Origin of the sequence: Pseudomonas fluorescens (genome assembly GCF_001708445.1) — a bacterium.
Taxonomy (GTDB): Bacteria; Pseudomonadota; Gammaproteobacteria; order Pseudomonadales; family Pseudomonadaceae; genus Aquipseudomonas; species Aquipseudomonas gorinensis.
In genome coordinates, this window is record NZ_CP015637.1 from 4,630,813 (window position 1) to 4,688,483 (window position 57,671).

At 62.6% G+C, this 57,671-nt stretch carries 47 protein-coding genes and 1 pseudogene (2 of these 48 only partly in view); 17 read left to right on the forward strand and 31 right to left on the reverse strand.

Annotation, left to right across the window (positions count from 1 at the left end):
- On the reverse strand, positions 1 to 551 hold the start of the coding sequence (locus A7317_RS20520) for an ATP-binding protein (protein ID WP_041160988.1). Its footprint begins 769 nt before the window's first position; only the first 551 of its 1,320 coding nucleotides appear in the window; it begins with the start codon at positions 549 to 551; the stop codon falls past the left edge of the window.
- A complete protein-coding gene (locus A7317_RS20525; RefSeq protein ID WP_069076730.1) occupies positions 551 to 1,246 on the reverse strand; it encodes a response regulator in 696 nt (231 codons plus the stop codon). Before A7317_RS20525 ends, A7317_RS20520 begins: the two co-directional genes overlap by 1 nt.
- A gap of 177 nt (positions 1,247 to 1,423) precedes the next feature.
- Between A7317_RS20525 and dsbD the strand changes: the two genes are divergently transcribed.
- From dsbD to dsbG, 3 genes are read left to right on the forward strand one after another with little or no spacing between them, the layout of a single operon-like run.
- Positions 1,424 to 3,151, forward strand: a complete 1,728-nt coding sequence (gene dsbD, locus A7317_RS20530; RefSeq protein WP_069076731.1) for a protein-disulfide reductase DsbD — start codon at positions 1,424 to 1,426, stop codon at positions 3,149 to 3,151.
- Complete coding sequence (locus A7317_RS20535; protein WP_069076732.1) at positions 3,151 to 4,011, forward strand: TlpA disulfide reductase family protein; 861 nt, start codon at positions 3,151 to 3,153, stop codon at positions 4,009 to 4,011. Before dsbD ends, A7317_RS20535 begins: the two co-directional genes overlap by 1 nt.
- Positions 3,987 to 4,748: a thiol:disulfide interchange protein DsbG gene (gene dsbG / locus A7317_RS20540; protein WP_024076665.1), complete on the forward strand. Its 762-nt coding sequence runs from the start codon at positions 3,987 to 3,989 to the stop codon at positions 4,746 to 4,748. The genes A7317_RS20535 and dsbG overlap by 25 nt, the downstream gene beginning before the upstream one ends.
- A 125-nt stretch (positions 4,749 to 4,873) precedes the next feature.
- Here dsbG and A7317_RS20545 read toward each other — a convergent pair whose 3' ends face one another.
- Both A7317_RS20545 and A7317_RS20550 read right to left on the reverse strand, forming a co-directional pair.
- Positions 4,874 to 17,758: a non-ribosomal peptide synthetase gene (locus A7317_RS20545; RefSeq protein WP_069076733.1), complete on the reverse strand. Its 12,885-nt coding sequence runs from the start codon at positions 17,756 to 17,758 to the stop codon at positions 4,874 to 4,876.
- A gap of 56 nt (positions 17,759 to 17,814) precedes the next feature.
- On the reverse strand, positions 17,815 to 18,567 hold the full coding sequence (locus A7317_RS20550; protein WP_069076734.1) for a thioesterase II family protein: 753 nt from the start codon (positions 18,565 to 18,567) through the stop codon (positions 17,815 to 17,817).
- Positions 18,568 to 18,869: 302 nt separating this feature from the next.
- Between A7317_RS20550 and A7317_RS20555 the strand changes: the two genes are divergently transcribed.
- Positions 18,870 to 19,421: an RNA polymerase factor sigma-70 gene (locus A7317_RS20555; RefSeq protein ID WP_024076668.1), complete on the forward strand. Its 552-nt coding sequence runs from the start codon at positions 18,870 to 18,872 to the stop codon at positions 19,419 to 19,421.
- 27 nt (positions 19,422 to 19,448) lie between these two features.
- Here A7317_RS20555 and A7317_RS20560 read toward each other — a convergent pair whose 3' ends face one another.
- Both A7317_RS20560 and A7317_RS20565 read right to left on the reverse strand, forming a co-directional pair.
- Entirely contained in the window at positions 19,449 to 20,237 is a 789-nt protein-coding gene (locus A7317_RS20560; RefSeq protein ID WP_024076669.1) for a substrate-binding periplasmic protein, read from the reverse strand.
- 94 nt (positions 20,238 to 20,331) lie between these two features.
- Positions 20,332 to 20,955, reverse strand: coding sequence for a TetR/AcrR family transcriptional regulator (locus tag A7317_RS20565; protein WP_024076670.1), 624 nt, complete (start codon positions 20,953 to 20,955; stop codon positions 20,332 to 20,334).
- A gap of 152 nt (positions 20,956 to 21,107) precedes the next feature.
- Here A7317_RS20565 and A7317_RS20570 point away from each other — a divergent pair, with 152 nt between their 5' ends.
- The 10 genes and pseudogenes from A7317_RS20570 to A7317_RS20615 form a co-directional block, all read left to right on the forward strand.
- Positions 21,108 to 22,886, forward strand: coding sequence for an acyclic terpene utilization AtuA family protein (locus A7317_RS20570; RefSeq protein ID WP_069076735.1), 1,779 nt, complete (start codon positions 21,108 to 21,110; stop codon positions 22,884 to 22,886).
- 13 nt (positions 22,887 to 22,899) lie between these two features.
- Complete coding sequence (locus A7317_RS20575) at positions 22,900 to 23,772, forward strand: SDR family oxidoreductase (protein ID WP_024076672.1); 873 nt, start codon at positions 22,900 to 22,902, stop codon at positions 23,770 to 23,772.
- 3 nt (positions 23,773 to 23,775) lie between these two features.
- Positions 23,776 to 25,392, forward strand: a complete 1,617-nt coding sequence (locus A7317_RS20580; RefSeq protein WP_024076673.1) for an acyl-CoA carboxylase subunit beta — start codon at positions 23,776 to 23,778, stop codon at positions 25,390 to 25,392.
- Positions 25,393 to 25,408: 16 nt separating this feature from the next.
- Complete coding sequence (gene atuD, locus A7317_RS20585; protein ID WP_069076736.1) at positions 25,409 to 26,566, forward strand: citronellyl-CoA dehydrogenase; 1,158 nt, start codon at positions 25,409 to 25,411, stop codon at positions 26,564 to 26,566.
- Positions 26,563 to 27,324 carry an enoyl-CoA hydratase/isomerase family protein gene (locus A7317_RS20590; RefSeq protein WP_069076737.1) on the forward strand — a complete coding sequence of 254 codons (762 nt, stop codon included), beginning with the start codon at positions 26,563 to 26,565 and terminating at the stop codon, positions 27,322 to 27,324. Before atuD ends, A7317_RS20590 begins: the two co-directional genes overlap by 4 nt.
- A 138-nt stretch (positions 27,325 to 27,462) precedes the next feature.
- Entirely contained in the window at positions 27,463 to 29,385 is a 1,923-nt protein-coding gene (locus A7317_RS20595; protein ID WP_069076738.1) for an acetyl/propionyl/methylcrotonyl-CoA carboxylase subunit alpha, read from the forward strand.
- An 89-nt stretch (positions 29,386 to 29,474) separates the two neighbouring features.
- Positions 29,475 to 30,017 (forward strand): exonuclease domain-containing protein, encoded by a 543-nt coding sequence (locus A7317_RS20600; RefSeq protein ID WP_024076677.1) that lies wholly within the window; start codon positions 29,475 to 29,477, stop codon positions 30,015 to 30,017.
- 63 nt (positions 30,018 to 30,080) lie between these two features.
- Complete coding sequence (locus A7317_RS20605) at positions 30,081 to 30,365, forward strand: pyrimidine/purine nucleoside phosphorylase (RefSeq protein WP_003226701.1); 285 nt, start codon at positions 30,081 to 30,083, stop codon at positions 30,363 to 30,365.
- Between the two features lie 119 nt (positions 30,366 to 30,484).
- A complete protein-coding gene (locus tag A7317_RS20610; protein ID WP_024074122.1) occupies positions 30,485 to 31,510 on the forward strand; it encodes an IS110 family transposase in 1,026 nt (341 codons plus the stop codon).
- A 253-nt stretch (positions 31,511 to 31,763) separates the two neighbouring features.
- Positions 31,764 to 32,669 (forward strand): annotated as a pseudogene (locus A7317_RS20615) (AMP-binding protein); the annotation flags it as partial.
- 108 nt (positions 32,670 to 32,777) lie between these two features.
- On the opposite strand, the gene A7317_RS20620 reads toward A7317_RS20615, so the two are convergent.
- Positions 32,778 to 33,584, reverse strand: coding sequence for an MOSC domain-containing protein (locus tag A7317_RS20620; RefSeq protein WP_069076740.1), 807 nt, complete (start codon positions 33,582 to 33,584; stop codon positions 32,778 to 32,780).
- Between the two features lie 39 nt (positions 33,585 to 33,623).
- Positions 33,624 to 34,559, reverse strand: a complete 936-nt coding sequence (locus tag A7317_RS20625) for a chemotaxis protein CheV (protein WP_024076679.1) — start codon at positions 34,557 to 34,559, stop codon at positions 33,624 to 33,626.
- A gap of 622 nt (positions 34,560 to 35,181) precedes the next feature.
- Between A7317_RS20625 and A7317_RS20630 the strand changes: the two genes are divergently transcribed.
- From A7317_RS20630 to A7317_RS20640, 3 genes are all read left to right on the forward strand, one after another.
- Positions 35,182 to 35,631, forward strand: a complete 450-nt coding sequence (locus tag A7317_RS20630) for a hypothetical protein (protein WP_024076680.1) — start codon at positions 35,182 to 35,184, stop codon at positions 35,629 to 35,631.
- Between the two features lie 370 nt (positions 35,632 to 36,001).
- Complete coding sequence (locus A7317_RS20635; RefSeq protein ID WP_024076681.1) at positions 36,002 to 36,895, forward strand: sensor histidine kinase; 894 nt, start codon at positions 36,002 to 36,004, stop codon at positions 36,893 to 36,895.
- A complete protein-coding gene (locus tag A7317_RS20640; RefSeq protein WP_024076682.1) occupies positions 36,892 to 37,551 on the forward strand; it encodes a response regulator transcription factor in 660 nt (219 codons plus the stop codon). Before A7317_RS20635 ends, A7317_RS20640 begins: the two co-directional genes overlap by 4 nt.
- Here the strand turns inward: A7317_RS20640 and yegS are convergent.
- The 23 genes from yegS to fliN all read right to left on the reverse strand — a co-directional run.
- Positions 37,510 to 38,430, reverse strand: coding sequence for a lipid kinase YegS (yegS, locus tag A7317_RS20645; RefSeq protein ID WP_069076741.1), 921 nt, complete (start codon positions 38,428 to 38,430; stop codon positions 37,510 to 37,512). The two genes, A7317_RS20640 and yegS, sit on opposite strands and share 42 nt — an antisense overlap.
- A gap of 108 nt (positions 38,431 to 38,538) precedes the next feature.
- A complete protein-coding gene (locus tag A7317_RS20650; protein WP_024076684.1) occupies positions 38,539 to 38,931 on the reverse strand; it encodes a DUF2802 domain-containing protein in 393 nt (130 codons plus the stop codon).
- The gene (locus A7317_RS20655) at positions 38,932 to 39,420 is read right to left on the reverse strand and encodes a chemotaxis protein CheW (RefSeq protein ID WP_024076685.1); all 489 of its coding nucleotides are present in this window, start codon (positions 39,418 to 39,420) and stop codon (positions 38,932 to 38,934) included.
- 79 nt (positions 39,421 to 39,499) lie between these two features.
- The gene (locus A7317_RS20660) at positions 39,500 to 40,300 is read right to left on the reverse strand and encodes a CheW domain-containing protein (protein WP_024076686.1); all 801 of its coding nucleotides are present in this window, start codon (positions 40,298 to 40,300) and stop codon (positions 39,500 to 39,502) included.
- Positions 40,300 to 41,088, reverse strand: coding sequence for a ParA family protein (locus tag A7317_RS20665; RefSeq protein WP_024076687.1), 789 nt, complete (start codon positions 41,086 to 41,088; stop codon positions 40,300 to 40,302). The genes A7317_RS20660 and A7317_RS20665 overlap by 1 nt, the downstream gene beginning before the upstream one ends.
- Before the next feature lie 51 nt (positions 41,089 to 41,139).
- Positions 41,140 to 42,027, reverse strand: coding sequence for a flagellar motor protein MotD (motD, locus tag A7317_RS20670; protein ID WP_069076742.1), 888 nt, complete (start codon positions 42,025 to 42,027; stop codon positions 41,140 to 41,142).
- A gap of 142 nt (positions 42,028 to 42,169) precedes the next feature.
- Positions 42,170 to 42,910, reverse strand: coding sequence for a flagellar motor protein (locus tag A7317_RS20675; RefSeq protein WP_024076690.1), 741 nt, complete (start codon positions 42,908 to 42,910; stop codon positions 42,170 to 42,172).
- Positions 42,910 to 44,043 carry a protein-glutamate methylesterase/protein-glutamine glutaminase gene (locus A7317_RS20680; protein ID WP_024076691.1) on the reverse strand — a complete coding sequence of 378 codons (1,134 nt, stop codon included), beginning with the start codon at positions 44,041 to 44,043 and terminating at the stop codon, positions 42,910 to 42,912. Before A7317_RS20680 ends, A7317_RS20675 begins: the two co-directional genes overlap by 1 nt.
- A gap of 48 nt (positions 44,044 to 44,091) precedes the next feature.
- The gene (locus A7317_RS20685; protein WP_069076743.1) at positions 44,092 to 46,335 is read right to left on the reverse strand and encodes a chemotaxis protein CheA; all 2,244 of its coding nucleotides are present in this window, start codon (positions 46,333 to 46,335) and stop codon (positions 44,092 to 44,094) included.
- A gap of 11 nt (positions 46,336 to 46,346) precedes the next feature.
- Positions 46,347 to 47,135 (reverse strand): protein phosphatase CheZ, encoded by a 789-nt coding sequence (locus tag A7317_RS20690; protein WP_024076693.1) that lies wholly within the window; start codon positions 47,133 to 47,135, stop codon positions 46,347 to 46,349.
- Positions 47,136 to 47,153: 18 nt separating this feature from the next.
- Positions 47,154 to 47,528, reverse strand: coding sequence for a chemotaxis response regulator CheY (locus A7317_RS20695; RefSeq protein WP_160385018.1), 375 nt, complete (start codon positions 47,526 to 47,528; stop codon positions 47,154 to 47,156).
- Positions 47,529 to 47,695: 167 nt separating this feature from the next.
- Complete coding sequence (fliA, locus tag A7317_RS20700; protein ID WP_024076694.1) at positions 47,696 to 48,436, reverse strand: RNA polymerase sigma factor FliA; 741 nt, start codon at positions 48,434 to 48,436, stop codon at positions 47,696 to 47,698.
- Positions 48,433 to 49,266 (reverse strand): flagellar synthesis regulator FleN, encoded by an 834-nt coding sequence (gene fleN, locus A7317_RS20705; RefSeq protein ID WP_003192912.1) that lies wholly within the window; start codon positions 49,264 to 49,266, stop codon positions 48,433 to 48,435. The genes fliA and fleN overlap by 4 nt, the downstream gene beginning before the upstream one ends.
- 105 nt (positions 49,267 to 49,371) lie before the next feature.
- Complete coding sequence (gene flhF, locus A7317_RS20710; RefSeq protein ID WP_024076695.1) at positions 49,372 to 50,688, reverse strand: flagellar biosynthesis protein FlhF; 1,317 nt, start codon at positions 50,686 to 50,688, stop codon at positions 49,372 to 49,374.
- An 11-nt stretch (positions 50,689 to 50,699) separates the two neighbouring features.
- Entirely contained in the window at positions 50,700 to 52,814 is a 2,115-nt protein-coding gene (gene flhA / locus A7317_RS20715) for a flagellar biosynthesis protein FlhA (RefSeq protein ID WP_041160990.1), read from the reverse strand.
- A gap of 469 nt (positions 52,815 to 53,283) precedes the next feature.
- A complete protein-coding gene (cspE, locus tag A7317_RS20725) occupies positions 53,284 to 53,487 on the reverse strand; it encodes a cold-shock protein (RefSeq protein WP_024076698.1) in 204 nt (67 codons plus the stop codon).
- A 44-nt stretch (positions 53,488 to 53,531) separates the two neighbouring features.
- Positions 53,532 to 53,732 carry a cold-shock protein gene (locus A7317_RS20730; protein WP_024076699.1) on the reverse strand — a complete coding sequence of 67 codons (201 nt, stop codon included), beginning with the start codon at positions 53,730 to 53,732 and terminating at the stop codon, positions 53,532 to 53,534.
- 331 nt (positions 53,733 to 54,063) lie between these two features.
- Positions 54,064 to 55,200: a flagellar biosynthesis protein FlhB gene (gene flhB / locus A7317_RS20735; RefSeq protein WP_024076700.1), complete on the reverse strand. Its 1,137-nt coding sequence runs from the start codon at positions 55,198 to 55,200 to the stop codon at positions 54,064 to 54,066.
- Between the two features lie 3 nt (positions 55,201 to 55,203).
- Positions 55,204 to 55,989 (reverse strand): flagellar biosynthetic protein FliR, encoded by a 786-nt coding sequence (gene fliR, locus A7317_RS20740; protein WP_024076701.1) that lies wholly within the window; start codon positions 55,987 to 55,989, stop codon positions 55,204 to 55,206.
- Positions 55,990 to 55,993: 4 nt separating this feature from the next.
- On the reverse strand, positions 55,994 to 56,263 hold the full coding sequence (gene fliQ, locus A7317_RS20745; RefSeq protein ID WP_003214552.1) for a flagellar biosynthesis protein FliQ: 270 nt from the start codon (positions 56,261 to 56,263) through the stop codon (positions 55,994 to 55,996).
- A 4-nt stretch (positions 56,264 to 56,267) separates the two neighbouring features.
- Positions 56,268 to 57,011: a flagellar type III secretion system pore protein FliP gene (fliP, locus tag A7317_RS20750; protein WP_024076702.1), complete on the reverse strand. Its 744-nt coding sequence runs from the start codon at positions 57,009 to 57,011 to the stop codon at positions 56,268 to 56,270.
- Complete coding sequence (fliO, locus tag A7317_RS20755) at positions 57,011 to 57,445, reverse strand: flagellar biosynthetic protein FliO (RefSeq protein ID WP_024076703.1); 435 nt, start codon at positions 57,443 to 57,445, stop codon at positions 57,011 to 57,013. The genes fliP and fliO overlap by 1 nt, the downstream gene beginning before the upstream one ends.
- A gap of 1 nt (position 57,446) precedes the next feature.
- A protein-coding gene (fliN, locus tag A7317_RS20760) for a flagellar motor switch protein FliN (protein ID WP_024076704.1) crosses the window boundary here: on the reverse strand, positions 57,447 to 57,671 show its final stretch. It continues 243 nt past the right edge of the window; 225 of the gene's 468 nt are visible here — the last part of the coding sequence; its start codon lies beyond the right edge, outside the window; the stop codon is at positions 57,447 to 57,449.

The following is a 57,671-nucleotide window of genomic DNA, read 5'->3' on the forward strand; positions in this document are numbered from 1 at the left end:
AACGCATCACGCATGCGGTTGAGCGGCAGCAGGCTCTGGCCGATGCCCAGCCACAGCAGGCACAAGCAGCCCAACAGGGCCACGCCCACCGGCACCGAGGCCGCCAGCAGGATCGACAGGTTCAAGGCTTCCCGCTCCACCTGGCGGTCGGCGGTGGTGATGAACAGGTCGCCACGGGCCAGGGTGAAGCTGCGCCACGCCGCGCCGTCGATGATCTGGTCACGGAAGCCACTGCGGTGGGATTCCAGGCCCTGGTCAGGGGTAGTGTGGCTGCGCGCCAGCACCTCACCGCGCAAGGAGCTGACCTGGCATGCCATGCCCCCCGGCACGTTGAGTTGTTCGGCACTGAAATGCTTGCCCTCGGCGGTGCTCGCCAGGCCGGGCATTTGCTCCATCAAACCGGCGACCATACGCGCGGACGCCACCAGGCGCTGGTCGAGGGAAAACATCATTTGGTTGCGCAGATCGTTGAGCATCCAGGCAGCCGCTAGGGCCCAGATCAGCACAAAGGCGGCGCCGAGCTTGAACGTCAGCCGCAGTCGCAGGCTCATCACGAAGCCTTCTCTCCAGCCTCGGCCGGGCCGCCATCCGCCGGCCCCAGGCGATAGCCCAGGCCGCGCACGGTCTCAACGATGCCATTGCCCAATTTGCGCCGCAGGTGGTGGATGTGCACGTTGAGCGCGTTGCTCTCCAGCTCGTCGTTGAAACCGTAGACGCTGTCCTTGAGCTGCTCGCTGGAGAGCACTCGGCCTTTGTTGTGCAGCAGGGCTTGCAGCAACGCTTGTTCGCGGCGCGACAAGTCCACAGGCTGCCCGCCCAGGAAGGTCTCGCGGCTGCTGGGGTTATAGGTCAGTTGGCCATGCTCGATCAGGTTGACGCTACGCCCGGCCACCCGCCGCAGCAGGGTTTGCAGGCGCGCAGCGAGTTCGCGCAGGTCGAAGGGCTTGAGCAGGTAGTCGTCGGCACCGGCCTGCAGGCCGTCGACGCGGTTGGTTACCGAGTCGCGCGCGGTGAGGATCAGCACCGGGATCTCCAGGCCCTGGCTGCGCTGTTGCTGCAACAGCTTGAGGCCGTCTTCGTCGGGCAGGCCGAGGTCGAGCACCATGATGTCGAAGGTAGCCGCCTTGAGCATCGCCCGCGCCGCTGCCGCCGAGGCCACGCGCTCGACCGTAAAGCCCTGGGCGCCGAGGCCGGCCACGATGCCGCTGGCGATCAGTTCGTCGTCTTCACAGACCAGTACGTGCATGCTGAACCCTTCATGAAAGATGGGGGTGATTAAAAGTGCTGCGGATTAAGCAGCGATTATGCCGCGAAAAGAAGCCCCCTCAGACATTCCCTACACTTTAGAATAGCGCCCGGTTAATCATCGGTTAATCAACACCACACATTGTGTGCCTCACTTGCATCGAACTAAGGCTTGACCATGCGGCATTTGTTTATCGTTCTGCTGGCGTTATTCGCAGGGTTCGTCCAGGCCGCGCCGGGCAACCCATTCGAGACCAAACCCGACTTCCTCCCGGTGGGCAAAGCCTTCACTTTTACCTCCGAACGCCTGGAGTCCGGTGAAACCCAGTGGTATTGGCAGATCGCCGACGGCTATTACCTGTACCAGCAGCGCATGAAGTTCGACGGCCTGGCTGAAAAGCCGCCACTGCCCCAAGGCGAAGCCCATAGCGATGAGTTCTTCGGCGAGCAGCAAGTGTATCGCCAGGGCCTGGAAGTGAAGATCCCCGCCGGGACCACCGGCAAGGTCAAGCTGGGCTGGCAGGGCTGTGCCGATGCCGGCCTGTGCTACCCGCCGCAGTCGATCACCGTGGACCTGGGGGGCAACCCCGCCGTGGCCGCTACCGCCGAAGCCCAGGACCAGAGCCTGGCCAGCGGCCTGCAACAACGCAGCCTGGGCTGGAGCCTGCTGGTGTTCTTTGGCCTGGGCCTGCTGCTGGCGTTTGCCCCTTGTTCATTGCCGATGTTGCCGATTCTCGCCGGGTTGGTGGTCGGCAGCGGTGCCAGCCCGCGTCGTGGCTTTGCCCTGGCCGGCAGTTATGTCGTGTGCATGGCGCTGGTGTATGCCGCGCTGGGCGTAGTCGCCGCCCTGCTCGGCAGTAACCTCGCCGCGCTGCTGCAAACCCCGTGGATTCTGGGCAGCTTCGCTGCGTTGTTTGTGATCCTGGCCCTGCCGATGTTCGGCTTCTTTGAACTGCAACTGCCGGTGGCCCTGCGCGACCGCCTGGACAACGTCAGCCGTAACCAGAGTGGCGGCAGCCTGATCGGCGCCGGAGTACTCGGCGCCCTCTCCGGCCTGCTGGTCGGCCCGTGCATGACCGCGCCCCTGGCCGGTGCGCTGCTGTATATCGCGCAAAGCGGCAATGCCCTGCACGGCGGCCTGATCCTGTTCGCCATGGGCATCGGCATCGGTGTGCCGCTGTTGCTGCTGGTGACCGTGGGCAACCGCTTCCTGCCCAAGCCGGGCACCTGGATGAATGTGCTCAAGGGGATCTTCGGCTTCCTGTTCCTGGCCACCGCCATACTGATGATTCGTCCGGTCGTCGATGAAGCCCTGTGGCTGGGCCTGTGGGGTGTACTGGCCTTGGCCATGGCCTATTGCGGCTGGCGCCTGGCACAGGATTTCGGGCGTGTCGCCATGCTGTCCGGCGCCGGTTCCGTGGTACTGGGGTTGTGGGGCGGCCTGCTGCTGGTGGGCGCGGCAGGTGGCAGCGATGACCTGTGGCAACCGTTGAAGGTCTACAGCGGCTCGCGCGCTGTCGCCGGCCCTACCGCCCACGACGCGTTCATGACCATCAACGACCCAGCCGTGCTGCAAAGCCAGCTCGACAGCGCCAAGGCCCAGGGCCAATGGGTGCTGGTGGACTACTACGCCGACTGGTGCGTGTCGTGCAAGATCATGGAGAAACAGGTATTCGGCAAACCCGAAGTCCTCGACGCCCTGAAGGACGTGCGCCTGCTGCGCCTGGATGTCACCGCCGACAACGCCGCCAGCCGCGAGCTGCTCGGCCGTTACAAGGTGCCAGGGCCGCCGAGCTTCGTGTGGATCGGCCCTGACGGTGAAGAACGGCGTGCCCAGCGCATCACCGGCGAAGTGGATGCCGCGGCCTTCCTGCAACGCTGGACCCAGACCCGGGGCGCCCTCTGATGCTGACCCTGACCATCGGCACCTTCGCTATCGCCCTGAATCACATCCTGCTGATCAGCGCGCTGATTCTCGCCACCCTGGTGGGCTGGCGCGTGGCCAAGCGTGGCGGGGAAAACCCCGAGTCGGTGCTGTTCAGCCTGTTCCTGCTGGGCATGCTCACCGCGCGGGTCAGCTTCGTACTGATGTATTGGAGTTACTACAGCAACGACCCGCTGCAGATGGTCGACCTGCGCGACGGCGGCTTTCTGGCCTGGCCGGGCGTGATCGCGCTGATCCTCGGCGCGCTGCTGTACGGCTGGCGCCGCCCGGCCCTGCGCAAGCCGCTGAGCGCCGGGGTAATCACCGGCCTGGTGTTCTGGGGCATGACCAGCCTGTCCCTCAGCGTGTATGAAAAAGGCACACGACTGCCAGACATCACCTTGCGCACCGCCAACGGTGAGGTGGTGCAATTGGCCGACTATCAAGGCGGGCCGCTGGTGATCAACCTGTGGGCCACCTGGTGTCCGCCCTGCCGTCGCGAAATGCCGGTACTGGAAAGCGCCCAACGCATGCGCCCCGACGTGACCTTCCTGTTCGTCAACCAGGCCGAGAGCATGCAAAGCGTCAGCACCTACCTGGCCACCCAGGGCCTGAACCTGGACAACGTGCTGTTCGATGCCAGTGGTCGCCTGGGCCAGGCCGTGGGCTCCATGGCCTTGCCGACCACGCTGTTCTACCAAGCCGATGGACGCCTGATCAACAGCCACCTCGGTGAACTGTCCCAGGCCAGCCTGGCCCGTGCCATGGAACCCTTCGACTCCGCCCCCGCCGCCACGGCCCCCTCAAGGAAACCGACATGCCCCGCCTCCGCCACCTGCTGACCCTGCTGCCACTGAGCCTGGCCGCCACCCTGGCCCAGGCCGAAGACTGGCCGGCACCGATCAAACAGATCGAAGCCAAGGGTGCCAAGATCATCGGCAAATTCGATGCACCCAGCGGCCTCACCGGCTACGCCGCGCAGTATCAGAACCGTGGCATGGCCCTGTACCTGACCGCCGACGGCAAAAGTGTGATCGCCGGCAACCTGTACGACGCCCAGGGTAATGACCTGAGCAGCGCGCCCCTGGAAAAACTGGTGTACGCGCCGATGGCCAAGGAAGTCTGGGCCAAGATGGAAAAGAGCCACTGGATCCAGGACGGCGACAAAAACGCCCCCCGCACCGTCTACCTGTTCAGCGACCCCAACTGCCCGTACTGCAACATGTTCTGGGAACAGGCGCGGCCATGGGTGAAAGCCGGCAAGGTGCAGCTGCGACATATCATGGTGGGGATTATTCGCGAGGACAGCCCAGGCAAATCCGCTGCGCTGCTGGCCAGCAAAGACGCGCCCAAGGCCCTGGAAGAACACGAAGCCGCCGGCAAAGGCAGCAAGCTCAAGCCGCTGGAGAAAATCCCGGCGGATATCCAGGCCCAACTCAATGCCAATATGCAGTTGATGGATGACTTGGAGTTGTCGGCAACCCCGGCGATTTTCTACCTGGATGACAAGGGTGGCTTGCAGCAACAGCAAGGCGCGCCGTCGCCGGATAAGTTGGTGAAGATTCTTGGACCGAAATAAGCCGCGCCTGGGCTGACGCCATCGGGAGCAAGCCCCCTCCCACACTCGAGCCCCTTCCTTCAGGATGAACCCGGTCACTGTGGGAGGGGGCCTGCTCTCGATGAGGCCCGCGCAGGCTGCGAAAATTACAAGCCTTCCAACTCCGCCATCAAATCACTCAAGCGATCCACCTTCTGCGCGCTGATCTCATTCGCCGCCAGCCCATCGATGTACTCGGCCAACGCCGCCACCGTGCTGCACTCGAACATCGCCCGCAGCGGCACATCCCGTTGCAGGGTTTTCTGCACCCGCGAGGCAATCTGCGTGGCCAGCAACGAGTGTCCGCCCAGTTCGAAGAAGTTGTCCTGTACCCCTACCCTTTCGACTTTCAGCACCTCGGCCCAGATCGCGGCCAAGGTGGCTTCAAGTGCGTTGCGCGGCGCCAGGTAGTCCTGGCTGTGCAATTGGCCGATCTCCAGGGTGGGCAGGGCCTTGCGGTCGAGCTTGCCGTTGGCGTTGAGCGGCAGGCGGTCCAGCCATAGCCAATGCAGCGGCACCATGTACTCCGGCAGTTCGGCGCGCAGGCGTTGCTTGATGCGGTCCAGGCGCTCGCCTGGGTTCAAGGTTTCATCGGCGGCCACCAGGTAGCCGACGAGGTGTTTGCCGTTGTCCCCCTCCTGCACGCCGACGGCCGCGTCGCGCACGTCCGATTGTTCGTGCAGGCGTGCTTCGATTTCCCCCAGCTCGATGCGGTAACCGCGAATCTTCACTTGGTGGTCGATACGCCCGACGTACTCCAGCACGCCATCGCTGCGACGGCGTGCCAGGTCGCCGGTGCGGTACAAACGCTCGCCCGCCGCGCCGAACGGGTTCGGCACAAACACTGGGGCGGTGCGCAACGGGTCGCCGACATAGCCACGCCCCACACCGGTACCGGCTACGCACAACTCGCCTACCGCGCCTTGGGGCACCAGTTCCAACGCACCGTCCAGCAGGTACAAGCGGTTGTTGTCGGTCGGCGTCCCAATCGGCAGGTAAGTGCCACGGGTCGAGGCCAGGTCGACGCGGAAGAACGCCACGTCGTCCGAGCATTCTGCCGGGCCATAGGCGTTCACCAGCCCGATCTGCGGATAACGCAGCAACCACTGGTGCGCCAGCTCCGGCGGCATGGCCTCGCCGGTGGGCAGCATCCAGCGCAGGCCATCGAGGCTGATGCGCTCCTCGGCCAGCATGCCCTGGATCAGCGACGGCACGCTTTCCAGCACCGTGATGCCTTGAGTCTGAACATGCGCCAGCAAGCCTTGGGGATCGTGGGCGATGGTGTTCGGCACAATATCCACCCGCGCCCCGAACAGCGGCGCGGCAAGGAATTGCCACACGGAAATATCGAAGCTTTGCGAGGCCGTCTGGGCGATCACATCCGTCTCGCTCAGTTGCAGGTAAGGCACTTTGCTCAACTGGTTATTGAGCATGCCGCGCTGCTCGACCATCACCCCTTTGGGCAAACCGGTGGAGCCCGAGGTGTAGATCACGTAGGCGAGGTTGTACGGTGCGCTGTAGACACCAGGGTTGGCACCCCGGGACGGCACTTCCTCCCATACCAGCAACTGACAGTCAAAACCGTCCAGCAACGCAATGGCCTGCTCGCGGCACGCCTCGGTGCACACCAGCAACGGCGTACGGCTCAGGTCGATGATGCTGCGCAAACGCTGGCTCGGCAGGCCGGGGTCCAGCGGCAGGTAACCGGAACCGGCCTTGAAGCTGCCGATGATCATGCCCAGCAAGTCAAGGCTACGCTCGGCCAGCAACGCCACCGGTTGGTCCAGGCCGACACCCGCCGCGATCAGCGCGTGACCGAGCCCGTTACTGCGACGGTTCAATTCGTCATAGGTCCACTGTCGGTCCAGGCAACTGGCGGCAATGCGCTGTGGATGGGCGGCGACCTGCGCTTCGAACAGTTCGACATAACTGCGTTCCAGCGGGTAGGCGTGCGCGCTCTGGTTGCAGCCGTGCAACAGGAACGCACGTTCCTGCTCGCCCATCAGCGGCAGGTCGGCCATGTCGCCATGGAACCCGTGCATCAATGCCAGCAGCAAACGCTTGAACTCGCCGAGCATGCCTTGCACGGTGGTTTCGTCGAAGTAACGCTGGTCGTAAGACAGGTGCAACCCCAGGTCATCACCCGGATAGCACACGGCCGTCAGCGGGAAGTTGGTGTGGGTGCGGCCGGAGTCCGAGGTGGCATTCAGGCTTTGTGCGCGATCCAGTACCGAGACTTCCACCGGGGCATTTTCAAACACGAACAGGCTGTCGAACAGCGGCTGGCCCTTGGGCAACTCGCTGTGTTCCTGGATCGTCACCAGCGGCAGGTATTCGTACTCGCGCAGTTGCATATTGCTGTCGAGCAAGCCGCTCAACCACTGGCGCACGCTGCAACGCTGGTCGTCCTCGGGCAGTTTTACCCGCAGGGCGATGCTGTTGATGAACAGGCCGACGGTGCGCTGCATCTCGGGCATGTCCACCGGGCGCCCAGCCACGGTGACGCCGAACAGCACGTCACGATCGCCGCTCAAGCGGCGCAGCACCAACGCCCATGCAGCCTGGGCGAAGGTGTTGACGGTGAGTTGATGGGCCTGCGCCAACTCGCGCAGTTGCGCACCGTCGCGGGCCTCGAGACGGGTGTAGCAGTCGCCCACCACCATGCCACCGCTATGGCCGGCATGTTCACGCAGGAATGGCCGGTCGCTCGGGATCGGCGTGGTGCGCTCGAAGCCTTGCAGGTTCTGCTGCCACCACTGGCGTGCTTCGCTCAGGTTCTGGCGTTGCAGCCAGGCAATGTAGTCGCGATAACGCGGCGGCGTGGCCAGTTGTGCCTCGCGCCCTTCGCCCAGGGCCATGTAGATCTCGAAGAAGTCATTCATCAACAACGAGCGGCACCACGCATCGATGAGGATGTGGTGGTTGCTCATCATGAACCAGTAGCGCTCGGCGCCGACGCGGATCAGGCGCAGGTGGAACGGCGCCTGGTTGAGCAGATCGAAACCGGCTTCGCGCTCCTTCTTGAGCAGCGCTTGCAGACGCGGCTCCTGCTCGCTTTCTGGATCAGCACTCCAATCCAGGTACTCAATCGGCGTACTGCCCGGCTGATGGATCACTTGCAGCATGTCTTCGCCAACGTTCCAACAGAACGAGGCACGCAAGGCTTCATGCCGGGCGATCACCGCCTGCCAGGCCTGGGCGAAACGCTCAGGGTCCAGGGCGCTGTCGATGCGGTAGCGGTCCTGCATATAGTAGAGACCCGTGCCCGGTTCCAGCAGGGTGTGCAGCAGCAAACCCTCCTGCATTGGCGTCAGCGGGTAGACGTCTTCGATGACGCTGGCGGGTACCGGCAAGCTGTCCAGTTGCGCCTGACTCAAGTGCGCCAGGGGGAAGTCCGACGGCGTGAAACCGCCAACATCGTCCCTGAGGCAGTGCGCAATCAGGCTGCGCAGTTCGGCCAGGTAGGCATCGGCCAGAGCCTGGAGAGTCTGCCGATCGAAGCGTTCGCGGCTGAAGGTCCAGCGCAGCACCAGCTCACCGCCGTACACCTGGCTGTCGATGCTCAGTTCGTTGGGCAACGGTGCATCCGGGTCATGGGCCAGGCCGGCAGACTCGTCCAGCGGGTGGAACAGCGCATCGGCGCCAAAGCTCTGGTCGAATTGACCGAGGTAGTTGAAGGTGATGCCGGCGCTGGGCAGCCCGGCCAGGGTCTGCTTGCACAGGTCGTCCGCCAGGTAACGCAGCACGCCATAGCCGAGGCCCTTGTGGGGGATGCCGCGCAGTTGCTCCTTGATCGCCTTGATCGAAGCGCCCTGCTCCGCCAGTGGGGTCAGGCGCAGCGGATAAGCACTGGTGAACCAGCCGACGCTACGGGTCAGGTCGATATCATCGAACAGGGTTTCACGACCATGGCCTTCCAGCTGGATCAGCGCCGAATCATGCCCACTCCAGCGGCACACCACACGGGCCAGCACGGTCAACAGCAGGTCATTGACCTGGGTGCGGTAGGCGCTGGGGGCCTGTTGCAGCAACTGGCGGGTGTGTTCGGCATCCAGGCGCACGCTGACGGTATCCGCATCCCGATTACGCAGCGCGCCTAGAGGACGCGTCACCGGCAATGCCACGGCCGGGCCGGCCAATTGAGCCTGCCATACCGTCAATTCCTCGCGCAGGGATTCACTGTGGGCATAAGCCTGCAAGCGCGCAGCCCAGTCACGCAGGGCGCTGGTCTTGGCCGGCAGGCTGACGGACTGGCCTTTGCTCAGTTGGCGATAGACGTTTTGCAGATCCTCCAGCAGCACCCGCCACGACACGCCATCGACCACCAGGTGATGGATAGCGATCAGCAGGCGCTGTTGCCCTTGCGGGCCATCCACCAGCAAGGCGCGCAACAGCGGGCCGTGCGCCAGGTCGAGGCTGCGCTGGGTCTCGGTGAACAGCGCGGTGCACTGCGCCATATCGTGCACGTGCGCCTGCATCAGCACGCCGCCCTGGGGCACGGCCAAGTGCTCGGCGTGCCATTGCGCGTCGCGCTGGCTGAAGCTCAGGCGCAGCGCGTCGTGGTGTTCCAGCACCGCCAACAGCGCTTGCTCCAGGCGATGGGGCTCGAGCAGTTGCAGGGGCTTGAGGACAAGCGCCTGGTTCCAATGCTGACGTTCGGGAATCGGGGTATCGAAGAACCACTGCTGGATGGGCGTCAGGCCCGAGCTGCCGGTGAGCACGCCCTGCTCGGCCGTCACTTGCTCGACGAGCGTGGCAACCGCCGCCAGGGTTTGCACGGTCTGGTGCTGGAACAGGTCGCGGGGGCTGAAGTGAATCCCCGCCTGCCGCGCACGGCTGACCACCTGGATCGACAGGATCGAGTCGCCGCCCAGTTCAAAGAAGTTATCGTCCAGGCCGACTTGCGGCACGTTCAACACGGCGCACCAGATCGCGGCCAGGGTGCTTTCCAACGCGTTGCGCGGGGCCACGTACTGTTGGCGGTTGGCTTCCGGGTCCGGTTGCGGCAAGGCACGCCGGTCGAGCTTGCCGTTGGCGGTCAACGGCATGCTGTCCAGCACGATCAGGTGCGCGGGCACCATGTAGTCCGGCAGTTGCGCCTTGAGATGCGCCTTGAGCGCATCGCGTAATGCGCCGTGCTCGGCATCGCTGACCAGGTAGGCCACCAGCTGTTTGCCGCTGGGCGAATCCAGCGCCAGCACCACGGCCTCGCGTACGGCGTGGTGCTCCAGCAGGCGGGTTTCGATCTCGCCCAGTTCGATACGGAAGCCACGAATCTTCACTTGATGGTCGATCCGCCCCAGGTACTCCACCAGACCATCGGCGCGTTGGCGCACCAGGTCGCCGGTGCGATAAAGACGCCCGCCGTCACGCGCGAAGGGATCGGCCACGAAGCGTTCGGCGGTCATGCCCGGACGCTGGTGATACCCCTGGGCCAGGCCGGCGCCGCCGACATACAGTTCACCCGTCGCACCTTGCGGCACCAAGGCCAGGTCGGCGTCGAGAATGTACGCCACGCGGTCCCCGATGATGCTGCCGATCGGTACGCTGCCGGCGCCCTCCTCCAACTGCTCGGGCGCGAGGCTGGCCAGCGGCATCACCACGGTTTCGGTCGGCCCATAGGCGTTGAAAAACACCTGCGGCTGGAACGCTGCGCGGATGCGCTGCAAGTGTTCGCCGGTCAAAGCCTCGCCACCGGTGATGCACATCCGCACCGGCAACGTCTGGTGCTGGGTGGCCAGCCACTGCGCCAACTGGCTGCCGTAGCTCGGCGTAAAGCCGAGGATATTGATGCGATGGGTACGGATCAGCGCGCAGATCTCTTCTGCATCCCACTGGCCCTGGGCGCGTAATACCACCCGCGCACCGCAGAGCAACGGCACCAGCAAACGTTCGGTAGCGGCGTCGAAGTTGATCGAATAGAAGTGCAGTTCGCAGTCGTCCGGGCGCATGCCGAAGCGCTCGATCACGGCCCGGCAGTGCATGGCGATTTCGCCGTGCGACACCACCACGCCCTTGGGCTTGCCGGTGGAACCGGAGGTGTAGATCAGGTAGGCCTGGTGCTGCGCCAGGCTGATAAAGGGCAGTTCATCGGCCGGGTAATTCTCCAGCACCGGAAGGTCATCTTCCAGGCACCAGCAGGCCACGGTCGCCGGCAGTTCACCCAGGGCTTCGAACATCGCTGCATCGCTGAGCAGCAGGCCAATTCCGCTGTCTTCGATCATGTAGTGCAGGCGGTCCAGCGGGTATTCCGGGTCGAGCGGCACATAAGCACCGCCCGCCTTGAGGATCGCCAACAGGCCGATGACCATTTCCAGCGAACGCGGCAACGCCAGGCCGACGCGTACCTGCGGGCCGACACCACGCTCGCGCAGCATCCAGGCCAGGCGGTTGGCACGGGCGTCCAGCTCGCGGTAGCTGAGGGTAACGCCGGCGAAGGTCAGCGCGGGCGCATCGCCACGGGCTTTTGCCTGTTGGCTGAACAGCGTGTGAATGCACTGATCAAGGCGGTGCTCGCCCGCTTCGACGCCCAGGCTGTCCTGCAACGCGCGCTGCTCCGTGGCGCTGAGCAACGGCAATTCGCTCAGACGCTGCTCGGGGCTGGCGATCAACGCTTGCAACAGATTGCGCCAATGCTCGGCCATCCGCGCAATGCGCGGCTCATCGAACAAGTCGGTGCTGTAGGTCAGGCAGCACCCCAGGCGATGGTCAAGGTCGGTGACTTCCAGGTTGAGGTCGAACTTGGTCGCGCGCGCATCGTTGGCCAGGTACTCGACCGTCATGCCGGCCAGTTGGCGGCTCTGCTGGAACTCCCAACGCTGCACGTTGCACATCACCTGGAACAGCGGGTTGTACGCCGCACTGCGCGGCGGTTGCAAGGCTTCGACCAGATGGTCGAACGGCAGGTCCTGATGGGACTGGCCCTCGATCACGGTGTGACGCACCTGTTCGAACAACTCACCCACAGTCATCTGCCCATTGAGCTGGCAACGCAGCACCTGGGTATTGAGGAACGCACCAATCAGCCCTTCGCTTTCCGGGCGAATCCGGTTGGCCACGGGGGCGCCGATGCGCAAGTCGGTCTGGCCGCTGTAGCGGTAGAGCAACACGGCCAGGGTGGCGGTCATGGTCATGAACAGGGTCAGGCCGCGTTCGGCGTTGAAGGCGCGCACGCGGGCCGCCAGGTCATCGCTCAATTCGAAACGGTACAGCTCGCCACGATGGCTTTGTACCGGTGGCCGTGGGCGGTCGCCGGGCAGTTCCAGCAGCGGGTGCTCATGACCCAGTTGCGCGGTCCAGTAATCCAGCTGGCGTTGGCGTTCGCCGGCTTCCAGCCATTGGCGTTGCCACACGCTGTAGTCGAGGTATTGCACGGGCAACGGCGCCAGCGGCGAGTCGCGCTCGTCGATAAAGGCTTCGTACAACGCGCTGAGTTCACGGGCAAAGATGTCCATGGCCCAGCCTTCGGTGACGATATGGTGCAGGGTCAGCACCAGGTAGTGCTCCTGCTCACCGGCCTTGACCAGGCACGCGCGCAGCAGCGGGCCGGTTTCCAGGTTGAACGGTGTGTGGGCTTCATGGTCGGCCAGCTGCTGCAAGCGTTGCTGGCGCTCGGTTTCGCAGAGCGCCGAGATATCCTGCCAGCCCATGCGCACGCCGGACTGCGGCGCGACCTTCTGATAGGCCACGCCATCGACACTCGGGAAGGTGGTGCGCAAGGTTTCATGGCGCATGATCAAGGCTTGCAACGCCGCCTCGAAACGCCCCACATCCAGCACCCCGCGCAGGCGCGCCATGCCGCCGACGTTGTAGGCCGGGCTGTCCGGCTCCATCTGCCAGAGGAACCACATGCGCTGCTGGGAATAGGACAACGGCACCGGTTCGCTGCGGTCGACCTTGGCGATGGTGGTTTGTTGGTTGCGTTGCCCCGACGCCTGGATCAGCCCGACCTGTTCAGCAAAAGCGCCCAACTCGCTGGCTTCGAACAACGTGCGCAACGGCAGCTCGACGTCACAGGCCTGGCGGGTACGGGAGATGATTTGCGTGGCCAGCAGCGAGTGGCCGCCCAGGGCGAAGAAGTCATCGTGCAGGCCGATCTTCGGCAGGCCAAGGACCTCGCGCCAGATCGCGGCGATCTGCTGTTGCAGCGGCGTTTCAGGCTCGACGTGCTCACGGGTTTGCCACACCGGCTCCGGCAAAGCGCGGCGGTCGAGCTTGCCGCTCGGGCTCAGGGGCATGGCGTCCAGACGCATCAGCAGGGCGGGCACCATGTACTCCGGCAGCTCGGCGGCCAGGGCAGTTTTGACCTGCTGTTCGTCCAGCTCGGCATGGGCGGTGTAGTAGCCGATCAACTGTGCGTCACGCACCAGCACGACGGCCTGGGCGATGCCGTCCAGGGCGAGCAGGCGCGCTTCGATTTCTTCCGGCTCCACCCGGAAACCGCGGAGCTTGACCTGTTGGTCGAGACGGCCGAGGTACTCAAGCACACCGTCGGCGCTCCACCGGGCGCGGTCACCGGTGCGGTACAGGCGCGCACCTTGGTGGTCGGCGACAAAGCGCTCAGCGGTCAACCCAGGACGACCGAGGTAACCCCGCGCCAGGCCAATGCCACCGATGCACAGCTCACCCGGCACGCCAACGGGCACGGGGTTGAGCTGCTCATCCAGCACGCGACAGATCACATTGCCCAGCGGGCGGCCAATCGGCGAGCGCTCGCCATCCTCCATGCGGCAGTGCCAGTGCGTCACGTTGATCGCGGTCTCGGTCGGGCCATAACGATTGTGTAATTGCACCGCCGGCAACTGCGCCAATACGCGGTTGCGCAGCTCGGCGGGCAAGGCTTCACCACCGGAGAACAGGCGGCGCAGGCTGGTGCATTCGGCCACCAACGGTTCATCGATAAACAGCTGCAACAGCGGCGGCACGAAGTGCAGCGTGGTCACGCCGTGTTCCTGGACCAACTGCGCGATACGGTGCGGATCACGATGCTCGCCAGGGCCGGCCAGCACCAGGCGGCAGCCGGTGATCAGCGGCCAGAAGAATTCCCACACTGACACGTCGAAACTGATCGGCGCCTTTTGCATCAGCACATCCGTGTGGTTGAGCTGATAGGTGGCTTGCATCCATTGCAAGCGTTCGGCCAGGGCCGCATGGGTGTTGCCCACGCCCTTGGGCTGGCCGGTGGAGCCGGAGGTGTAGATCACGTAGGCGAGGTTGTCACCCTCCAGGTGCAGGCCAGGGGGCTGGGTCGGCCAACTGTCGAGGTGCAGGCTGTCCATGGCGATCACGCACACGCCATCGGCCGTCGGCAGGTGTTCGAGCAAGGCGGTCTGGGTCAACAGCAGGTGCGCGCGGCTGTCCCGGAGCATGTAGGCCAGGCGCTCGGCGGGGTAGTCCGGGTCCAGCGGCACATAGGCACCGCCGGCCTTGATGATCGCCAGCAGGCCGATCAGCAACTGCGGCGACCGCTCGGCAGCGATGGCCACGCACACGTCCGGGCCAACGCCTTTGTCGCGCAGGTAATGGGCCAGGCGGTTGGCCTGGGTATGCAGTTGGGCGAACGTCAGGCTGCCGTCCTGCCAGACCAGCGCGGTGTTATCAGAGACAGATGGGTTGAGCAGTTCGGGCAGCCATTGTTGAGCGGGGGCACACGGCGCCTGGCTCCACGCTTGCTGTTCGTCCTGCTGCATCAGCTTGAGGTCGCCGAGGGCACGCTGCGGATGCTCGCAGATCGCGTGCAGCAGGTGGATGAAGTGTTCGGCCAGGCGCTGGATCGTCGCAGGCTCGAACAGTTCATCGGCGTAGTCGAACGACAGTCCCAGGCGCCCATTGCGGTCTTCTTCAGTGTGCAGTTGCAGGTCGAACTTGGCTTCGCGGCTGTGCCACGGCAGCTCGTCGGCAAGCATGCCCGGCAGGCGGCGCAAGGCACTCAGGTCGCGTTGCTGGTGGTTGAACATCACTTGGAACAAACCCTGTTCGCGGGCCTGCGGGAACGCCTCCAGCAGTTGTTCAAAGGGCAAGTCCTGATGCGCCTGGGCGCCCAAGGCGGCCTGGCGTGTCGCGGCCAATAGCTGGTTGAACGGCAAACGCCCGTCCAGTTCGGCGCGCAGCACCAGCGTGTTGATAAAGAAACCGACCAGGCCCTGGGTTTCCTGGCGTGGGCGGTTGGCGTTGGGCACGCCAATGCGGATATCGCGCTGGCCACTGTAGCGATAGAGCAAGGTCTGGAACGCCGCCAGCAACAGCATGAATGGCGTGGACTCATGGGACTGGGCAGTCTGGCGAATCGCTTCGCTGAGGCTGGCGCCCAGGCGCACGCTGTGGCGTGAAGCAGTGTGGTGTTGCTGCGCCGAGCGCGGGTGGTCGGTGGCCAGGCTCAAGGCCGGATGCTCCTCCCCCAGTTGCGCTTTCCAGTACGCCAGTTGGCGCTGGCCTTCGCCTTCGGCCAGCCATTGGCGTTGCCAGCTTGCGTAGTCGGCGTACTGCAAAGCCAGGGGTGGCAACGCCAGGGTTTGGCCCTGGGCAGCGGCGGCATACAGTCGCGAGAACTCGTCGATGAGCAGATTCAGCGACCAGCCGTCAGCAATGATGTGGTGCAGCGTCACCAGCAGTTGATGATCTTCATCCTCCAGGCGTACCAGGGTCACCCGCAGCAGCGGGCCGTTTTCCAGGTCGAACTGGGTACGCGCTTCGTCCTCGCGGATCTGTTGCGCGCGGGCGTCACGTTCGGCGGCGGGCAGGTGGCTGAGGTCGATGACGTGCAGATCGAAATCGCTGTTGGCGTCCACACGCTGGAAGGCTTGGTCATCGCGCTCATAGAAACGTGTGCGCAGGGCTTCGTGGCGCTGGATCAAGTGCTGGAAGCTGGCACGTACCGCGTCCTCATCCAGCTCGCCACGCAAACGCAGGGCGCCGGGGATGGTGTAGGCGCTGCTCAGGGGATCCAGTTGCCAGGTGATCCACAAGCGATTCTGGGCCAGGGATTGGGGCAGGTCTTCGTCGCGCGATAGGGTGTGGATCGCGCCTTGGGCAACGCCACCGTCCTGTTGCAATTGCGCGATATGCGCGGCAAAGCCTTCCAGGGTCGGGGCTTCGAACAGCATGCGCAGGTTCAGCTCCAGGCCGAGGTCTTCGCGCAGGCGCGCGACCACCTGGGTGGCGGTGATGGAGTTGCCGCCGAGCAGGAAGAAGTGATCGTCGGCCGCCACGCTCGCCACGTGCAACTGTTCGCACCAGATCGCCGCGATCCGGCTTTGCAGCTCCGACCCCTGCGCCGCATTAGGCGCCGGCGCATGCAGGTCGGGGAACTGCGCATAGCTATCGAGGCTGCCATCGGCATGACGCACCGCGCAGGCCGCGCGTTGCAGCTTGCCGCTGGAGGTCTTGGGCAAGGCACCGGGGTTGAGCAGCAGCACCACGCACGGCGCCTCTTGGTAGGCCTCGGCCACGGCCTGGCGGATGGCTTTGATCAGCGCTTCAGGCGGCAAGATCTTCTGCACGCTGCGGCTGATTTCCGCCGCAATGCCAATACCTTCCTGGCCCTGGTCATTCACCGCGAACGCCGCAACGCGACCCTTGCGCACCACTTCCACTTCGCGCTCGATGGTCTGCTCGATGTCCTGGGGATACAGGTTGTGCCCGCGCACGATCAGCAGGTCTTTCAGGCGGCCGGTGATGTACAGCTCGCCCTCGCGGATAAAGCCCAGGTCACCGGTGCGCAGCCAGGTGCGGCCGGCGTGCTGTACGAAGGTCTTGGCGCTGGCTTCGGGGTTGCGCCAGTAGCCATGGGCGATGCTCGGCCCGCTGGCCCAGATTTCGCCGACGCCGTTGTCGGCCAGTTCGCTCAAGGTGTGCGGGTCGACGATCAGCACCCCATGGTCCGGCTGGCTCGTGCCGCAACTCATGATCGCACTGCCCTGCCCTGGTTCGGCGCGGTTAGCGGCCAACGCCTGTTCGTCGACACGCAGCGCGGGGATGCCCTGGCCACGGCGGCCACCGGCGACAAAGAGGGTCGCTTCGGCCAGGCCGTAGGAGGCGAAGAAGCTGTTCGCGGTGAAACCGCAACGGGCGAATTTCTCGGCGAAGCGTTCCAGGGTGTCGAGGCGGATCGGCTCGGAGCCGGAATAGGCCACGCGCCACTGGCTCAGGTCGAGACGCGCCAACGCCGACTCACTGACCCGCTCACTGCATAAACGGTAGGCGAAATCCGGGCCGCCGCTGATGGTACCGCCGTATTCGCTGATCGCTTCCAGCCAACGCAGCGGCCGGCCGAGGAAGTACGCCGGCGACATCAGTACGCAGGGCACGCCGCTGAAAATCGGTTGCAGCAGGCCGCCGATCAGGCCCATGTCGTGGTACAGCGGCAGCCAGCTGACGATCACATCGTCCGGGTTCACGTCGATGCCGAAGCCTCGGCGGATCAGCACTTCATTGGCAACCAGATTGCCGTGGCTGACTTGTACGCCCTTCGGCAACGCGGTGGAGCCAGAGGTGTATTGCAGGAAGGCAATGTCGTCGGGTTGCAGGTCGGGGGCGCGCCAGCTGTCCGCGATTTGTGCGTCCAGGGTGTCGACACTCAACACCGGCGGCGCGTTTTCGAGCTGCGCCAAGCCATCGCCGAGGCTGGCGATGGTCAGCAGCAGGCGCGGCTCGGCGTCGGCGATGATCGACAGCAGGCGCGCCTGGTGATGCCGGCGGGTGGACTCCGGCGGGTAGGCCGGCACTGCAATGATGCCGGCGTACAGGCATCCGAAGAACGCCGCGACATAGTCCGGGCCGCTGGGGAACAGCAGCACCGCACGCTCGCCCAACGTTGCGTTGGCCTGGAGGGCGGCGGCGATGGTGCGGGCGCGCAGGTCCAGGTCGCGGTAACTGAGCACGATGCTCTGTTCGGCGGACTCGGCGAGAAAGCGCAGGGCCACTTGGTCCGGGGTCTGCTCGGCACGCTGTTGAAGGGACTGGACCAGGGTGCGGGGAAGTTCGAAGGCGTCCATCTTGGGGTTCCTGCCTGAAATCGGCTTACGGGAAATTCGGGAATGGGAGGGGGCGTTCAGCCGGCGGCCAGTTGCCGCGCCGTGCCATTGCGCCAGCGGGCCAGGTGCTCGTCGGCATAACGCCGCAGGCAGCGCAGCACGGCGCTTTCGTGCTGCACGAGAAAGAAGTGGTGGCCGTCGAACATATCCAGGGAAAAGCCACTGGCGGCGTCGGCCTGCCAATCGAGCAATTGGTCGGCACGCACACTGTCCTGCTTGCCGCCGAACACATGGATCGGCATGTCCAGCGGCGTGCGCTGGCCATAGGTGAAACTGCCGCACAGCAGGAAATCGGCGCGCAGGATCGGCAGCATCAATTTCATCAACTCGGGATTGGCCAGGGCTTCTTCGGCGGTGCCTTGCAGTTCGCGCAGGCGGGCGATCAGTTGCTCATCGGTCTTTTCAATGGCGTATTCACTGACATCACGGCGCGCGGGCCCGGCGGTGCCGGAGGCGAACAATGCCAGCGGCGCAGGCACATGGCGTGCGTTCAGCGCATGCGCCAGCTCGAAGGCCAGCAGGCCACCCAGGCTGTGACCGAACAGCGCGTAGGGGCCGTCCAGGTCGCGACTGATTTCATCCGCCAACTGCGCGGCCAATACCTTGATATCACGCTGCAACGGCTCGTCCATGCGCATGCCACGCCCGGGCAACTCCAGCGGGCACACTTGCAACCACTCCGGCAGGGCGCGGCGCCAGCGCACGTAGACCATGGCGCTGGCCCCTGAATAAGGCAGGCAAAACAGGCGCAGTCGAGTCGGCGCACTCATCGCCGGTGGCCCCCACACTGAATCACGCTGTATGCACGATAGAAACCCATCTCGCCCTCCTGCGGGTGCTGATCCTTGGCCGTTTTACTAACGGACCTGTCACCCAGAAGAACGGACGGCACCGGCAAATAATTAGTCGCCGGGGGCGAGCGAGACGTGGCTCACACCTTCCGCAAAGGCATAAGATTAGTTCGCCTTCTCATTTGACAATCATTATCATTAAGCATAATTTGTTGCCCGATGTGTAGGAGGCCTCAGCAAGGACGCCCTCCCCTAACCTCTTTAGCGACAAGGTGATTTCCATGACGGAACAAGTATCCACAGGCAGGTGCGACTCACCGCTGCTCCAGGCATTCGTCGACAATCGGCTGATCCTGGTAAAGATCGCAGCACGAATTACCGGGTGCCGCTCCCGGGCCGAAGATGTGGTGCAGGACGCCTACTTCCGGCTGCAATCGGCACCGACGATCACCTCATCGTTCAAGGCCCAGTTGAGTTACCTGTTCCAGATCGTGCGCAACCTGGCGATCGATCACTACCGCAAGCAAGCCCTGGAGCTCAAGTACTCGGGCACCGAAGAGGAAGGCTTGAATGTGGTGATTCATGGCGCATCACCGGAAACCACCCACATCAATTTCAACACCCTGGAAAACATCGCCGACGCCCTGACGGAGCTGCCCCAGCGCACCCGCTATGCATTCGAGATGTACCGCCTGCACGGCGTGCCGCAAAAGGACATCGCCAAGGAACTGGGTGTGTCGCCAACCCTGGTGAACTTCATGATCCGTGATGCGCTGGTGCATTGCCGTAAGGTGTCGGGCAACCATAGCGATACGTTTGCGCGGCGGGTCTGACTGAGGCCACCCCCACCCTGGCCAAGGTCAGGGCACGGCCATCACATCAATGCGATACGGCTCGAAAATCTTCAACATCTCGCCGTTATCACGTAAACGTTTGAGCAGTTCGGCAAACGCCGGCCCGCTGATCGGCGCCTTGGGTCGCAGCAAGGCGTAATGGTGGTACACCTGATCAATGCGCTCCGACACCATCAACTGCCCCGCCATCTCGGCATTGCGCACCATGAAGTCACTCAGGTATGAGCGCGTGACCAGCGCGATATCGGCACGGCCACGGGCGACCATCAGCAGGTTGCTGTCATGGGAGTAGGTCAGCGTCGCGTTGAAGTGCTCGGCCATGTACCTGGGGTCGGCGTTGAAGTTGGCGAAGGCGTAGTGATAACCGCTGAACACCGCCAGGCGCTTGCCGGTCAGGTCGTTGAAATAGCTTTGATCGCGGTCGGGTTCATGCTGGGCGACGAACACTTCGGCATCTTCAAGCCCCATGTCGACACTGGTGTGGGGAATCTTCTGCCAGCCCCAGTCCGGGTTTTCGAAGATCGCCATGTCCACCCGGCCTTGCTCGAAATCCCGGAAACGCCGGGGGATGGAGGTGGGGACCAGCACAAATTGGTAGTCCGCCTGCGCAGCGTTCAGCGCTTCCACCAGTTGCGGCAGCAAACCGGTGTCTGCGCCCTGCTCAGGGCGTACGGTGTAGGGCGGGAAATGCGCGGCGCCAATCCTCACCAATTGCGCGGCCGAAGCTGGCATCCACCCTGCGGTGCCCAGTGCCCATAAAGAAAGTCCTGCAGCCAGCCGCCATGGCGAAAACATCGAGGCACACACCGTTCACTATTCTGATGGCGATAAGCTAGGCGTTTTTGTCTGGCGAGACAACTTTTCCACCGCCAAATTAACAGCTTGCGCCTTAATCGGCCTTCAACACCATCAACAAAGCCTCTTCGGCCAATTGTTCAAGGGTCAGGCTGCCCTCGGCACGGAACCAGGTGGTGGTCCAGGACAAGGCCCCCGTGAGAAAGCGCCGGGCAATAAACACATCGCCCTTGATATAGCCGGCGGCCTTGGCCTCGCCCAGCACCTGCAACCAGAGTTGCTCATACACATCACGCAGGGCCAGCACCTGGGCCTGGCCTTCGGCCGACAGCGAGCGCCATTCGTATACCAGCACCGCCATCGCCTCGCCGCTGCCGCCCATGATCGACTGCAATTCGCAGCGAATCAGCGCCAACACACGCTCGCGCACGTTCGTCGCTTCTTCCAGCGACGCCCGCATCAACGCGGTGTTGTAGTGGATGGTTTCTTCCATCACCGCGCGCAGGATCTCGTCCTTGCTCTTGAAGTGATGAAAGATGCTGCCGGACTGAATGCCAACGGCGCTGGCCAGGTCGCGCACGGTGGTGCGTTCGAAGCCCTTGTTACGAAACAGGTGAGCCGCGGTTTGCAGCAACTTGCCCCGGGCACTGTCGGGGTCGGTCAATTGGCCGCCGTCGACCATGGTGCGCATCACCCGCAGGGCTTTGTGCTCATCCATGCTGCTCTCCTCTACTTCTTTGACGTCTTGGGCGGCAATTTAGGCCGTGGCCGCCACCCAAGCAAGCGCTTGGCTAAAACTTGTATCCGAAGTTTACAAACCAAGCGCTTGCTTGGTAGGATCGAAGCCAGCCATTCGAGGAAGGATTTCTCATGAGCAAGACGGTTCGTATCGGCTGCGCCAGTGCCTTCTGGGGCGACACCTGCACTGCCGCTGCCCAGTTGGTGCACGGCGGCAAGCTGGATTACCTGGTGTTCGACTACCTCGCGGAAGTCACGATGTCGATCCTGGCCAGCGCCCGGATGAAAGATCCCCAGGCCGGCTACGCCACGGACTTTGTCGAGGTCCTCGCGCCGTTGCTGGGCGATATCCAGCGCCAGGGCATCCGCGTGATCAGCAATGCCGGCGGGATCAACCCGCACGCCTGCGCCGCCGCCCTGCAAGCGGCCTGTGACAAGGCCCACGTGCCGCTGAAAATCGCGGTGCTGCTGGGCGATGACCTGCACGCCCAACTCCCGCACCTGCAAGGCATCACTGACATGTTCAACGGCGCGCCCCTGCCGCCCCTGTGCGTGTCTGCCAACGCCTATCTGGGCGCACCGGGCATTGCCCAGGCGCTGAAGCTGGGCGCCGATATCGTCATCACCGGCCGGGTGGTCGACAGCGCGGTGGTCAGTGCGGCATTGGTGCATGAATTCAACTGGTCCTGGCAGGATTACGACCGCCTCGCCCAGGCCGCCCTGGCCGGGCATATCATCGAGTGCGGCGCCCAGTGCACCGGCGGCAACTTCACCGACTGGCGCGACGTGCCGGACTACGAACACATCGGTTTCCCCATTGTTGAAGTCAGCGCCGACGGCCAGTTCACCGTCAATAAAGTCGAAGGCAGCGGCGGGCTGATCAGCGAACTGAGCGTGGCCGAACAACTGCTCTACGAAATCGGCGACCCCCGCGCTTACCTATTGCCCGACGTGATCTGCGATTTCAGCCAGGTCAAATTGCACCAGCAAGGCAAGCACAGCGTGCGCCTGCATGGCGCCAAGGGCTTGCCGCCCACCGCTCAATACAAAGTCAGCGCCACCTACCCCGATGGTTTTCGCTGCACCGCCAGTTGCCTGATCGCCGGGATCGACGCGGTGGCCAAGGCCGAGCGGGTCAGCCAGGCGATCATCCACAAGACCTCGGAACTGTTCAGCCAACAAGGCTGGGCGCCCTACACCGAGGTGAATATCGAATTGCTCGGCAGTGAAGCCACCTACGGCGCCCACGCCCAACGCCATGACTGCCGCGAAGTGGTGGTGAAGATCGCGGTGCGGCACCCGAGCAAGCAGGCACTGGCGCTGTTCGCCCGCGAGATCGCCCAGGCGGCCACCGGCATGGCGCCGGGGCTGACCGGGATTGTCGGTGGGCGGCCGACGGTGTATCCGCTGATTCGACTGTTTTCATTCCTGGTCGATAAGTCTGCGTGCGCGTTGCTCATCGACGTCCAGGGCCAGCGTCACACCTGCGAACTGCCCACCCGCGATGCGCTGGGCACGCCCTCCGCCCCCGTCGACCCACCCATGCCCGAGGGCCGTGCCGACGCCAGCGTGTCCCTGGTGAAACTCGCCGTGGCGCGCTCTGGCGACAAGGGCAACCACAGCAATATCGGGGTGATCGCACGCGACCCGGCGTACCTGCCGTGGATCGCCGAGACCCTGACCCCAGCCGTGGTCGTCGACTGGATGAGCCACGTACTCGACCCGCTCCACGGCCGTGTCGAACGTTGGTACCTGCCGGGCAGCCACAGCCTCAACTTCCTGCTGGAAAATGCCCTGGGCGGCGGCGGTATCGCCAGCCTGCGCATTGACCCGCAAGGCAAGGCCTTTGCCCAGCAACTGCTGGAAATCCCCATCGCCGTGCCGCAACACATCGCCGATCAATGCCAATAAAAGGAATGTCGCCGTGGCCTTCGACTCGATCTTCAAAGCCAACCTGTTCCAGGGTCACACCGTGATTGTCACCGGCGGCGGCAGCGGCATTGGCCGCTGCACCGCCCATGAACTGGCAGCCCTCGGTGCCCAGGTGATCCTGGTCGGGCGCAAGCCGGAAAAACTGCAAAAGGTCGCGGCGGAAATTGCCGAAGACGGTGGCAGCGCCCACGGGCTGGCCTGCGATATTCGCGATGAAGAGGCGGTGAAAGCGCTGGTCACGCAGGTCCTCAATGACCACGGCCCGATCCATGGGCTGGTCAACAACGCCGGCGGCCAGTACCCGTCGCCGCTCGCGTCGATCAATCAAAAAGGCTTCGAAACCGTACTGCGCACCAACCTGGTCGGCGGCTTCCTGATGGCGCGCGAGGTGTTCAACCAGTCGATGAGCAAACACGGCGGCGCCATCGTCAACATGCTCGCGGACATGTGGGGCGGCATGCCCGGCATGGGCCATTCGGGTGCGGCGCGTGCGGGCATGGACAACTTCACCAAGACCGCAGCGTTCGAATGGGGTTACGCCGGGGTGCGGGTCAACGCGGTAGCGCCGGGCTGGATTGCCTCCAGCGGCATGGACACCTACGAAGGCGCGTTCAAGGCCGTGATCCCGACCCTGCGCGAACACGTGCCGCTCAAGCGCATCGGCACCGAGTCGGAAGTCAGTGCGGCCATCGTGTTCCTGCTCAGCCCCGCCGCGGCCTTCATCAGCGGCAGCACCCTGCGCATCGACGGCGCCGCCAGCCTGGGCAACCGCGCCTGGCCGCTGCACAAGGCGCACCCACCGAGCGCGCCGTTCAATGGTTTCCACCGCGCGTACCTGCCGGACGTGCTCAAGGCGGAGCAATAAACCATGCCCGTGATTGAAAGCTCGATCGATGCCCACAGCCCGCAGTTCGCACAGAACCGCGAAGCCCTGCTCGCCACCATCGCGCAGTGGCGCCAGTTGGAAGATGCCCTGCTCAGCAAGGCCCAGGAGGCCAAGCCCAAGTTCGACCAACGTGGCCAACTGCTGCCCCGCGAGCGCCTCAACCGGCTGCTGGACCCCGGCGCGCCGTTCCTGGAACTGGCCAGCCTCGCCGGCTACAAGCTCCACGACGACAAGGACGGCAGCGCGGCCGGTGGCGGTTTGATCGCCGGCATCGGCTACGTCAGCGGTGTGCGCGTGCTGGTGGTGGCCAACAACAGTGCGATCAAGGGCGGCACCATTTCGCCTACCGGTTTGAAAAAATCCCTGCGCCTGCAACAGATCGCCATGGAGAACAAGCTGCCGGTGGTGACCCTCGCTGAAAGCGGCGGTGCCAACCTCAACTACGCGGCAGATATTTTCGTCGAAGGCGCACGCAGCTTCGCCAACCAGGCGCGCATGTCCGCCATGGGCCTGCCCCAGATCACCGTGGTACACGGCTCGGCCACGGCGGGCGGCGCCTACCAGCCGGGGCTGTCGGATTACGTGGTGGTGGTGCGCGGTAAGGCCAAGCTATTCCTGGCTGGGCCGCCGCTGCTCAAGGCAGCGACCGGCGAAGTCGCCAGCGACGAGGAACTGGGCGGTGCCCAAATGCACGCGCAAACCGCAGGCACCGCCGAATACCTGGCTGAAAACGACGCCGACGGCATACGCATCGTGCGCGAGATTGTCAGCCTGCTGCCTTGGAATGATCGCCTGCCGCCTGCGCCCAAGCGGGCTTATCAGGAGCCGCTGTACCCGGCCGACGACTTGCTGGGACTGATCCCCGACGACCCGAAAAAACCCTATGACGTGCGCGAAATCCTCGCACGCCTGGGCGACGGTTCGAACTTCCTGGAGTTCAAGGGCGAGTTCGACCCCCACACCGTCTGCGGTCACCTGCACATCCAGGGGCGGGCCGTCGGCGTCATCGGCAACAACGGCCCGATCACCCCCAAGGGCGCCAGCAAGGCCGCGCAGTTTATCCAGCTGTGCGACCAGAGCCGTACGCCGCTGCTGTTCCTGCACAACACCACCGGTTTTATGGTCGGCACCGAGTCGGAGCAACAAGGCGTGATCAAGCACGGCGCCAAGATGATCCAGGCCGTGGCCAATGCACGCGTCGCTAAACTCACCCTCGTGGTCGGCGGCTCTTACGGCGCCGGCAACTATGCGATGTGCGGACGCGGCCTCGACCCACGCTTTATCTTCGCCTGGCCCAACAGCCGCACCGCCGTGATGGGCGGCGCGCAAGCCGGCAAGGTGCTGCGGATTGTCACCGAGGCCAAACAACTGAAGAACGGCCTGGTGCCGGACCCCAAGGTGCTGGATATGCTGGAGCAAGTCACTGCACAGAAGCTCGAGAGTCAATCCACCGCGCTGTATGGCAGCGCGAACCTGTGGGATGACGGGCTGATCGACCCACGGGATAGCCGCACGCTGCTGGGTTTTCTGCTGGATATCTGTGATGAAGCCGAAGTGCGGGAGTTGCAGCCGAACAGCTTTGGCGTGGCGCGTTTCTAACCGGAGAATAAGCACAATGATCTTCACCCAGGAACATCAGGAACTGCGCCGCACCGTCCGCGCCTTCGTCGACCGTGAGATCAACCCCTACGTCGACGAATGGGAAAAAGCCGGCCGCTTCCCCATCCACGACCTCTTCCGCAAGGCCGGCGACCTCGGCCTGCTGGGCATTTCCAAGCCCGAGCAATTCGGCGGGATGGGCCTGGACTACAGCTACTCGATCGTCGCCGCCGAAGAGTTCGGCACCATACGCTGCGGGGGCATTCCCATGTCCATCGGCGTGCAGACCGACATGTGCACGCCCGCCCTCGCCCGCTTCGGCTCCGACGAATTGCGCGACGAATTCCTGCGCCCGGCCATCAGCGGCGAACAAGTGGGCTGCATCGGCGTCTCGGAAACCGGTGCGGGCTCCGATGTGGCCGGGCTGAAGACCCATGCGCGCAAGGACGGCGACGACTACGTGATCAACGGCAGCAAGATGTGGATCACCAATTCCCCCAGCGCCGACTTTATCTGTCTGCTGGCCAACACCTCCGACGACAAGCCGCATATCAACAAGTCGCTGATCATGGTGCCGATGAACACCCCGGGCATCAGCGTCAGCCCGCCCTTGGAAAAACTCGGTATGCACAGCTCCGAGACCGCCCAGGTATTTTTCGATGGCGTGCGCGTGCCGCAGCGTTATCGCATTGGCCATGAGGGGGCCGGCTTTATGATGCAGATGCTGCAATTCCAGGAAGAACGCCTGTTTGGCGCGGCCAATATGATCAAGGGCCTGGAGTACTGCATCGACAGCACCATCGACTACTGTAAAGAGCGCCAGACGTTCGGCAAGGCGCTGATCGACAACCAGGTGATTCACTTTCGCCTGGCTGAACTTGCCACCGAAATCGAATGCCTGCGCGCCTTGGTCTACCAGGCCACCGAGCAATACATCAAAGGCCAGGACGTCACGCGCCTGGCCTCCATGGCCAAGCTCAAGGCCGGGCGCCTGGGCCGTGAAGTCAGCGACAGCTGCCTGCAGTATTGGGGTGGCATGGGCTTTATGTGGGACAACCCGGTGGCCCGCGCCTATCGCGATGTGCGCCTGGTATCGATTGGCGGCGGTGCCGACGAGATCATGCTGGGCATTATCTGCAAACTGATGGGCACCCTGCCGGGGAAAAAACCATGAACACCCTGCTGCTCGAACCGCATAACGGGGTGCTGCATATCACCCTCAACCGGCCGGAAAGCCGCAATGCAATGAGCCTGGAAATGGTCAATGAACTGCGCGCGGTGCTGGCGGGGTTGGACAGCCAGGTGCGCGCGGTGGTGATCAGTGGCGCAGGCGGACACTTTTGCGCCGGTGCCGATGTGAAGGATCTGGTCAGCGCAGGCGATCAATTGCAGGCGCTGAACCGGGCCTTTGGCGCTTTGCTGCAAGACGTGGAAGCCGCGTCGCCAGTGGTCATCGTGGTGCTGCAAGGCGCAGTGCTGGGCGGTGGGTTCGGGTTGGCCTGCGTGAGTGACATCGCGATTGCCGATCACCAGGCGCAGTTCGGTTTGCCGGAGACCAGCCTGGGGTTGCTGCCGGCACAGATTGCGCCGTTCGTGGTCAAGCGTATCGGCCTGACCCAGGCGCGGCGACTGGCACTCACCGCCGCACGCTTTGATGGACTGGAAGCTGAACGGCTGGGGCTGGTGCACTTCACCGAGCGCGATCCGCAGGCGTTGGCGGAGCGTTTGGATGAGGTATTGGGGCAAGTGCTGCGCTGCGCACCAGGCGCCAACGCGCGCACCAAGGCGCTGTTGCTGGCCAGTGTGGAGCAGCCGTTGGGGCCGCTGCTGGACCAGGCGGCGCAGTGGTTTGCCGAGGCGGTGACCAGTGAAGAAGGGATTGAGGGGACGCAGGCGTTTGTGCAGAAGAGAAAGCCTCGGTGGTGCAAGTGACGTCATCGGGGGCAAGTCGAATCGTCGCACCGCCCCTCCCACATTTTTTTCCGCGCCGCCTGTGGATTGGTGGTGCGACGATTCGACTTGCCCCCGATGAGGCCGGAACCGACACCGCATAACCCAAGGGATAATCCAATGCCCCAGCTCACCAAGATCCTGATCGCCAACCGCGGCGAAATCGCCTGCCGCATCCAACGCACGGCCCAGGCAATGGGCTACCGCACCGTCGCCGTCTACAGCGACGCCGACGCCCAGGCCCTGCACTTGCAGATGGCCGACGAAGCGGTGCACATCGGCCCCGCCCCGGTACAACAGTCCTACCTCAATATCCCGGCCATCCTCGCGGCCGCCGAAAAGACCGGCGCCGACGCCATCCACCCCGGCTACGGCTTCCTCTCGGAAAACCCCGACTTCGCCCGCGCGTGCCGAGACGCCGGCCTGATCTTCATCGGCCCCAGCGTCGAGGCCATCGAACTGATGGGCAGCAAGCGCCTGTCCAAACTCGCCATGCTGGAGGCTGGCGTGCCCTGTATCGCCGGCTACCAAGGCAGCGCCCAGGACGACGCCACCTTGCAGGCGCAAGCCCAGCGCATCGGCTACCCGCTGATGATCAAGGCCAGCGCCGGCGGTGGGGGGCGTGGCATGCGCCTGGTGCACGATCCCGCGTCCTTGCTGGACAACCTCCACACCGCACGTTCGGAAGCCCGCAATGCCTTTGGCAGCGACGAGTTGATCCTCGAGCAGGCGCTGATCGACCCGCGCCACGTCGAGATCCAACTGTTCGGCGACAGCCACGGCAACCTGGTCTATCTCGGCGAACGCGACTGCTCGATCCAGCGCCGCCATCAGAAAATCATTGAAGAAGCGCCGTGCCCGGTGATGACGCCCGAACTGCGCCAGGCCATGGGCGAAGCGGCGCTCAAGGCCGGGCGCGCAGTGAATTACGTGGGCGCCGGTACCGTGGAGTTCCTGCTCGACCGCAACGGCCAGTTCTACTTCCTGGAAATGAACACGCGCCTGCAAGTGGAGCACCCGGTTACCGAGCTGATCACCGGGCTCGACTTGGTGGACTGGCAACTGCAAGTCGCCGCCGGCCTACCGCTGCCGCTGCTGCAATCACAAGTGACGCTCAGCGGCCACGCCATGGAAGTACGCCTGTATGCCGAGGACCCGGCCCAGGGCTTTTTGCCGCAGACCGGCGAGGTGCTGCGTTGGGAGCCGGCCCCCGGCATCCGGATCGATCATGGGTTGTGCACAGGCGAAAAGATCAGCCCGTTCTACGACCCGATGCTCGGCAAACTCATCGCCCATGGTGCCACCCGTGAAGAGGCACGGCGCAAACTGCTGCGGGCGGTGCAAGACACGGTGCTGCTCGGGGTTGCGAGCAATCAGCGGCTACTGGCCGACCTGCTCGGGCATCCGGACTTTATCCAGGGCGACGTCAGCACCGGGTTTATCGCCAAGCACTTCAGCACTATCCCGCCCGTGACCGCCAGCGCAGAACAGATCGCCCTGGCTGCCACACTGTTCTACCAACGCAGCGCCGCCGAGCATCGCCGGGACCTGGCAGGCTGGCGCAACAACGCCACTGTCCCCTGTACCTACCAACTGAGCGTCAACGATGCCGTTCACCACGTCACCCTCAGTGTGCTGGCCGATCACCGGCTGCACATCGATGGCGTCGACATCCAGGACCTTCGCACCGACGGCCGCTGGGCCACCCTGGTGATCAACGGCATTCGCCGCCGCCTCGCCTACCACCTTGACGGCGCCCATGCCTGGTTGCCGGGTGTCAGCGTGGTTGACCGCACGCAGCAGGTCGCGAGCCGCCAGGCCCAGGCCAACAGCGGCACGCTCAAGGCGCCGATGGACGGTGCCATCGTCGATGTGCGTGTCCAGGCCGGTGACTGCGTCAGCAAAGGCCAGCTGTTGCTGGTGCTCGAAGCGATGAAAATGGAGCACCCGCTGAAAGCCGGCATGGATGGCGTGATCAAGGACGTGCAGGTGATCGCCGGAGACCAGGTGCGCAATCGCCAGGTGCTGCTGGAGATCGAATAAGCCCGGCCTCAATCAAAAACAGCGCGGAACTACGCGACCGGGCTACGCTCTATCCCCATCAGGAAGGGAAGAGTACGGGAACCTGCACCATGCATCATTGGCTGATTATTGACCTTGAGGCCACAACGGATGACGGCGGCTGGCCCGTGACGGAGATGGAAGTCATCGAGATCGGTGCGAGCCTGGTCAACCGACAGGGCCGCGAACTGGACCATTTCCAGCGCTTTGTGCGGCCGCTGCGGCGCCCCTTGCTGACGCCGTTCTGCCGCAAGCTGACCCATATCACCCAGGCGAACATCGACGGCGCCGCGCCCATCACCGAGGTGTGGCCGCTGTTCGAGCGCTGGCTGGGCCAGCATCAACCCCGCCTGGAGGGCTGGGCCAGTTGGGGTGACTACGACCGCCAGCAATTGGAACTGGAATGGCAGCGTCATGGCCTGAGCAGCGCCCTCGCCCACACGCCCCACGTCAACCTCAAGCAACGCTTCGCCAAGGCGCGGCGCCTGGACAAACCCCTGGGGCTCAATGGTGCCCTGCAATTGGCGGGGATGCAGTTCCATGGCCAGCAACACCGGGCGCTGGAAGATGCGCGCAACACCGCCCGCCTGCTGCCGCTGATTTTGCCGGTCTAGGCAGCTCCCCTGCCCTTGGGCATACTGGCCGACCTTTCCAGACCCTTTTCCGAGGATTCGCCCATGTTTAAAGTCAACGAGTACTTCGACGGCACCGTCAAGTCGATCGCTTTCGGCACCGCAGAAGGTCCGGCGACCATTGGTGTCATGGCCCCGGGTGAATACGAATTCGGCACCGCCCAGCGTGAAATCATGCACGTGGTGTCCGGCGCCCTGACCGTCAAGCTGCCCGACAGCAGCGACTGGGAAACCTTCGCCGCCGGCAGCCAGTTCAACGTACCGGCCAACAGCAAGTTCCAGCTGAAAGTCGCCGTGGACACCGCTTACCTGTGCGAATACCGCGGCTAAGCGCTCCTGCCGCGTAAAAAAATGCCCGTCTCGCAGGAGACGGGCTAATGAGATGGTCACCCCCACACCCTGCGAGGGCTACGCTTTCGCAGGGTGTTTTGTTTTTGGAGGCCATCATCATGAGCGAGTCAGCGCTGATCGGGATCGATCTCGGCAAACATAATTTCCACCTTCTGGGCCAAGACAAATCGGGCCGCGAGGTGTTTCGCAAAAAGCTCTCGCGAGCGCAGATGATGCGGTTCTTCGGCAACTTGCCGAGCTGCGTCGTGGTAACGGAAGCCTGTGCCGGCTCTCACTTCATCGCCCGTCAGCTTGCGGCGATGGGGCATACGACCAAGTTGATTTCACCGCAGTTTGTCCGCCCTTTCGTCAAGGGCAACAAAAATGACTTTATCGACGCAGAGGCCATTTGCGAGGCGGCTTCCCGTCCGTCCATGCGCTTCGTTACGCCTAAAACCGAGTCTCAGCAAACCCTGTCTGTCCTGCATCGCATGCGCGAGTCGTTGGTGCATGACCGCACCAAGACAGCCAATCAGATGCACGGTTTCCTGCTGGAATTTGGCATCAGCCTGCCCAAAGGCTCAGCCATCATGAAGCGTTTGGCAGCTGTTTTGGCCGAGCATGAGCTGCCTGTGCGGCTGACAGTGCTGTTGCAACGCCTGCACGATCACTTCGTTTACCTGGATGAACAGATCAAGGAACTGGACAAACAACTGGCTTGCCAGCTGGCCGACGATGATCTGGGGAGCCGTTTGCTTAGCATGCCGTGTGTCGGTCCGATCACCGCCAGCCTTCTGGCTGTAGAAATGGGCGATGGCAAGCAATACCGATGCAGTCGCGATTTTGCGGCTTCAGTGGGCTTGGTGCCGCGACAGTACAGCACGGGCGGCAAAGCCAATTTGTTGGGGATCAGCAAGCGGGGTGACAAGCACCTGCGGCAACTGCTGGTGCAATGCTCCAGGGTTTACATGCAGAGGCTGGATCATCAGAAGGGGGCTTTGGCCGACTGGGTGCGAGCGCTGCTGCGCCGACGACACTCGAATGTGGTGGCCTGTGCCCTGGCCAACAAACTGGCGCGTATCGCTTGGGCGATAGCGGCTCACCATGCGCAATATGAAGCAGGGCCAGACGCCTTGAACGCCTGACCCTGCGGTTGTTGCAGTACCACAATTCACCCTTCAGGTTTTGCGATAGCTGAACAACGGATGACGTGAACGGCCTACCGGCCTGGCGAAGATCCTGACATAAAAATCGGCTTCAGAAGCCGACGGGCTTTTAAGGATCGTCAGGCGCGACTCTCATCGTGGCGCTGGGGCAAGCCCCAAACAGACGCCGGATAGATTTAAGCAAGCCAACCACATCGCCCGTTAATCAGTATTGCAAAAATGGGGGGCCGAGCTGAACCGCCGCGCCAATCGCCTGGCCCATCGTTTGCTCGAGGCAGGCGTCGGGCCGGATGTGCTGGTGGGCCTGGCGCTGGAGCGTTCCGTCGAAATGGTGGTCGGCTTGCTGGCGGTGCTCAAGGCCGGCGGTGCGTACGTGCCGCTGGACCCGGAGTACCCGCGCGAACGCCTGGCCTACATGCTCGAAGACAGCGGCGTGAAGCTGCTGCTGACCCAGGCGCAGGTGTTGGCGCAACTGCCGATCCCCCAAGGTTTGGAAACCCTGGTGCTGGGTGAATCAACATTCGAAGGCTACAGCGAAGAGAACCCTGGCATCGCCTTGGACGGCGAAAACCTGGCCTACGTGATCTACACCTCCGGCTCCACCGGCCAACCCAAGGGGGCGGGCAACCGGCATGCGGCGTTGCTCAATCGCCTGCACTGGATGCAGGAAGCCTACGCCCTGGATGCCAGCGACAGCGTGCTGCAAAAGACCCCGTTCAGCTTCGACGTGTCGGTGTGGGAATTCTTCTGGCCGCTGATGACCGGTTCGCGTCTGGTCGTGGCAGCGCCGGGGGATCATCGTGATCCAGCCAAACTGATCAGCCTGATTCAGACCGAACAGATCACCACGCTGCACTTCGTGCCGTCGATGTTGCAGGCGTTTCTCCAGGACCCGGACGTCGCCGATTGCCACAGCCTGCAACGCATCATCTGCAGCGGCGAAGCCTTACCGGTGGATGCGCAGCAACAAGTCTTCGCCAAACTTCCGCAAGCCGCGCTGTACAACTTGTACGGCCCGACCGAAGCGGCCATCGACGTGACCCACTGGACCTGCCTCGACGAAGGTCGCGACGCCGTACCGATTGGCCGTCCGATTGCCAACCTCGGCTGCTACATCCTCGACAACAACTTCGAGCCCGCAAGCCCCAAACAGACGCCGGATAGATTTAAGCAAGCCAACCACATCGCCCGTTAATCAGTATTGCAAAAATGGGGGGGACCATAGAATTTTTTATGGGCGGGCGATCTATTCGAGGATAGTCACCGGCATGCCGACTTCCAGGCGACCGACGCCATCGTTGACCAGGTTCTGGCCGAACATCGCGCCGTTCTCCGTCTTGCGATAGGCCTCCAGCGTGACGAAGGGTTCGCGGTCGGCACTGCGCTCGCCGGTCCTGGGGTCAATGGTGGTGAGAATGCAACGCGAGCAAGGCTTGACCGCGCGAAACTCCACGTCACCGATGCGCAGGCGTTTCCAGCCGTCCTCGGCGAAGGCATCGCCGCCTTCGATCACCAGGTTGGGACGAAAACGCAACATTTCCATGGGCCGCCCCACCCGCGCGGACAGGTCGTCCAGGGAGGCCTGGCCGATCAATAACAGCGGGTAGCCATCGGCAAAGGCCACTTGGTCACCCTCCTGGCCATACCCCGCCTCGGTGTAACGGGCGCGCTCCAGCGGGATGTGCACCAGCCGGGTCGGCTTGCCGATAAAGTCACTGACCCAGGCGGCGGCCTGATCGCCGGCATCCGGTACGCGCAGGGTGTCACGCCAGATGGTCACGCCACGCAACTCGGCATCACGGCCGGGCAGCGCGATTTCCAGCGGCGTGTGGCCGGGCGCGCTCAGGCTGAGGCCACCTGCGCTGTTCCACAGCGCCGACAGCTGGCTCATCTTCGCCACGGCCCGCTGGGTGAGGAACCGCCCGCTGGCTTCGTCCACCAGCATCCAGCGTCGATCCCCAGCCAGCCCGAGTTTATCCAGGCCGATCTGCTGAAGGGGTTCGGCCTTGCCGGACTTCAAGGGGTAACGGTACAGCGCGCTGAGACGAAGCATGGGCCTGCGTTCCTGAGGGGCAAAGACGTCACCCTAAGGTCAGGCGGACACTTCGTCCAGCATCAAGCGTTCGCGCACGACGTCCACCAGTTTGTCCGGCTGGAATTTGGAGAGGAAGTTGTCGCAGCCGACCTTCTTCACCATCGACTCGTTGAAGCTGCCTGACAGTGAAGTGTGCAGGACCACATACAGGCTCCGCAGGCGTGGGTCGTTGCGAATTTCGGTAGTGAGGCGGTAGCCATCCATCTCAGGCATTTCGGCGTCGGTGAAGATCATCAGCAGCTTGTCGGTCATCACCTGGCCGCTGTCGGCCCAGCCCTTGAGCATGTTCAGGGCCTTGAGCCCGTCGCTGGCGATGTGCATTTTCACCCCCAGTTGGCCGAGGGTGTCGCGCAGTTGCGACAAGGCCACATTGGAGTCGTCCACCAGCAGCACTTCACGGCCACGGGCGCGTTCCAGTACCGGATCATCGAGTTTCTCGCGGGAGACCTTGGCGTTGTACGGCACGATCTCGGCCAGGACTTTTTCCACGTCGATGATTTCCACCAACTGGTCATCCACCTTGCTGATGGCCGTGAGGTAATGCTGGCGACCGGCGCTGGTCGGCGGTGGCAGGATGGCTTCCCAGTTCATGTTGACGATGCGGTCGACGCCGCCCACCAGGAACGCCTGCACCGAGCGGTTGTACTCGGTGACGATGATGGTGCTGTTCGGGCCCGGCACCAGCGGGCGCATGCCGATGGCCTGGGACAGGTCGATAACGGGCAGGGTCTGGCCGCGCAGGTTGACCACCCCGCACACAAAAGGATGGCGCTGGGGCATCAGGGTCAGCTTGGGCAGTTGCAACACTTCCTGCACCTTGAACACGTTGATCGCGAACAACTGCCGACCCGCCAAGCGAAACATGAGGATCTCCAGGCGATTCTCACCCACCAGTTGCGTGCGTTGATCTACCGTGTCGAGAATGCCGGCCATTAAAAGCTCCTGATGCGCTAAGGGTTATGCAGTTGACTGAAGCAGGTCGCGATTAGCACCGACGATACGCGCCCCTTCTGGATCACGTGGCATCTTGAGTTCTTCACGAGCAAGCTCGCTCCTACGCTAGTTATCGGCGGCAAACGCCAGACCTTGACCCCGTTAAAATGCCACGTAAATCCATTGATGTCACACTGACATCATGCTTTACTGCGCTGGCCTCTCCATTCGGCAAGGCAGCGACATCGCGCGACATCCAAATCGGCGCGAGGTTCCGCTGCGTAAGGGATTCCCCTATGCACAATCAGGCCCAACCTGATATTCGCGATATCTAATAGCCATTAATGTGACGCCATTCTCATTGCATGAATGGAGTCAGGCTTTTGTTTGCCATCGCAAGTCCACGGCCTACTGGCCTTCCAGACATTCACGTCGCGGCAACCGAAGTTGTGCAAATGAACTCAACTGCGGGCCGCGTACTCGGCTGTCGCCCGTATTTAGATAACGGTCCTACTGAAATCTCAGAAGCGACCTACAGATTTCAGTCATCTTTCAGCGATAGTTTTACGCCATTCACTTGGTGCGACATCTCATCACCCGACCTTACGTTGTGGAGACTTGCATGATGAATAGCGCAAACGAATGGCAAACCACACTTCCCGAGTTCCTGCTTGAAGCCGAAACGCTGCTGACCAAGTCGGAAGAATGCCTGAGCCACCTGCATCTGATTCGCAACGACAGCGATGCCATCGACTGCATGACGGTCAGCCTGACCCAACTGGCCGAGAAGGCCGACAGCCTGGCCCTGCGGGCGATCAGCGAGTTCTCCCGGCACATCCAATACCTGATCGCCAATGCGGAAAACCCGCTACAACTGCACGATCAAGCCCTGAAGGCCTTGCACGATTGCTTGACATTACTGGCATGGCAATTGGAGTTGATTGATACCAGAACCGGCGAACTGACACTGGATGAAAGTGAACAAACGACATTGATTGCCACGGTGACACTGCAAATCCCGCAAAAGGACTACAGCTATAAACCGCAGCAACGTTTGCATCACACCTCCTGAGTCCAGCCAGGTCGCTTTTAATACGTGAGTTAGCTAAAAACGACAGACGCAACTCATCGGCCTTGATTGACCTGCAGGCGAAAAGATATCAATTAGCCACTAACTGTAATAACGATACAATCCAACTTAAACAATACAACCCTCCATTGTTTGGACACGGATACTTACCGGCCAGACCGTTTGCCTGAATTATGACTCAACGGTGTCAGGCGCCAGGCGACCAACGGTAAGAGTGGTGGTACTATGCCCCCGCTCGAAGTCACTCAACTTCATCATGTACAAAAACGATTCGGCCACGCATTCCAAACAGAGCCCCGTCAGCCGCCATGACCGGTCTTATCGCAGCGAACCCTCATTGGCTCCATCCGTTATGTACGCCAGCCTCAAGTCACTCATCGCAAGGTCCGTGTCCCGCAGCCATGCACGGCGCCTGATCCTTGCCCTGTGCCTGTGCTCGTCGCTGCTCAGCCTGTGGGCCTATATTCGCGCCGACACCCTGCCGCTGGCGGTGCTGCTGTTCAACCTGGCCACGCTGGCGTTGGTGGGGTTGCGTCAATGGAGTTCGCGCAAATCCATCAAGTTCCAGCCTCAGGAACTGGCCGAACGCCTGCTGCAAGTGCAGGAAAACGAGCGCCACCGCCTCAGCCGCGACCTGCATGACGATATCGGCCAATTGCTCACGGCTGCCAAGCTGCAAAGCGAATGGCTCAAGCGTCGCCTGCCGGACGACCTGCAAGGCCAATGCGCGGTGCTGTGCAACACCCTGAATGAAACCCTGGCCAAGGTGCGCGACGTCTCCGCCATTCTCAACCCGCGCCAGTTGACCAGCCTGGGCCTGGAAGCCAGCCTGCGGGCACACTTGCTCAAGACCCTGGAAAACACTCAGGTGCACTGGAGCCTGGAATGCCATCAACGCCTGACCGGCATTCCGGAAGAAATGGCCGTGGCGGCGTTTCGTATCACCCAGGAAGCCGTGACCAACATGCTGCGCCACGCCCAGGCCCGCAACCTGCTGGTACGCCTGCAACGCCTGCCCGAAGGGTTATCGCTGTTTATCAGTGATGACGGCCAGGGTTTCTCGCCCGCCAGTAACCCCGGCCTGGAAGGCCAACGGGGTATGGCGGGTATGTCCGAGCGGATTGATCAACTGGGGGGCACCTTGTCCGTCAGCAGCCAGCCTGGCAAAGGGACCCGGATCGACGCGCTTTTCCCCTGGGCGCCCCGCGCCCTCGAACGGGCCAGTTCCCCTAAGGTTCTCGAGTGATCTGCAATTTACTCCTGGTGGATGACCACGCACTGATCAGGGCCGGCGTACGCGCGCTGATCCTGGATATACCCGGCTATGCGGTGGTCGGCGAGGCCAGCGACGGTGCACAGGTGCTGGAGGCGTTCAGCGCCTTGCAGCCCGATATCGTGCTGCTGGACCTGTCGATGAAACACACCGGCGGCCTGGACGCGTTGCAACAGTTAAAAGCTGCCTACCCGGCGAGCAAGGTGCTGATCCTGTCGATGCACACCGACCCGGAGCTGATCATGCGCGCGCTGGAGTCCGGCGCCCATGGCTACCTGCTCAAGGACACCACCGCCAACGAACTGGAGCACGCCCTGCTGGCCCTGCGCAACAATGAGCGCTACCTGAGCCCGGCGATCGCCCATACGGTGATCAACCAGGCGCTGGTGCGCAACCAGGGCCCGGTTTCCTCCGTCGCCCAGAACCACAACCTCACCGCGCGACAGCTGGAAATCCTGCGCCTGATCGTGCGCGGCAAGTCCACCCGCGAAATCGCCCACGGCCTCGGCCTGAGCATCAAGACCGTGGAGGCGCACCGCTCACAGATCATGAAGCGCCTGCAGATTTTCGATGTGGCGGGCCTGGTGTTATTTGCCGTGCGCGAGCAGATCATCAGCCTGGACGACTAGGGGCGAGCCCAGCGGCAAGTGCACGCGCAACGCCTTGGGCAGCGCGCAAAAGCGCAAATCGTCGCCCTTCAGCGGTTCGCCATCGAGATTGATGTACAACCCCTCGGCCTGTTTGATCTGAACCCACGGCAGGCGCGCGCGCACGAACATGGTGTCCAGGCCCCAGCCATTATTCATCAGCTCACGCAAGGTGCCGACCACTTCCTGGGGCGCCGGCAGGATGCTGACGTCGAGCAACCCGTCATCAGCCAACGCTTCGGGGCATAACACATGCCCGCCGCCCGCCTGGCGCCCATTGCCGATACCCAGCGCGAGCAGTTCGCCCTTCCAATGGAAACCCGGGCCTTCCAGCTCGCCATACGCCGCCTTCAATTCGCTGAAGCGCGACAGGCCGGTGAACAGGTAGGCGGCGCCACCGAGGATTTTTTTCAGGTCTTCGGAGGTGTTCGCGGTGACCTGGCTGCCAAAACCGCCGGTGGCCATGTTCAAGAACATTTGCCCACCGACCTGGCCGAGGTCGATCGCCCTGGCCGGTACATCCAGCAGCGCCAGGGCCTGCGCAGGCTCCAGCGGCACGCCGGCGGCCTTGGCAAAGTCATTGGCGGTGCCCAGCGGCATCAGCACCAGGCTGGCGTCGGTCCTGGCCAGGGCCATGGCTTCGGCCACGTCGCGCAAGGTGCCGTCGCCGCCGCCAGCGATGATGTGGGTATAGCCGTCGGCCAGGGCTTCCTTGACCAGGCGCTGGGCGTCGCCGCCCTCCCACGTGACCCGCACGGCCAGCTCCCCGCCCTGCTCACGCCGGCTCATTACAGCGGCGCGCACGTCCTCGTTGAGGGCTTGCTTGCCGTGGAGGATCAACAGGGCCTTGGGGGTGGTCATGGGGGGAAATCTCCGCGTTCAAAGGGCTTGAAGGATGTTGACCTTTGGGGAGGAGAAAAAAGTCATTGGGATTGGAAATTAATTGACCGGGTGGATTGGCGAGTACGCTCAGCTCCTGTGCAACTTACTCATCAACTGCGCCTCAGCCTGGGTCAACCCACACGACTGCGTCAGTTCATCCACCGTAGCCCCCATGCCCACCAGCTTCGCGGCCTGGGCAAAGGAAAGACTCGACGGATCACGCTGCTCGATCTGCGCCAGCTTGTCCGGCAGGGGAGCCAGGATCGCGCGCAGTTCATGCACTTCGTCTCCGACCCGTACCGCACTCTGCTGGAAGTGATCAACGCGCTTGACCAGCTCCAGCACGCGCCGATCACGCACGGCATCGCGCTCGGCCTGTTGCATGGCCGATTCGCGTTGCTGGCGCAGGTGGCGCAGCAGGAATGCCAACGTCCCGGCCCACAACAGGGCCAGGACAATCACCGCTGCTTCAAGGAACAATCAGATGCTCTCCAGTTCCGACCACTCTTCTTCGCTCATCATTTTGTCCAGCTCAACCAGAATCAACAATTCGTTGTTCTTGTTGCATACGCCTTGAATGAACTTGGCCGACTCTTCGTTACCGACGTTCGGCGCTGTTTCCACTTCCGACTGGCGCAGGTAGACCACTTCGGCGACGCTGTCGACCATGATCCCGACCACTTGCTTGTCGGCTTCGATGATGACGATACGCGTGTTGTCGCTGACTTCGACGGTATCCAGGCCGAAACGCTGGCGCGTGTCGATGACCGTCACCACATTGCCGCGCAGGTTGATGATGCCCAGCACGTAGCTCGGTGCACCCGGTACCGGGGCGATCTCGGTGTAGCGCAGCACTTCCTGCACGCGCATCACGTTAATGCCGTAGGTTTCGTTGTCCAGTTTGAAGGTCACCCATTGCAGGATCGGATCATCCGAACCTTGTGCGGACGCGGACGCTGACTTATTCATACCCCTACCCCTTCAAATGCCGTTAGTTTCGGCGTGTGTGCTTCGTGGGCCGCACAACCGTGCGGTCCTTGTTGTTCAATCAACTGCGTGTGTGGCCTGGCATCGATTTGACGGCACCGCTGGCGATCAACTCGGCCAGTTCAGCGACATCAAGCAACGCGCACATATGTTCGATCACGGTGCCCGCCAACCAGGGGCGCTGGCCCCGATGGCTGCGCCATTTGATTTCATTCGGGTCCAGGCGCAACGAGCGGCTGACTTGATGCACCGCCAGCCCCCACTCATAGCCTTGCACCGAAATCACGTATTGCAAGCCCTGGCGGAAATCATCGCGGTAGCGATCGGGCATCACCCAGCGCGCGGTGTCCAGCACCTTGAGGTTGCCGGCCTGGCTGGGCAGGATGCCGAGGAACCACTCCGGTTGCCCGAACAGTGGCGTCAGCTCCTGGCCTTCCAGGGAATAAATCGAGCCAAGGCACACCAGCGGTACCGCCAGGGTCAAGCCGGCCACGTCGAACAACAGGCATTCGAACGGCTCGGCAGCCCACGACGGGCGATCATCACCACTGACCGGCGGCGGTGTGATACTCGGTGGCAAGTGGACTTCGACCACCGGTTCGACCACCACGGGCGCCACCACCACGGGGGCGCTCGGCATCACCGGCGCGGCGACGGGCACCGCCCGCGCATCCCGCGCCTGCTCTTCCAGCACGGCCAGTTGAAACTCATCCAGCGTGCTTTGCGGCGGTTCCTGCACGGCCGGTTCCAGCACCAGGATCGGTTCCGGCAGTTCTTCGGCGGTGGCTTCCTGCAGCAAGGCATCCAAGTAGGATTCCAGTGCCAGTTGCGGCCGGGTCTTGAGTTCGACGGGACGGTTCATCACGCCACCTGCGGCACAAGCTGTTGGGACAGCAGGTGCTTGAGCAATGCGCGGTAAGCCAGCACGCCACGGCTCTTGGGGTCGAATTGCGACGGTGCCAGGCCCGCGCGGCTGGCGTCACGCAGGCGCGTGTCCACCGGGATATAGCCATTCCAGATGGTCTCCGGGTAGGCGTCGCGCAGCACGCGTAAAGTGCCAAGGGAGGCTTGGGTACGGCGGTCGAACAAGGTCGGCACGATGCTGTACGGCAGCGCCTGTTTGCGCGAACGGTTGATCATCGCCAGGGTGCTGACCATGCGCTCCAGGCCTTTGACCGCCAGGTGCTCGGTCTGTACCGGAATCACCAGTTGCTGGCTGGCCGCCAAGGCGTTGACCATCAGCACCCCCAGCAACGGCGGGCTGTCGATGATCGCGTAGTCGAAGTCCTGCCACAGTTGCGCCAGGGTCTTGGCGATCACCAGGCCCAAGCCGCTCTGCCCCGGCGACTGGCGCTCCAGGGTGGCCAGGGCGGTACTGGACGGCAGCAGGGAAATGCTTTCGTTACTGGTAGGCAACAGCAATTGGCCAGGCAAATCGCTCGGCACACTGCCCTTGTGCAGGAACAAGTCGTAGTTGCTGTGTTCCAGGGCATCCGGGTCGTAACCGAAATAGCTGGTCATCGAGCCATGGGGGTCGAGGTCGACCACGACCACACGCTTGCCCGCCTCAGCCAGCAAGCCGGCTAAAGCGATGGAGGTGGTGGTCTTGCCGACTCCACCTTTTTGATTGGCAACTGCCCAGACTCTCATTCGGTTGGTTCCTCCCGGTGGGCGTAGACGCGACCGAGACATTGCATAAAGTTATTGAGCCGGTGACGGAGAATTGACGGAGCTTTGACGCACCGGCGGTTTTGCAAGGGCTGGTGCAGTTTGTGTGCCAGCCCGCTTCAAGGCCGCGTCCGGTGTTGCATTGGCGGTGCCGGTACCGGTCAGGCTGCGGCGTACATCCAGGTTACGTGACACCACCAGCACCACGCGGCGGTTACGCGCGCGGCCTTCCACTGTGGCGTTGTTGGCCACCGGCTGGAACTCGCCATAGCCAACCGACGCCAGCCGCCCGGGGTTCACACCCTGCATGGCCAGCATGCGTACGATGCTGGCGGCACGGGCCGAGGACAGCTCCCAGTTGGTCGGGTATTGCGCGGTGCTGATCGGGATATTGTCGGTAAAGCCTTCGACATGGATCGGGTTTTCAAACGGCTTGAGGATCGCCGCCACCTTGTCGATGATCGTAAACGCCTGGTCGCTCGGCATCGCATCGGCGCTGGCGAACAGCAGGCTGGAATTGAGTTCGATCTCCACCCACAACTCATTGCCGCGCACGGTCATCTGGTTGGAACTGATCAGGTCGCCAAATGCGGCGCTGATGTCGTCGGCGATGCTTTTCAGCGGGTCGCTGGTGCCACCCACGCCAGCCGCGGTTTCATCGCTGTCGTTGACCAGCGGCTTGGCCGGGGTCACGGTCTTGGGCCGCTCCTCACCGATGGGGATAGGTTTGAGCGAGCGGTCGGCGTCGTTGAATACGCCGATCAACGCCTGTGAAATCACTTTGTACTTGCCTTCGTTGATCGACGAGATGGAATACATCACCACGAAAAACGCGAACAGCAAGGTGATGAAGTCCGCGTAGGACACCAGCCAGCGTTCGTGGTTGACATGTTCTTCAGGCTCGCGACGGCGACGGCTCACAGACGATTACCTCCGCACAACGAATCACCTGTAGGAGCGAGCTTGCTCGCGAAAAATCCGAGAGCCACGCGTTCATCCAGGATGCCCGCGTTATCGTTGACCCTTTTCGCGAGCACACTCGCTCCTACACCTTTCATGTACATCAATCCATGAAGCCCTGGAGCTTCAATTCGATGGAGCGCGGGTTCTCGCCCTCGGCAATCGAGAGGATGCCTTCGAGCAGCATCTCGCGGTAACGGGACTGGCGCATGGCGATCGACTTGAGCTTGCTGGCCACCGGCAACAGCACCAGGTTGGCACTCGCCACACCGTAGATGGTGGCGACGAACGCCACGGCAATGCCGCTGCCCAGTTGCGAAGGGTCGGCGAGGTTGCCCATCACGTGGATCAGGCCCATTACCGCACCGATGATGCCGATGGTCGGCGCGTAGCCGCCCATGCTTTCAAAGACTTTGGCCGCGTTGATATCGCGGCTTTCCTGGGTGTAGAAGTCCACTTCCAGGATGCTGCGGATTGCTTCCGGTTCGGCGCCGTCCACCAGCAATTGCAGGCCCTTGCGCGCGTAGCTGTCAGGCTCGGCATCGGCCACGCCTTCCAGGCCCAGAAGGCCTTCCTTGCGAGCGGTGAGGCTCCAGTTGACCACCCGATCGATGCCACCCGGAAGGTCGACGCGTGGCGGAAAAATAATCCATATCAGGATCTGCATGGCGCGCTTGAATGAGCTCAAGGGCGACTGCAGCAACGCGGCGCCCACGGTACCGCCAATCACGATCAAGGCCGCCGGACCGTTGGCCAATGCGCCGAGGTGACCGCCTTCGAGGTAGTTGCCGCCGATGATCGCGACAAACGCCATGGTGATACCGATCAGGCTCAAGACATCCATCAGAGGCAAGCCTCCACCAGATACTTGCCGATGTCGTCGAGGCTGTAGACGGCGTCGGCCAGGTCCGCCTTGACGATGGCCATGGGCATGCCATAGATCACGCAGCTGGCTTCATCCTGGGCCCAGATCGCACTGCCACCCTGCTTGAGCAACCGCGCGCCTTCACGGCCGTCGGCGCCCATGCCGGTGAGGACCACCGCCAGAACTTTGTCGCCGTAGGACTTGGCCGCCGAACCAAAGGTGATATCCACGCACGGCTTGTAGTTGAGGCGTTCATCGCCTGGCAGGATTTTGATCGCGCCACGGCCATCGACCATCATCTGCTTACCACCCGGCGCCAGCAGCGCCAGGCCAGGGCGCAGGATGTCGCCATCCTCGGCTTCCTTGACGCTGATACGGCAGAGCTTGTCCAGGCGCTCAGCGAACGCTTTGGTGAAGGCCGCAGGCATGTGCTGGATCAACACGATCGGCGCCGGGAAGTTGGCCGGCAACTGGGTCAATACCCGTTGCAGCGCCACCGGGCCGCCGGTGGACGTGCCAATGGCTACCAACTTATAAGCCTTGCGCTTGGGCGCTGGCGAATAGGCGCTGGGCGCCGACGCACGGGCCGGGGCCACGGCTGGCCGGGCAACAGGCGCCGGGGCCGGACGACCGAACGCGGTGCTGGTGGGCGCAGCCGGGGGCGCGACGGGTGCTGCGGGTGCCGGTGCAGGCGCACTGAACAGGCTGCGACGGTTGCTGCGGGAAATGCTGTGCACCTTCTCGCACAGCATCTGCTTGACCTTCTCGGGGTTGCGCGAGATGTCTTCGAAGTTCTTCGGCAGGAAGTCCACTGCGCCAGCATCCAGCGCATCCAGGGTGACCCGGGCGCCTTCGTGCGTCAGCGAGGAGAACATCAATACCGGGGTCGGGCAGCGCTGCATGATGTGCCGGACTGCCGTGATGCCATCCATCATCGGCATTTCGTAGTCCATGGTGATCACGTCCGGCTTCAACGCTATGGCCTGATCAATCGCCTCTTTGCCGTTGGTGGCCGTACCGACCACCTGGATGGTTGGATCGGCGGAAAGAATTTCCGAGACGCGGCGGCGGAAGAAACCCGAATCGTCCACCACCAGGACCTTGACTACCATAAACACTCCGTTAGGCGGGGCGGGCAATACCGCCCTGCCCCACCAGAATCAAATACGCCGTGCGGCGTAACGCTTGAGCATGCTCGGAACATCGAGAATCAGCGCGATCCGACCGTCACCGGTGATGGTCGCGCCCGACATGCCCGGGGTTCCCTGCAGCATTTTGCCCAAAGGCTTGATGACCACTTCTTCCTGGCCCACCAGTTGATCGACCACAAAGCCGATACGCTGGGTGCCCACCGAAAGGATCACCACGTGGCCTTCGCGCTGCTCTTCATGGGCAGCCGATGCCACCAGCCAGCGCTTGAGGTAGAACAATGGCAGCGCCTTGTCGCGCACGATCACCACTTCCTGGCCATCCACCACGTTGGTGCGTGACAGGTCGAGGTGGAAGATCTCGTTGACGTTGACCAGTGGGAAGGCGAAGGCCTGGTTGCCCAGCATCACCATCAGGGTCGGCATGATCGCCAGGGTCAACGGCACCTTGATGACGATTTTCGAGCCCTGGCCCTTGGTCGAGTAGATATTGATCGAGCCGTTGAGCTGGCTGATCTTGGTCTTCACCACGTCCATGCCCACGCCACGGCCCGACACGTCGGAAATCTCGGTCTTGGTCGAGAAGCCTGGGGCGAAGATCAGGTTGTAGCACTCGGTGTCGGTCAGGCGGTCGGCGGCGTCCTTGTCCATCACGCCACGCTTGACCGCGATATTGCGCAGGATCGCCGGGTCCATGCCCTTGCCGTCATCGGTAATCGACAACAGGATATGGTCGCCCTCCTGCTCCGCCGCCAGGATCACCTTGCCGTTGCGGGACTTGCCCGAGGCTTCGCGTTCTTCCGGGGTTTCCACGCCGTGGTCGACGGCGTTGCGCACCAAGTGGACCAACGGGTCGGCCAGGGCCTCGACGAGGTTCTTGTCGAGGTCGGTTTCTTCACCCACCAGTTCCAGGTTGATTTCTTTCTTGAGCTGGCGAGCCAGGTCGCGAACCAGGCGTGGGAAGCGGCCGAAGACTTTCTTGATCGGCTGCATCCGCGTCTTCATCACGGCGGTCTGCAAGTCAGCCGTGACCACGTCGAGGTTCGACACAGCCTTTTGCATGGCTTCGTCGCCGCTGTTCAGGCCCAGGCGCACCAGACGGTTACGCACCAGCACCAGTTCGCCGACCATGTTCATGATGTCGTCCAGTCGTGCGGTATCGACCCGTACGGTGGTTTCGGCTTCACTGGCAGGCTTGTCGGCTACGGCAGCGGCAGGCGCACGCGCGGCGGCCGCGGCGGCTGGCGCTGGGGCTGGCGCCGGTTTGGCGGCAGCAGGCGCGGCGGCCTTGGCCGGTGCCGGTTTCGCGGCCACGGGGGTGGCAGTCGTCGCAGCAGCCGGGGCCACTTCGGTGAACTTGCCCTTTCCGTGCAATTCGTCGAGCAGGGCTTCGAATTCGTGATCGGAGATCAAGCCGTCGTCAGCAGGGGCCGCAGCGGCGCCCGGTGCAGCTGGCGTCGGCGCCGCGCCAGTGGCCGCGACTTCCGGCAAGGCATCGGCGGCAAAGGTGCCCTTGCCATGCAACTGGTCGAGCAACGCTTCGAATTCGTCGTCGGTGATATCGGTACTGGCCGTTGCCGCCGGCGTTTCCGGGGCAGCCGCAGTGGCCACGGCATCAGCCGCGAACTGGCCTTTGCCATGCAACTGGTCGAGCAGGGATTCGAACTCTGCGTCGGTAATGTCTTCGCTGGTCGGCTCGGCAGGCGCAGCGGCCGCGGGTGCGGGTACGGCCGACGGTGCTTCAGCCTCGGCCTTGACCGCATTGAGAGAGTCGAGCAACTGCTCGAACTCGCTGTCGGTGACATCCGCTTCGGCTTCGACCACCGGCTCTGGCGCCGCTTCCACCATCGGCGCGGCCGAGGTGTCGGCAGGTTCTGCCAGGCGCGCCAGAGCGGCCAGCAGTTCCGGGGTGGCGGCGGTGATCGGGGCACGTTCGCGCACTTCGCTGAACATGCCGTTGACCGCATCCAACGCTTCGAGGATTACATCCATTAACTCCGAGTCAACGTGACGCTCACCCTTGCGCAGGATGTCGAACACGTTTTCGGCGATGTGGCAGCACTCCACCAGCTCATGGAGCTGGAGGAAGCCGGCGCCCCCTTTTACAGTATGAAAACCGCGAAAAATTGCATTGAGCAGGTTCGCATCATCCGGGCGGCTTTCCAGCTCGACCAGTTGTTCGGACAGTTGCTCTAAAATTTCGCCGGCCTCTACAAGGAAATCCTGAAGGATTTCTTCATCGGCGCCGAAGCTCATGGGTGTGCTCCTTAGAAGCCTAAACTGGATAACAGGTCATCTACGTCATCCTGACCTGACACAACGTCTTCACGTTTATCGGCATGAATCTGCGGACCTTCACCCTTGGCGAGATGTTTTTGTGGATCTTTTTCAGAGAGGATCGCTTCGCGGTCATGTTCGATGCCGGCGAAACGGTCGACCTGGCCGGCCATGAGTACCAATTTGAGCAGGTTGCTTTCCACTTCGGTGACCAACTGGGTCACACGCTTGATCACCTGACCGGTCAGGTCCTGGTAATCCTGGGCGAGCAGAATGTCATTGAGGTTGCTGGAAACCGTACGGTTTTCCTGCTCGCTGCGTGACAGGAACCCTTCGACCCGACGGGCCAGCTCACGAAACTCTTCTGCGCCGACTTCACGGCGCATGAAGCGACCCCAGTCAACGCTCAGCGCCTGGGCTTCCGTGGCCATGCCGTTGACCAGGGGCGTGGCGTTTTCCACCAGGTCCATGGTGCGGTTGGCCGCTGCCTCAGTCAGCCTGACCACATAGGACAGGCGTTCGGTGGCGTCGGTGATCTGCGAAATCTCTTCGGCTTGAGGCATGTGCGGGTCAATCTGGAAATTGACGATCGCACTGTGAAGCTCGCGTGTGAGCTTGCCCACCTCCTGGTACAGGCCGCGGTCACGGGTCTGGTTGAGCTGATGGATTAACTGCACCGCATCGCCGAACTGGCCTTTTTCAAGGCTGTCGACCAGCTGGTGAGCATGTTTTTTCAGGGTCGACTCAAAGTCGGCCTGCGATGATTCTTTTTGCTCCATAGCTCCCCCGTGGCAGCATTAGCCGTGGATGCGTTCGAAGATTTTTTCGATCTTCTCTTTCAAGGCCTGCGCAGTGAATGGTTTGACCACATAGCCGTTAACCCCGGCTTGGGCGGCTTCGATGATCTGTTCACGCTTGGCTTCGGCGGTCACCATCAGCACGGGAAGGCTGCGCAGTTTTTCGTCGGCACGCACGTGGCGCAACAAGTCGATACCCGTCATGCCCGGCATGTTCCAATCGGTTACCAGAAAGTCGATGCTCCCGCTGTTGAGGATCGGAATCGCCGTAAGGCCGTCATCCGCCTCGACCGTGTTTGTGAACCCAAGGTCACGCAACAGGTTTTTTATGATCCGCCGCATCGTTGAGAAGTCATCAACGATGAGGATTTTCATGTTCTTGTCCAATTCGACCTCCAAGCAGTCTTAAACGCGCCCAGCACCTGGACGCGCCATTTCAATCAACAGGCGTTACACAAAAAGGACTGCCCAGGGCACCACGGTTAGCCCCCGCGGCGGCCAAGGCCCTCGCGGTTGCGTCTGCAGTGTCCCCACACTGCCTGTCAGCGCGCGCGCCACTCTCCCAATCGCCCCCGCAAGCGGGCCGCGCACTGGCTGTGCAGCTGGCTGACACGCGATTCGCTGACCCCCAGGACCTCACCGATTTCCTTGAGGTTCAGCTCTTCGTCGTAGTACAGCGCCAACACCAGTCGCTCACGCTCCGGCAAATTGGCAATTGCGTCGGCCAATGCGCCCTGGAAGCGTTCATCCTCCAGGTCACGCGACGGCTCCATATGCGTACTCGCGCCGTCCTCGTGCAACCCTTCGTGTTCGCCGTCCTGCAACAGGTCGTCGAAACTGAACAGGCGGCTGCCCAAGGTATCGTTCAAAATCCCGTAATAATCGTCGAGACTCAATTGGAGTTCGGCCGCAACTTCATGATCTTTAGCGTCGCGACCGGTTTTTGCTTCAATTGACCGAATTGCGTCACTGACCATGCGCGTATTGCGGTGTACCGAACGCGGCGCCCAATCGCCTTTGCGCACCTCATCGAGCATCGCGCCACGGATACGGATACCCGCATACGTCTCGAAACTCGCGCCCTTGCTCGCGTCGTATTTGGTCGACACTTCGAGAAGGCCGATCATGCCGGCCTGGATCAGGTCTTCGACCTGGACACTGGCGGGGAGGCGTGCCAGCAAGTGATAGGCGATGCGTTTGACCAAAGGCGCGTAACGCTCGATCAACTCACCCTGACTGTCACGGGCGGACTTCTTGTAGGCGTTGTAGCCGGTCGCTGTCATAGCACGGGTCCTGCGCTCGTCTGATGCACCAATCGCTCGACGAAAAACTCCAGATGCCCCCGAGGGTTGGCGGGCAACGGCCAAGTATCGACCTTCTGAGCAATAGCCTTGAACGCCAAGGCGCATTTCGAACGAGGGAACGCTTCGTAGACTGCACGCTGCTTTTGCACAGCCTTGCGCACACACTCGTCATAGGGAACTGCGCCGACGTATTGTAGGGCGACATCGAGAAAGCGATCCGTGACCTTGGTCAACTTGGCGAACAGGTTGCGGCCTTCCTGCGGGCTTTGGGCCATGTTGGCCAGCACGCGGAAGCGGTTCATGCCGTAGTCGCGGTTAAGCAGTTTGATCAGGGCATAGGCGTCGGTGATCGAGGTGGGTTCATCGCAGACCACCAGCAACACTTCCTGCGCGGCGCGCACGAAGCTGACCACCGACTCGCCGATCCCGGCGGCGGTGTCGATCACCAGCACGTCGAGGTTGTCGCCGATATCGCTGAACGCCTGGATCAGACCGGCATGCTGCGCCGGGCTCAGGTGCACCATGCTCTGGGTGCCCGAGGCGGCCGGTACGATACGGATCCCACCGGGGCCCTGGAGCAGCACATCACGCAGCTCACAGCGGCCCTCGATCACATCGGCGAGGGTATGTTTGGGCGTCAGTCCCAGCAGAACGTCGACATTCGCCAGCCCCAGGTCAGCATCCAGCAGCATGACGCGACGGCCAAGCTCTGCCAGCGCCAGGGACAAATTCACTGACACGTTAGTTTTCCCGACGCCACCTTTGCCGCCGGTCACCGCGATCACCTGTACGGGATGCATGCTGCCCATTTTATTTCTTTACCTTGTCTTGCTTAGACGCAGGCTACATGGCTTGGCCGCGTGAATCGCTTGCAGACCATCGATGTAGATACATTTCACGGTGTTCATACTGACTCAACCCACCCGTTTTGCCGGGTTGTGGTAGAGGTCAGCGAACATGTCGGCCATCGCTTCCTCGCTAGGCTCTTCTTGCATTTGCACGCTGACGGCACGGCTGACCAACTGATGACGGCGCGGCAGATGCAGGTCATCCGGGATCCGCGGCCCGTCGGTCAGGTAGGCGACCGGTAGTTCATGACTGATGGCCAGGCTCAACACCTCGCCCAGGCTCGCCGTTTCATCAAGCTTAGTCAGGATGCAGCCGGCCAGCCCGCAGCGCTTGTAGCTATGGTACGCAGCGGTAAGAACTTGTTTTTGGCTGGTGGTTGCAAGCACCAGGTAATTTTTAGACTTGATGCCACGCCCGGCCAGGCTTTCCAGTTGCAGGCGCAAGGCCGGGTCGCTGGCTTGCAGCCCCGCGGTGTCGATCAGCACCACGCGTTTGCGCAGCAACGGGTCGAGCGCGTTGGCCAGCGACTGGCCCGGGTCGACGTGGGTCACCGACACATTGAGGATGCGGCCCAGGGTCTTGAGTTGCTCCTGGGCGCCGATACGGTAGCTGTCCATGCTCACCAGCGCGATATTCGAAGCGCCGTATTTGAGCACATAACGGGCCGCCAGCTTGGCCAGGGTGGTGGTCTTGCCCATGCCGGCAGGGCCGACCATGGCGATCACACCGCCCTCTTCCAGGGGTTCGATTTCCGGAGTGGCGATCATCCGCGCCAGGTGGGCCAGCAACATGCGCCAGGCCTGGCGAGGCTCTTCGATTTCGGTGGTCAGCGCCAACAGGTCGCGGGACAACGGGCCAGACAGGCCGATGCGTTGCAGGCGACGCCAGAGGTTAGCCTGGTGCGGTTTGCTGCCTTGCAACTGGGTCCAGGCCAGCGAGCCCAACTGCACTTCCAGCAATTCACGCAGGCCGTTGAGTTCAAAGCGCATCGAATCGAACACGCGCTGGTCGACTGCGGCAGCCGGCGCGGGCGCTGCAGGACGTGGCGGTTCTTTGAACGTAGGTTCGACCAGCGGCTCGGCAGCGGTCAGCGGCAAGCCGGCGAACAACTGGCGATTGGTGGTGGCATCGCTGTCACCCCGCATGCTCAGTTCAGCCTGGGCCGACACAATGCGCGAGGCGGTCTTGCGCAGCTCGTCTTCGAGTTCCATGTTCGGCACGCGCGGGGCCAGCGCCGAAGGGGTGTAGTCCAGGGCAGCCGTCAGCTCGACACCGCCAGCAATACGGCGGTTACCGATAATCGCAGCGTCGGCGCCCAGCTCATCACGGACCAGTTTCATGGCCTGACGCATATCGGCGGCGAAAAAACGCTTTACTTGCATAACCCACTACCTCAGCCGTTGGGCCCAACTGTCGCGACGATGGTCACTTGCTTATTGTCAGGAATTTCCTGGTAAGCCAATACGTGCAAATTCGGTACTGCCAGGCGTCCAAACCGCGACAACATCGCTCGGACCGGGCCTGCTACCAACAGAATCACCGGCTGGCCCTGCATTTCCTGGCGCTGCGCCGCGTCGATCAACGAACGCTGCAGCTTTTCAGCCATGCTCGGCTCCAGCAGGACACCCTCTTCCTGGCCAAGTCCGGCCTTCTGAATACTATTGAGCAATATTTGTTCCAACCTTGGTTCCAAGGTGATCACAGGCAGCTCGGAGTCAAGCCCCACAATGCTTTGCACGATTGCGCGGGACAATCCGACACGTACCGCAGCCACCAGCGCGGCAGTATCTTGACTCTTGGCGGCATTGTTGGCGATAGCCTCGGCGATGCTGCGAATATCGCGTACCGGCACCTGTTCGGCGAGCAACGCCTGCAGCACTTTGAGCAGCTGCGACAGCGACAGCACGCCCGGCACCAGCTCTTCGGCCAGTTTTGGCGAGGCTTTGCTGAGCAACCCCATCAATTGCTGGACTTCTTCGTGGCCGATCAGCTCGTGTGAGTGCTTGTACAGAATCTGGTTGAGGTGGGTGGCGACCACGGTGCTGGCGTCCACCACGGTGTAACCCAGCGACTGCGCCTGGCTGCGTTGGCTGATTTCGATCCACACCGCTTCCAGGCCAAAAGCCGGATCTTTGGCGGTAATGCCGTTGAGCGTGCCGAACACCTGGCCGGGGTTGATCGCCAGTTCGCGGTCGGGGTAGATCTCGGCTTCCGCGAGGATCACGCCCATCAGGGTCAGGCGGTAGGCGCTGGGGGCCAGGTCGAGGTTGTCGCGGATGTGTACGGTGGGCATCAGGAAGCCCAGGTCCTGGGACAGCTTCTTGCGCACCCCCTTGATCCGCGCGAGCAATTGCCCACCCTGGTTGCGGTCGACCAGCGGAATCAGGCGGTAGCCGACTTCCAGGCCGATCATGTCGATCGGGGTCACGTCGTCCCAGCCCAATTCCTTGGTTTCCTGGGCACGGGCCGGGGATGGCAGCAGTTCCTGCTGGCGCGCGATCTCTTGCTGGGCCTTCACCTTGATCGTGTTCTGTTTTTTCCAGAACAGGTAGGCGCCACCCGCCGCCATGGCCGCCATGCTGAGGAACGACACATGGGGCATGCCGGGCACGAGCCCCATGATCGCCATGATGCCCGCCGCCACGGCCAGCGCCTTGGGCGAGGCAAACATCTGCCGGCTGATCTGCTTGCCCATGTCTTCGGAGCCCGACGCACGGGTCACCATGATCGCCGCAGCTGTAGATAACAACAGTGATGGCAATTGCGCCACTAAACCGTCACCGATGGTCAGCAAGGCATACACCTTGCCGGCATCGCCGAAGGTCATGCCGTGCTGGAAGATCCCGACCGCCATGCCGCCGATCAGGTTGATGAACAGAATCAACAGGCCCGCGATGGCGTCACCGCGTACAAACTTACTGGCGCCGTCCATGGAGCCATAGAACTCGGCTTCCTGGGCCACTTCCAGGCGGCGCGACTTGGCCTGGTTCTGATCGATCAGGCCAGCGTTGAGGTCGGCGTCAATGGCCATTTGCTTGCCGGGCATGGCGTCGAGGGTAAAGCGCGCGCTCACCTCGGAAATCCGCCCGGCACCCTTGGTCACCACCACGAAGTTGATGATCATCAGGATCGCGAACACCACGATACCGACCACGTAGTTACCGCCGATCACCACCTCACCGAAGGCCTGGATCACCTTGCCTGCGGCAGCATGGCCGTCCTGGCCGTGGAGCATCACCACCCGCGTGGAGGCCACGTTCAGCGCCAGCCGCAGCAGGGTCGCAATCAGCAGGATCGTCGGGAACACCGCGAAATCCAGCGGCCGCAGGGCATACACGCAGACCAACAGGACGACGACGGACAAAGCGATGTTGAAGGTGAAGAACACATCGAGCAGGAACGGCGGCATCGGCAACATCATCATTGCCAGCATCACCAGCAACAACAACGGCACACCCAGGTTGCCCCGTGACAAATCAGTCAGGGTGCCACGGGCCGTGCTGAGCATTTGAGAGCGATCTACCACCGGTATTCCCCGTATCCCTTAAAGCAAACTTTTGACGCCAGTTGGCGACTTGAAGGCGGTATTGCAAGAAGCCTTCCAACTTTGCTTTTGAGGGTATGGATCGCTACAGGCGCCCGAGTTCTACCGGATATACACCGTTCAAATGTGGGAGGGGCGGTGCGACGATTCGACTTGCCCCCGATTGCAGTGTGTCAGGCCAAGAACAGGTGACTGATGCGCCGCTATCGGGGGCAAGCCCCCTCCCACCTATCGGAGGTGCATCCATCCGTTGCCACCTGGGATACGCCGGGGTCATTGAATTGGGCGGGGCAAAACGCGAAGGTGCGCTGGGCGTTGCGCAGTTGATCGGGCTGGCAAAGCTGCTGGCTGACAGAGTGCTGGAGGACAGCGAGCACTTGATGGCCTGATGGCTGATCGTTCCTGCAGCACCCTGCAGGAACGATCATCAAGCTCATAGGACACGTACGTTGGCAGCCTGCGGGCCCTTTTGGCCTTGAGTGACCTCGAACTCGACCTTTTGATTCTCCTCAAGGCTTTTGTAACCCGCAGACTGAATCGTCGAGTAGTGGACAAAAAGATCCGGACTGCCGTCGTCGGGAGTGATGAAGCCAAACCCCTTCTCTGCGTTGAACCACTTCACAGTACCCGTAGCCATAGCCGTTCTCCGAACACTTCAATTAAGGACCTGCACAGGTGTCGTCAGATCAGTTTTACGTCATAGGCATAGATGCCATCCGGTCGATGGATCATCAGGAACGAGACTTTCTGCCCCTTCGAAAGCCTGTGTCCACCCGAGCCGCGCCGATCTACTGACACGTCGTCCCCGCCTTCATCCGGCGCAATAGAGCCCTTGCCGGTCTTCTGGTTATAAGCTTTGACTCTGCCTGTAAATGGCTTCATCACTTCACATCCTGCATCTTGTTGCGCAGTGCCTGAGGCAATAGAAACGCGATAAGGCGATGGTGGCTACTGTCAAAGTTGACAGGTTGAGGGGTGTTTGCGATGAGCGGTCATAGGGGAAGGAGAGCACATTTGTGGCGAGCGGGCTTGCCCCGCGTCGGGCTGCGAAGCGGCCCCAAAAACAGACACTGAGTTGTGCCTGAAGGACTGCAGTGTTCCTGCCGGGGCTGCTTCGCAGCCCGACGCGGGGCAAGCCCGCTCGCCACAGTCAACCTGCTTGCCACGGTCAGCCTGCTTGCCACAATAGGCCGGCTTGCCACAGAGAATGTGATCAAGAATCCCGGCGCAGGTCTGGCGGGATCGGCAGGTCCTTGAGCGGATCAGGGCGCTTGCCCTTGCCTGCGCGGTATTGGCGGATCTGGTAGACATACGCCAACACCTGCGCAACGGCCAGGTACAACCCGGCGGGGATTTCCTGGTCGAGGTCGGTGGAGTAGAAGATCGACCGCGCCAGCTCCGGCGACTCCAGCAGCAGGATGTCGTTGGCCACGGCGATTTCGCGGATTTTCAGCGCGGTAAAGTCGCTGCCCTTGGCCAGCAGCATCGGCGCGCCGCCTTTCTCCGGGTCGTACTTGAGCGCGACGGCGTAGTGGGTCGGGTTGGTGATGACCACGTCGGCGTCGGGCACCGCGGCCATCATCTTGCGCTGGGACATTTCGCGTTGCAGCTGGCGAATACGTTGCTTGACCTCAGGACGGCCCTCCTGGTCCTTGTGCTCGTCGCGCACTTCCTGCTTGGTCATCAGCAGTTTCTTGTGGCTTTCCCACAACTGGATCGGCGCATCCACCGCGGCGATCAGGATCAACCCTGCGGCCATCCACAGCGCGCTCCAGCCCACCACTTGCACGCTGTGAATGATCGCGGACTCCAGCGGTTCATGAGCAATGCGCAGCAGGTCGTCGATGTCGGAGGACAATACCACCAGCGCCACGAACAGGATCAGGATGAACTTGGCCAGGGCCTTGAGCAGTTCCACCAGGGCCTTGCTGGAAAACATGCGCTTGAGCCCGGCTGCCGGGTTCATCCGGCTGAACTTGGGCGCCATGCTGCTCGCGGCGAACAGCCAGCCGCCCAGGGCGACCGGACCGATCAGCGCAGCCAGCAGCAACGTGATCAGGATCGGTTGCACCGCCAGGATCGCGATCTTCCCTGAATGCAGCAGGTATTGCCCCATGGCGCCGGGGCTAAGGAGTACTTCACGGGGCAAGGTGAAGTTGAGTTTCATCAGCTCCATCAGGTCCAGCGCCAGGCCACCGCCATAGATCAGCAAGGCGCCGGACCCGGCCATCATGGTCGCAACGGTGTTGAGCTCCTTGGAACGGGCAATCTCGCCCTTCTCCCTGGAGTCCTTTTTGCGCTTCTCCGTGGGGTCTTCTGTTTTGTCCTGGCCACTCTCGCTCTCGGCCATGGCTCAGCGCGCCCGTGCCAGATCACGTAAGAACTGCAGGGCGTCGGTCGCCAGCGGTTGATACTGATTGAGAATGTCAGCCATGCCGACCCAGAAAATCCCCATGCCCAGCACCAGGGTCAACGGGAAACCAATCGAAAAGATGTTCAGTTGCGGCGCCGCGCGGGTCATCACGCCGAACGCGATGTTGACCACCAGCAGCGCGGTGATGGCCGGCAACACCAGCAGCAGCGATGCGCCCAACACCCAACTCAGGCGCCCCACCAGTTCCCAGAAATGATTGACCACCAACCCCGAGCCCACCGGCAAGGTGGTGAAGCTTTCGGTCAGCACCTCGAACACCACCAGGTGGCCGTTCATGGCCAGGAACAGCAAGGTCACCAGCATGGTCAGGAACTGTCCGATCACCGCCGCCGACACGCCGTTGGTGGGGTCGACCATGGAGGCGAAGCCCATGCCCATCTGGATCGAGATGATTTGCCCGGCAATCACGAACGCCTGGAAGAACAGTTGCAGGGAGAAGCCAAGCAGCGAGCCGATCAGGATCTGTTCCGCAATCAGCATCAGCGCACTGAGGTCCAACGCATTGACCGGCGGCATCGGCGGCAGGCCGGGTACCAGCACCACGGTAATCGCCACGGCGAAGTACAGGCGGATGCGGCGTGGCACCAGGGTAGTCCCGAACACCGGCATGCTCATCAGCACCGCCGTGACGCGAAACAGCGGCAGGATAAAGGACGCCACCCAGGTACTGATCTGGGTATCGGTCAAGGCCAGCAGCGATTGCATGGGCTCAGCCGATCAACTGCGGAATACTGCCATACAGCTGCAGGATGTATTCCATGAAGGTTTGCACCAGCCACGGGCCGGCGACGATCAGCGTGATCAGCATCACCAGCAGACGCGGCAGGAAGCTCAAGGTTTGTTCGTTGATCTGGGTCGCGGCCTGGAACATCGCCACCAGCAGGCCAACCAACAGGCTCGGCACGACCAGCACCGCCACCATCATGGTGGTCAGCCACAGCGCTTCACGGAACAGGTCGACCGCTACTTCTGGAGTCATGTCGCTACACTCCGCCGAAACTGCTGGCCAACGTGCCGATAATCAGCGCCCAGCCGTCCACCAGCACAAACAGCATGATCTTGAACGGCAACGAAATAATCAGCGGCGACAGCATCATCATACCCATGGCCATCAGCACGCTCGCCACCACCAGGTCGATGATCAGGAACGGGATAAAGATCATGAAGCCGATCTGGAACGCAGTCTTCAGTTCAGAGGTGACGAACGCCGGCACCAGGATGGTCAGCGGCGCCTGGTCCGGGGTGGCGATGTCGGTCCGCTTGGACAGTCGCATGAACAACTCCAGGTCGCTGGAGCGGGTCTGCGACAACATGAAGTCCTTGATCGGGCCCTGAGCCTTGTCGATCGCGTCCTGGGCGGTCATTTTCTCCGCCAGGTAGGGCTGCAGGGCTTGCTGGTTCACCTTGTCGAACACCGGGGCCATGATGAACAGCGTGAGGAACAACGCCATGCCGGTGAGGATCTGGTTCGAAGGGGTCTGCTGCAGGCCCAGGGCCTGGCGCAGGATCGAGAAGACGATGATGATCCGCGTAAAGCTGGTCATCAGCATGACAAACGCCGGGATAAAGCTCAGCGCGGTCATGATCAGCAGGATCTGCAGGCTGACCGAATACTCCTGGGCTCCGGCCGCGTTGGTACCCAGGGTGATCGCCGGGATCGACAACGGGTCGGCGGCCAACGCCAGTGGCGCGACCAGCCACAGCATGAGCGTCAATAAAACGCGCATTACTTCTTATCCTTCTGATCCTTGCCCAGCAACTCCATCAGGCGCTGGGCGAATTCTGGCGTGGCGGGCTGGGACGCGTCCACGTTCACCGGGGTCTTGAGCACATGCAGCGGGGTGATGCGGCCGGGGGTTATACCCAGCAGAATCTGCTCCTCGCCCACCTGCACCAGCACCAGCCGATCACGTGGGCCGAGGGCGCGCGAGCCGATCATCTCGATGACCTGGGCATTGCCCGGGCCGATGTTCTGCACACGGCGCATCAGCCAGGCCAGCACGAAGATCAAGCCGACCACCAGCAACAGGCCCAGCACCAGCTGGGTCAGTTGCCCGCCGACGCCACCGCCCACCGGCGCAACGGCGGCCTGGGCCACCGGCTCGGCGGCCCAGGCCGCCAATGGCAGCGCGACTAACAGTCCCACCATCAGCCGTTTCATATCAGCGCAACTTCTTGATGCGTTCGCTCGGGCTGATCACGTCGGTCAAGCGGATGCCGAACTTTTCGTTGACCACCACCACTTCGCCATGGGCGATCAGGGTGCCGTTGACCAGCACGTCCAGCGGCTCACCCGCCAGGCGGTCCAGCTCGATCACCGAGCCCTGGTTGAGTTGCAGCAGGTTGCGGATGTTGATGTCGGTGCTGCCCACTTCCATGGAGATCGA

Coding starts and splice junctions, on each gene's coding strand:
- A7317_RS20535 (WP_069076732.1), top strand. CDS start 3,151: ATGCTGACCCTGACCATCGGCACCTTCGCTATCGCCCTGAATCACATC.
- A7317_RS20590 (WP_069076737.1), top strand. CDS start 26,563: ATGAACACCCTGCTGCTCGAACCGCATAACGGGGTGCTGCATATCACC.
- A7317_RS20600 (WP_024076677.1), top strand. CDS start 29,475: ATGCATCATTGGCTGATTATTGACCTTGAGGCCACAACGGATGACGGC.
- fliP (WP_024076702.1), bottom strand. CDS start 57,011: ATGCGCGTTTTATTGACGCTCATGCTGTGGCTGGTCGCGCCACTGGCG.
- fliA (WP_024076694.1), bottom strand. CDS start 48,436: ATGACAGCGACCGGCTACAACGCCTACAAGAAGTCCGCCCGTGACAGT.
- A7317_RS20595 (WP_069076738.1), top strand. CDS start 27,463: ATGCCCCAGCTCACCAAGATCCTGATCGCCAACCGCGGCGAAATCGCC.
- A7317_RS20665 (WP_024076687.1), bottom strand. CDS start 41,088: ATGAGAGTCTGGGCAGTTGCCAATCAAAAAGGTGGAGTCGGCAAGACC.
- A7317_RS20545 (WP_069076733.1), bottom strand. CDS start 17,758: ATGGACGCCTTCGAACTTCCCCGCACCCTGGTCCAGTCCCTTCAACAG.
- A7317_RS20630 (WP_024076680.1), top strand. CDS start 35,182: ATGATGAATAGCGCAAACGAATGGCAAACCACACTTCCCGAGTTCCTG.
- A7317_RS20695 (WP_160385018.1), bottom strand. CDS start 47,528: ATGAAAATCCTCATCGTTGATGACTTCTCAACGATGCGGCGGATCATA.
- A7317_RS20565 (WP_024076670.1), bottom strand. CDS start 20,955: ATGGATGAGCACAAAGCCCTGCGGGTGATGCGCACCATGGTCGACGGC.
- A7317_RS20580 (WP_024076673.1), top strand. CDS start 23,776: ATGCCCGTGATTGAAAGCTCGATCGATGCCCACAGCCCGCAGTTCGCA.
- A7317_RS20635 (WP_024076681.1), top strand. CDS start 36,002: ATGTACGCCAGCCTCAAGTCACTCATCGCAAGGTCCGTGTCCCGCAGC.
- fliR (WP_024076701.1), bottom strand. CDS start 55,989: ATGCAATCGCTGCTGGCCTTGACCGATACCCAGATCAGTACCTGGGTG.
- A7317_RS20610 (WP_024074122.1), top strand. CDS start 30,485: ATGAGCGAGTCAGCGCTGATCGGGATCGATCTCGGCAAACATAATTTC.
- atuD (WP_069076736.1), top strand. CDS start 25,409: ATGATCTTCACCCAGGAACATCAGGAACTGCGCCGCACCGTCCGCGCC.
- fliO (WP_024076703.1), bottom strand. CDS start 57,445: ATGAAACGGCTGATGGTGGGACTGTTAGTCGCGCTGCCATTGGCGGCC.
- fleN (WP_003192912.1), bottom strand. CDS start 49,266: ATGGGCAGCATGCATCCCGTACAGGTGATCGCGGTGACCGGCGGCAAA.
- A7317_RS20675 (WP_024076690.1), bottom strand. CDS start 42,910: ATGGATGTCTTGAGCCTGATCGGTATCACCATGGCGTTTGTCGCGATC.
- fliQ (WP_003214552.1), bottom strand. CDS start 56,263: ATGACTCCAGAAGTAGCGGTCGACCTGTTCCGTGAAGCGCTGTGGCTG.
- A7317_RS20550 (WP_069076734.1), bottom strand. CDS start 18,567: ATGAGTGCGCCGACTCGACTGCGCCTGTTTTGCCTGCCTTATTCAGGG.
- A7317_RS20560 (WP_024076669.1), bottom strand. CDS start 20,237: ATGTTTTCGCCATGGCGGCTGGCTGCAGGACTTTCTTTATGGGCACTG.
- A7317_RS20685 (WP_069076743.1), bottom strand. CDS start 46,335: ATGAGCTTCGGCGCCGATGAAGAAATCCTTCAGGATTTCCTTGTAGAG.
- flhF (WP_024076695.1), bottom strand. CDS start 50,688: ATGCAAGTAAAGCGTTTTTTCGCCGCCGATATGCGTCAGGCCATGAAA.
- cspE (WP_024076698.1), bottom strand. CDS start 53,487: ATGGCTACGGGTACTGTGAAGTGGTTCAACGCAGAGAAGGGGTTTGGC.
- A7317_RS20625 (WP_024076679.1), bottom strand. CDS start 34,559: ATGGCCGGCATTCTCGACACGGTAGATCAACGCACGCAACTGGTGGGT.
- A7317_RS20570 (WP_069076735.1), top strand. CDS start 21,108: ATGAGCAAGACGGTTCGTATCGGCTGCGCCAGTGCCTTCTGGGGCGAC.
- dsbD (WP_069076731.1), top strand. CDS start 1,424: ATGCGGCATTTGTTTATCGTTCTGCTGGCGTTATTCGCAGGGTTCGTC.
- yegS (WP_069076741.1), bottom strand. CDS start 38,430: ATGACCACCCCCAAGGCCCTGTTGATCCTCCACGGCAAGCAAGCCCTC.
- flhA (WP_041160990.1), bottom strand. CDS start 52,814: ATGCTCAGCACGGCCCGTGGCACCCTGACTGATTTGTCACGGGGCAAC.
- A7317_RS20555 (WP_024076668.1), top strand. CDS start 18,870: ATGACGGAACAAGTATCCACAGGCAGGTGCGACTCACCGCTGCTCCAG.
- A7317_RS20525 (WP_069076730.1), bottom strand. CDS start 1,246: ATGCACGTACTGGTCTGTGAAGACGACGAACTGATCGCCAGCGGCATC.
- A7317_RS20655 (WP_024076685.1), bottom strand. CDS start 39,420: ATGAATAAGTCAGCGTCCGCGTCCGCACAAGGTTCGGATGATCCGATC.
- A7317_RS20620 (WP_069076740.1), bottom strand. CDS start 33,584: ATGCTTCGTCTCAGCGCGCTGTACCGTTACCCCTTGAAGTCCGGCAAG.
- A7317_RS20660 (WP_024076686.1), bottom strand. CDS start 40,300: ATGAACCGTCCCGTCGAACTCAAGACCCGGCCGCAACTGGCACTGGAA.
- A7317_RS20730 (WP_024076699.1), bottom strand. CDS start 53,732: ATGAAGCCATTTACAGGCAGAGTCAAAGCTTATAACCAGAAGACCGGC.
- A7317_RS20690 (WP_024076693.1), bottom strand. CDS start 47,135: ATGGAGCAAAAAGAATCATCGCAGGCCGACTTTGAGTCGACCCTGAAA.
- A7317_RS20680 (WP_024076691.1), bottom strand. CDS start 44,043: ATGGTAGTCAAGGTCCTGGTGGTGGACGATTCGGGTTTCTTCCGCCGC.
- flhB (WP_024076700.1), bottom strand. CDS start 55,200: ATGGCCGAGAGCGAGAGTGGCCAGGACAAAACAGAAGACCCCACGGAG.
- A7317_RS20605 (WP_003226701.1), top strand. CDS start 30,081: ATGTTTAAAGTCAACGAGTACTTCGACGGCACCGTCAAGTCGATCGCT.
- dsbG (WP_024076665.1), top strand. CDS start 3,987: ATGCCCCGCCTCCGCCACCTGCTGACCCTGCTGCCACTGAGCCTGGCC.